A 55,172-nucleotide genomic window follows, 5' to 3' on the forward strand; every position below is an offset into this window, starting at 1 on the left:
CGATCGGCGGCCTGGTTCTTGTGCTGGTCGCCACGTTCGGCCGTAAGCAGGACAACCCGGCCATCGTGCTCAGCTACGCCGCGCTCGAGGGCCTCTTCCTGGGCGCGATCTCGTTCTTGTTCGCCAACGTCATCTCCAACGGCGGCTACGCGATGATCACGCAGGCGATCGTCGGCACCCTCGGGGTGTTCTTCGGCATGCTCGTGGTCTACAAGACCGGCGCGATCCGGGTGACCCCGAAGTTCACGCGGATGATCGTCGCCGGCCTGTTCGGCGTGTTGGCCCTGATGCTCGTCAACTTCCTGGCGGCGATCTTCGGTTTGAACGGCGGCGCCGGCCTTGGCCTGCGCGACGGCGGCATGCTCGCGATCGGCTTCTCGCTGCTCTGCATCGGCTTGGCGGCGTTCAGCTTCCTGATCGACTTCGACGCGGCCGACCAGATGATTCGCGCGGGTGCGCCGGAGAAGGCGGCGTGGGGTGTCGCGCTCGGCCTGACCGTCACGCTGGTCTGGCTGTACATCGAGATCCTGCGACTGCTGTCGTATTTCAACAGCGACTAGCAGCCTGACGAGGAGGCCCGGCACGAAAACGTGCCGGGCCTTTTCTGTTGCGTTGGTTGTCCCCAACCGCGGTCGTTTGCGTTGGTTATCCCCAACCGCGGCCGTCACTGCACCCGCAAACGCTGTTCCTGTCCGAGCACCGGTCTTCACTGCGGACCATGGAGGTGCCGTTCCTCGGAAGCGAAGCGTTGCGCGATGGCCATGTCGCCAACAAGCATCAACTGCGGACCCGCTATCAAGCCCTGTTCCCCGGCGTCTACATCGACGACGGCGTGGTGCCGAACTTGTCGCAACGAACGATTGCCGCCTGGTTGTGGACTCGCCGGCGCGCAGTGGTTGCCGGCCTCGCGGCTGCGGCGCTACACGGTTCCCAGTACGTCGCCGACGATGCCCCGATCGAGCTCATCTGGTCGAACCCGCGTGCGCCGCGAGGGATCGTGACGCGACGAGATCGACTGGCTCGCAACGAATGGGAACTTGTGGCCGGCGTGCCCGTGACGACGCCGGAGCGCACCGCGTTCGACCTCGCCCGGCTCACCCGCGGTGACAAGGCGGTGGCCCGTCTCGACGCGCTCGGCAATGCAACTGGTTTCGACCGTGACCTCGTCGCCGGGCTTGTCGAACGGCACCGCGGATCTCCGGGTGTGCCACGAGTGTTGCCTGTTCTCGACCTGTACGACGCCGGCGCGGAGTCGCCACGCGAAACCTGGTTGCGTCTGCTGCTCATACGAGCCGGTTTTCCGCGCCCGCGGACGCAGATCCCCGTCTATGACGACTTCGGGCGGGCCCGCTACCGCTTGGACATGGGTTGGGGGGACGAGGTGATGATCGCGGTGGAGTACGACGGCGAATTGCACCGGCTGCCGTCGCGGCTCGGAGCCGACATCGTGCGCTCGGAGTTCATCGCGCACCGGGGTTGGACACATATTCGCGTTGTCGCGGGCGTCCATCCGGCCGACATCGTCAACCGGGTGCGGCGCGCCTGGGCCGCTAGTGTGCACTCAGATCGCGAAATTGCCTCGTAACGGCCGAATTCGCGATCTGGTTGCACACTAGACGCCGACGGGCTGCGGTCGGCCGGTCGGCTGCGGCCGGTCGGCGGCACCCGCCCCCGCGGGTCAGGACAGCCGCTCGAGCACCATCGCCATGCCCTGGCCGCCGCCGACGCACATCGTCTCGAGGCCGAACGTCTTGTCGTGGGTGGTCAGGTTGTTCAGCAGCGTGGCGGTGATCCGCGCGCCGGTCATGCCGAACGGATGGCCCAGGGCGATCGCGCCGCCCGAGACGTTGAGCTTGTCCTCGTCCATGCCCAGCTCGCGCGCCGACCCGAGCACCTGGACGGCGAACGCCTCGTTGATCTCGTAGAGGTCGATATCGCCGATCGACATCCCGGCGTTGGCCAGCGCCTTGCGCGTCGCCTCGATCGGGCCGAGACCCATGATCTCCGGCGACAGCCCGCTCACCCCCGTCGAGACCACACGCGCCAGCGGCGTGAGCCCCAGTTCGCGGGCCTTGGTGTCCGACATGACGATCACCGCCGCGGCGCCGTCGTTGAGCGGGCACGCGTTGCCGGCGGTGATGGTGCCGTTCGGCCGGAACACCGGCTTGAGTTGGCTGATCTTCTCGTAGGTGGTGCCTGCGCGCGGACCGTCGTCCTTGGACACCACGGTCCCGTCGGGCAGTGTCACCGGGACGATCTCGCGCTCGAAGAAGCCGTTCTTGATGGCCTCCTCGGCGCGGTTCTGCGACCGAACACCCCAGTGGTCCTGGTCCTCTCGGCTGATGCCGGTGTACAGCGCGACGTTCTCCGCGGTCTGGCCCATCGCGATGTAGACGTCGGGCAGCAAGCCGTCCTCGCGGGGGTCACGCCACTCCTCGGCACCGGCGGCCGCCTCATCCGAGCGGCTCATCGCGTCGGCGAACAACGGGTTCTTGCTGTCCGGCCACCCGTCCGCGGTGCCTTTCGGGAACCGCGAAACCGTCTCCACGCCAGCCGAAATGAACGCATGCCCCTCGCCGGCCTTGATGGCGTGGAAGGCCATGCGCGTGGTCTGCAGCGACGACGAGCAGTAGCGGTTCACCGTCGTCCCGGGCAGGAAGTCGTAACCGAGCTGGACGGCCACCGCCCTGCCGATGTTGAAGCCGGCCTCACCGGCGGGCTGGCCGCACCCCATGATCAGGTCGTCGATCTCGCGCGGATCCAGCGCGGGCACCTTGTCCAGCACCGCGCGCACCATCTGCGCGGCCAGGTCGTCGGGCCGGATGTCGACCAGTGAACCCTTTGCGGCGCGGCCGATCGGCGACCGCGCGGTCGCGACAATGACGGCTTCAGGCATGGTGTCTCCTCGCATTGACGGCTATGAGGAGAACCTAGCTCGCGGACGCCGCGACGGGTGCGGGACCCCTCCCCTCGCCGAGGCCGGGGAGTCCACCCAGCACAGGTGCGGGGACCCCGGTCGAACGCCGCCACAGCCTGCTCAGACCACCGACGCGGGCCAGCAGCGCGAAGCCCTCACCCGATCGCGTACGCCACGGCAGCTCCGGGACCGCGCCACCGAGCCAGTCGCTCAACGCATTACACAGCGCGGGCAGCAGTTGGTTGGCCGCCAGCGCATAGCCGGCGCCGGACGGATGGAACATGTCCGGAGAGAACAGCACGTCGGGGGTGGACCGGAAGTGGGGCGCCAGCAGGTCGGCCAGCGGCACGGGAACCCCGCCTTCGGCTCGCACGGCGGCCGTCTGAGCGCGGGCCAGGCGCAGCCCGCGGCTGCGGGTCACCGCGCGCAAGGGTTGCGGTATCGCGGTGATGACGCCGAAGTCCGGACAGGTGCCGACCACCACGACGGCGCCCGCGGCCCGCAACCGGCGCACCGCCTTTCCCAGTCGGCGCGCCGACGGACGGATGGCGTTGGGCCGGGTGATGTCGTTGGCGCCGATCATGATGACCGCGGCGTCGGGTGGGGGACCCGCGACGAACATCGCGTCGATCTGGCCCGACAGTCCCTTCGACGTCGCCCCGACGATCGCCTTGGTGCTCAGCCGGATCCGCTTTCCGGAGACCTCGGCCAAACCCCGCGCGAGTAGGACTCCGGGCACCTCCTCGGCGGTAAAGGCGCCATAGCCGGTCGCGGTGGAGTCGCCGAAGACCATCAGGTGCAGGTCGAACGGCACGTCGCGGCGCCAGCGCTCGACGGGGCCGCTGCCGGGCGCATAGACACCGTCGGCGCGGGGCGGGATGTCCCACGCCTGCGGGATGACGCGGCGGGCCTGGTCGGCCTGCCCGATGAGCAGGTTCCGCGCGCCGATGTAGGCCGAACCGACCGAGCCGAGCGTGGCCGCGGTGGCGAAGGCGATGGTGGTCGTCCGTCGCGGTGTGCCCACGCAGGCAAGTTTAAGTGGGTTTTCCGGGGCTATCCGCGTGGCGAGAAGCGTTAAGGGGTCACATTGCGGTATCAACTCCGGTATCGAATATGACTCACTGATTGTTGAAACGAACGTAGAGTGTCAAGCTAAGACGCGAGTCACGTCCAGAAAATTAGGCGTACTCAGCACTACGGCGGCTTGAAACGTCGGAGGGGGTGGTTGTAATGACCGCACCGAGCAAGGTCGGCCATGTTCACCGGCCCGGAGTATCGCCTGTTCACGCGCGTAAACCGCGCAAGTTCCCGGTCAGTGACGGAGCGCCGGTAGAGGTCGTCGAAGACGGCCCGAGCCTGGGCGGCCGGTTGGCATCGCTCGCGGCCCTGCTAACTGTTCGCCCCACGCTGGCTATCGGAAGCTATGCGCCGAAGCTGCCGTGGCCCTGGGGTCTGATCGATTTCGTCTCGCGAGCGGCGCGGCCGGCGCCCGGGACCGTTCGGGCCACCATTTCTTTGCCGAAATGCACCGCGCAACTCGTCCGGGCGCCCGGCGTGCTGCCCGCCGACGGCAAACGCGGCGTCATCCTCTATATGCACGGCGGCGCATTCTTGACCTGCGGTGTCAACTCGCACGGCCGCCTGGTGCAGGCGCTGTCGGGCTACGCCGACTGCCCGGTGCTGGTGGTCAACTACCGGATGATCCCCAAGCACTCCGTCGGCATGGCGATCGACGACTGCTACGACGCCTACCAGTGGCTGCGCCTGCACGGTTATGAGCCCCACCAGATCGTCCTGGCCGGCGACTCCGCGGGTGGCTACCTGGCGCTCGCCCTGGCCGAACGCCTGCAGCGCGAAGGCCTCGAGGGTGAGGTACCTGCCGCGATGGTGACGATGTCGCCCCTCTTCGAGATCGACAACGAGGCGCGGGCCAACCATCCGAACATCCGCACCGACGCGATGTTTCCGCCGCGGGCGTTCCACGCGCTCGTCGACCTGATCGAGGATGCGGCGCGGCGGGGTCGAAAGGACGGACAGCCCGAAGAGGTTTACGAGCCGCTTGACCACATCGAACCCGGGCTGCCCCGCACGCTGATCCACGTCTCGGGCTCCGAGGTGCTGGTGAGCGATGCGCGCAAGGCCGCGCGCCGGCTGGCGGCCGCGGGTGTGCCGGTCGAAGTCCGTGTCTGGCCAGGGCAGATGCACGTGTTCCAGATCGCGGCGCCCATCGTGCCCGAGGCGAAACGCTCGTTGCGCCAGATCGGTGACTACATTCGCGAGGCCACCTGGTAGCCCACCTGGTGGGGGCGGAAGCCGCCTGACACGATGGAGTCATGCGCATCGCCCGGCACATCAGTGAGCTCATCGGCAATACCCCCCTGGTACAGCTGAACTCTGTTGTTCCCCCGGGCGCGGGCATAGTCGCGGCCAAGGTCGAGTACCTCAACCCGGGTGGCAGCTCCAAGGACCGCATCGCGATCAAGATGATCGACGCCGCCGAGGCCAGCGGTGAACTCAAGCCCGGCGGCACGATCGTCGAGCCGACGTCGGGGAACACCGGGGTGGGGCTGGCTCTGATCGCCCAGCAGCGCGGCTACAAGTGCATATTCGTGTGCCCGGACAAGGTCGGCGAGGACAAGCGAAACGTGCTGCGGGCCTACGGTGCCGACGTGGTGGTGTGCCCCACGGCTGTGCCACCCGACCATCCCGACAGCTACTACAGCGTCTCCGACCGGCTGGTCGAAGAGATCGACGGTGCGTGGAAGCCCGACCAGTACTCCAATCCGATGGGGCCCGAGTCGCACTACGAGACCACCGGCCCGGAGATCTGGGCCGACACGGACGGCAAGGTCACGCATTTCGTCGCGGGTGTGGGCACCGGTGGCACCATCACCGGGGCCGGTCGCTACCTGAAGGAAGTGTCTGGCGGCAAGGTGCGCGTCATCGGCGCCGATCCGGAGGGGTCGGTGTACTCCGGCGGTTCCGGACGGCCGTATCTGGTGGAGGGCGTGGGCGAGGACTTCTGGCCCAGGGCTTATGACCCCGCGGTGCCCGACGAGATCATCGCGGTGTCGGATGCCGATTCGTTCGAGATGACGCGCAGGCTGGCTCGCGAAGAGGCGCTGCTCGTCGGTGGGTCGTGCGGTATGGCAGTGGTGGCCGCCAACAAGGTGGCCGAGCAGGCCGGCCCGGACGCACTGGTCGTCGTGCTGTTGCCTGACGGCGGAAGAGGTTATCTCGCAAAGGTTTTCAACGACGATTGGATGTCGTCGTACGGCTTCTTGCGTAGCCGGATGGACGGGTCGGTGGAGGAGTCGACCGTCGGCGAAGTGCTGCGCGGCAAATCGGGGGCGCTGCCCGACCTGGTGCACACTCACCCCTCGGAGACCGTTCGCGACGCCATCGGGATCCTGCGCGAATACGGCGTCTCGCAGATGCCCGTCGTCGGCGCCGAACCGCCGGTGATGGCCGGGGAGGTCGCGGGCAGCGTATCCGAGCGCGAACTGCTTTCCGCGGTGTTCGAGGGTCGGGCGAAGCTCGCTGACGCGGTGGCCGACCACATGAGCCCACCGCTGCCGCTGATCGGGGCCGGCGAACTGGTCAGCGCCGCAGCGAAAGAACTTCGCGAATGCGATGCGGTGATGGTGGTCGAGGAGGGTAAGCCCGTCGGCGTGCTGACCCGCCACGACCTGCTCGGTTTCCTGTCCGACGGATCCAAGCGCCGGGTTCGCTAGCGCCTCACCGTCATCGGGCCCACGAAGCCTGGCAAAACACCCCGGCCCATCGTCCTTCGTTGACGGGCGCACACCGAATCCCGGCGATTCGCTTTCCGGGTAGAAAACCCTGCGCAAAAGCGCTTTTCCGGTAATGTAAGCACGCTTGATCCCAGCTAAGAAGCAGACTGGAGTCGTCCGATGACCGATCAGCCGCCCGCAGACTATCCGCCGCCACCGCCCGGCGGTTATCCACCACCCGCGCCGGGGGGCGGCAATCCGCCGCCGACGGCCGCCGCCGGTTATCCACCTCCGGCGCAACCGCTTCAGTCGCTTCCGAAAGAGGCGTACACGTCATGGTTCACCCGCGTGTTGGCGTGGCTGGTCGACTCGATCCCAATCTTCATCTTGTGGGGTATCGGTTACGCGCTGCTGCTCGGCACCCAGGAAACAGCATGTATCACCGACGTTTCCGAGTACGAAATCGGCGAGTTCTGCGCGACGACCACCTCCACGATCGGCCAGCTGGCCGTCACCATTACGTCGATACTCGTTCTGGCATATGTGATCTGGAACTACGGATACCGCCAGGGAACCACCGGTTCCAGCATCGGAAAGTCGATCCTGAAGTTCAAGGTTGTCAGCGAAAAGACCGGACAACCAATCGGTTTCGGCATGTCGGTCGTGCGACAACTGGCCCACATCGTCGACGCCGCGATCTGTTATATCGGTTATCTGTTCCCGCTGTGGGACGCCAAACGGCAGACCATTGCGGATAAACTCATCAGCACCGTCTGCATACCGTTGTAGTCAACCGGGAAGGTCACATGACTGATCAACCACCCCAGCCACCGGGAAACAACCCGCCTCCACCTCCCGGCGGGTATCCGCCACCGCCGCCGGCCGGGGGTTACCCGCCCCCGCCTCCGCCCGGGGGTTACCCACCTCCTCCGTCGCCGGGCGGGTATCCGCCACCCCCGCCGGGGGCCGGTTATCCGCCACCGGGGCAGGGCGGTTACCCGCCTGCAGGTGGTTATCCACCGCCGGGTGGGCCGGGATTCCCTGGCGCCCCGAGGTATAGCGTCGGTGAGGCGTTCTCGTGGGCGTGGGGCAAGTTCACTTCCAACGCCGCCGCGCTGATCGTCCCGACGCTGGTCTACGGGATCATCGTCTTCGCGGTACAAGCGGTGTTCAGCGCGCTATCGGCAATGGTGGATCCGGGTTCGACGAGTTACTCGTCCGACGGCGACGGATTCTCGTTCTCGTACAACGTCGACAGTCCCGCCAGCATCGCGATCACCATCCTCGGTTGGATCGTGTCGTTGGTCGTCGGCGGAATAATCCAATCCGCCTACTACAACGGCATGTTGGCAGTCGCCAACGGCCAGCCGGTGACCATCGGGTCGTTCTTCAAGCCGCGCAACGTCGGCGCCGTCATCATCGCGAGCGTGATCGTCGGACTGTTGACCTCGATCGGCTTTGCGCTGTGCGTCATCCCCGGATTCATCGTGGCCATCTTCACGATGTTCACCGTGATCGCCCTGCTGGACCGCAACCTCTCGCCGATCGACGCGATCAAGACCAGCTTCGACATCGCGAAGAACAACTTCGGTCAGGTGCTGCTGACGTTGCTGGCGGTCTTCGCCATCACGCTCGTCGGGGCGTTGCTCTGCGGCGTCGGTCTGCTTGTCGCGCTTCCGCTGGTGGCGCTCATCGAGGTGTACGCCTATCGCAAGCTCAGCGGTGGTCAGGTCGCCGACCTGAACCCGCAACCCCTGCCGCCCGGTCCGCCGCCTCAGGTCACCCCGCAGCAGTAACGGATCATCGGAAGGCGCTGACGCCGGTCAGCGCCTCTCCGATGACCAACTGGTGCACCTCCGAGGTGCCCTCGTACGTCAGCACCGACTCCAGGTTGTTGGCGTGCCGAATTACCGGATACTCCAGGGTGATCCCGTTGGCGCCCAACAAGGTTCGACACTGACGGGCGATCTGGATGGCCTCGCGGACATTGTTCAGCTTCCCGAGGCTGACCTGCTCGGGCTTGATCTTGCCCTCGTCTTTGAGCCTGCCGAGGTGAAGAGCGAGAAGTTGAGCCTTGCCGAGTTCGACTGCCATGTCGGCGATCTTGGCCTGCGTCAGTTGGTAGCCCGCCAGCGGTTTGTCGAACACCTCTCGTGTGCCGACGTAGTCCAGGGCGGTCTGCAGGCAGTCTCTGGCGGCGCCGACGCTGCCGAACACGATGCCGAACCGGGCCTCCGACAGGCAGCTGAGCGGCCCGGACAATCCGCGCGCCTCCGGCAGTTTCGCGTCGGCGGGCAACCGGACGTCGTCGAGGTGCAACTCGGAGGTGACCGAGGCCCGCAACGACAACTTGTGCGTCATGTCGGTCGCCGAGAATCCCGGCGTGCCGGCCGGCACGAGGAAGCCGGCCACTCCCTCGTCGGTCCGCGCCCACACGACCGCCACATCGGCGACCGACCCGTTGGTGATCCACATCTTCGACCCGCGCAGGACCCAGTCCGATCCGTCCCGCTTCGCGGTCGTGCGCATCCCGCCCGGATTGGACCCGAAGTCGGGTTCGGTCAGCCCGAAACACCCGATGGCCTCACCGGCCGCCATCGCGGGCAGCCACTGGTTGTGCTGCTCCTCGCTGCCCCAGCGGTGAATCGCGAACATCGCCAGCGACCCCTGCACCGAGACCAGGCTGCGCAGCCCGCTGTCCACTGCCTCGAGCTCCTGGCACACCAGGCCGTAGGCGGTGGCGGTCGATCCGCCGCAGCCGTAACCCTTCAGGTGCATGCCCAGAAGCCCGAGCTTGCCGAAGTCTGCGGCCAGTTCGCGCACCGGCACCTGACCGGTCTCGAACCACTCGGCGATGAACGGTCGCAGCCGTTGTTCGCCGAACCGGCGCACGGTCTGGCGTAGCTCGATGTCCTCGGGTGAGAGCAGGGAATCCAGCTCGAGCATGTCGTCGAGGGGTGTCGCGGAATTCATGGGACATGTCTACCCGGTCGGCATGCACCGCAGTCGTGGCTAGGCTGAGCGGTGATGTCTGCACACGAATCGCAGGGTTTGTCCACCAGGGCCATCCACGCCGTCCGGCCCGACCTGACCACCGGGGCCGTCAACGCACCGATCTATGCCAGTTCGACGTTCGCGCAGGACGGTGTCGGCGGACTGCGCGGGGGATACGAGTACGCCAGAACGGGCAACCCCACCCGCGCGGCGCTGGAGGCCTCCCTTGCCGCGGTGGAGGCGGCCGCCTATGGCCGGGCGTTCTCTTCGGGCATGGCGGCGACCGATTGCGCGTTGCGGGCGATTCTGCGGCCCGGAGACCACGTCGTGATGCCCGACGACGCATACGGCGGGACGTTCCGGCTGATCGACAAGGTGTTCACCCAGTGGGGCATCGACTACACCGCCGTTGCGCTCGCCGATCTCGACGCGGTGCGCGCGGCGATCACGCCCAACACCCGGATGATCCTGGTGGAGACTCCGACCAACCCGCTGCTGTCGATCGCCGATATCACCGCGATCGCCCAGATCGCGGCGACGTCGAACGTGAAAGTGTTGGTGGACAACACCTTCGCCTCACCTGCTCTGCAGCAGCCGCTGCTGCTGGGGGCCGACATCGTGCTGCACTCCACCACCAAGTACATCGGCGGGCACTCTGATGTGGTGGGCGGTGCGCTGCTGACCAACGACGAGGAACTCGACGCCGCTTTCGCATTCCTGCAGAACGGTGCGGGCGCGGTGCCCGGCCCGTTCGACGCCTACCTCACCCTGCGCGGTCTGAAGACCCTGGTGATCCGCATGCAGCGGCACAGCGACAACGCGGCCGTCATCGCCGAGTTTCTCGACGGACACCCTGCGATCGAGACCGTCCTCTACCCGGGGCTGCCCGGGCACCCGGGCCACGAGGTCGCGGCCCGACAGATGACCGGCTTCGGCGGCATGGTGTCCGTGCGACTGCGCGGGGGAGCGGAAGCTGCACGTAAACTATGTTCCCGCACAAAGGTTTTCATCCTTGCCGAATCATTGGGTGGTGTCGAATCGCTGATCGAGCACCCCGGAGCGATGACTCACGCGTCGACCGCGGGTTCTCAACTGGAGGTCCCCGACGATCTGGTGCGGCTGTCGGTCGGTATCGAAGACGTCGCGGATCTGCTGGCCGACCTCGAGCAGGCGTTGAGCTAGCGCCTAGGACAGCACCGGGCGCAGCGCCGACGCTGTGACCGCGAGGTTCATCTCGGGCAACGCGGTCGGTGACTCGTCGACCCAACTGCCCAGCGCGATCTCGCCGGCTCGGGCGTGCACCCACCGCCACCCGCGGTCGTTGAGGCTCAGCAGTGCACCGAGGCCGTCGACCGCGTGCAGCAGCGAGATGATCGCCGCAGTGGGCGGACTCGGCGGCCTGCGATCGAACAGCGCCGACAACAGTGCCGACCGCGCCTGGCCGACGCGGTTGCGGTTGGTCAGCGGCCACGCGAATTCGTGTCCGAACCTTTTGTTCGGCAGGGGGATACGTCGGATCTGACCGGTGCGTTCCAGATGGCCGGCGATGTGGCCCTCGGTGTGCCTGGCCAGCCGCTTGACCGCCGTCTTCGGCCGCAACGGGCGACGCTGCAACAGCTGGAACGCCGGTTCTGTGACCGGGTCCATCGCGCCCGGGGTCGACAACGCGATCAGGCGGCCCGATTCGACCGCCTCACCGTCGACCGCCGGCCGGATCCGGCAGGCCAGGGCCAGGTCGAGCAGCACCGCGGCCGCCAGCACCCGCTCTCGGCGCGGACGGTCAAGAACCGGTTGCGCCGACGCGTTGTCGAGCAGCAACAGGAACAAGTCCTCGGCGATCTGCGCCATGAGCGGATGCTAAACCGCACCCCGCCCACGGCTCGAATTCAGCTGCGGGTGCCGTCAGGCGTGATACGGCTCGGCCTCGAGCAGTTTCACCTTGACCGTGCTGCCGCTGGGCACCGTGTAGGTGCGCACATCGCCGACTTTCGCGTCGAGAAGCGCCTCGCCCAACGGCGACTTCGGTGAGTACACCTCGAGCTTGCCGTCGCTGATGCCCTCTTGGCGGGTGGCGATCAGGAAGGTCTCGGTGTCGCTCTCGTCGTCGCCGTACTGGACCTTGACCACCGAACCGGGCAGCGCGACACCTGACTGCTTGGGCGCCTCGCCGACCTTGGCGTTGTTGAGCAGTTCCTGTAGCTGGCGGATCCGGGCCTCCTGCTGGCCCTGCTCCTCGCGGGCGGCGTGGTAGCCGCCGTTCTCGCGGAGGTCGCCCTCTTCACGACGGTCGTTGATCTCGGCGGCGATGACGGGCCGGTTGGCGATCAGCTGGTCGAGCTCCGCCTTCAACCGGTCGAATGCCTCCTGGGTGAGCCAGGTGACCTGCGTATCGGTCATATCGTCGCGCTCCTGTCTATCTGGGTCTCGCGGGCGTTCTCGCGCTCTTCTCGCGTAAGACGTCTCGTGGTACGGCGCTGGGGCTTGACGTGTATTGCCGCGGTCAGCGTGCTCGATCACAGCACCAAATGCAGCAATACACGGCTCCAGCAGGAACCGTGTACCCGACCATGGTAGCACCGCAAAGCGGCGTGATTTTCACGAATTCGCAGTTCGGCGTTTGCCGCACCGACGAATCAATGTGATTTCAAGGAATCGTCAGGTACGGCGGCACGTCGGTTCCGCATCCGTAAATATCCCCGATCACGGGCTGGCGGGTCGCTTTGACCGGGGCGGTCACCTGCACGGTCTGTTGTGACGACGGAGGCACCAGCACCTCCCTACGGCCGGTCTCGGCGCCGTCGATGGAGCGGGCCCGCACGATGCAGACAACCGGCTGCGACGGGTCCTCGCGGGTGACGCTGATCGTCACCGACACCGTCTCGTCGTCGATCAGTTCGTAGGCGCCCAACTCGCCGGTCACGGGCTCGCTCTCGAACCGCCCGAACGCCACCACGGCGACCGTCACCCCCACCGCCAGAGCGAGCAACGTGAACGCGACGGCGAGCCAACGGCGGCGGCCCACGTGCGGCCGCTGGCGGCCATAGCGTGCGGCGGGGCGTTCGATCATCTAGTTTTCTAAGGCTCTCGGTCAGATGGATCTACAGAACTGGAACTATAGGGACTATCGAAAGGTCTCCGCGGGTTGATATCGCCGGAGACGACAGCGCGATGATAGGCAGAGCAGGTTGAGCGAACTGCGGTTGATGGCGGTGCACGCCCACCCGGACGACGAGTCCAGCAAGGGTGCCGCCACGATGGCTCGGTACGTGGACGAGGGTGTCCGCGTGCTCGTGGTGACTCTCACCGGCGGCGAGCGCGGCGACATTCTCAACCCGGCCATGGACCTGCCCGAGGTGCATGGCCGGATGGCCGAGATCCGCCGCGACGAGATGGCCAAGGCCGCCGAGATCCTCGGCGTCGAGCACCGCTGGCTCGGCTTCGTCGACTCGGGCCTGCCCGAAGGCGACCCGCTTCCGCCGCTGCCCGAAGGCTGCCTCGGCGTGGTGCCGCTCGAGCAACCGGTCGAGGCCCTGGTGCGCGTCGTGCGCGAGTTCCGGCCACACGTGATGACCACCTACGACGAGAACGGCGGCTACCCGCATCCGGACCACATCAGATGCCACCAGGTGTCGATGGGTGCCTACGAGGCGGCCGGTGACCACCGCCTGTTCCCCGACGCCGGCGAGCCGTGGGACGTCCAGAAGCTGTACTACACCCACGGCTTCGTGCGGCAGCGGATGCAGCTGTTGCAGGAGGAGTTCGCCAAGCACGGCGAGGTAGGCCCGTTCGAAAAGTGGCTCAAGCACTGGGATCCGGAGCACGACATCTTCGCCAAGCGCGTCACCACCCGCGTCGAGTGCGCCAAGTATTTCGCCCTGCGCGACGACGCGCTGCGCGCGCACGCCACCCAGATCGACCCCAACGGGGACTTCTTCCGCGCCCCGATCGAATGGCAGCAACGGCTTTGGCCCACCGAGGAGTTCGAGTTGGCCCGCTCGCGCGTACCCGTATCGCTTCCTGAGGACGACCTCTTCGCTGGGATCGAGGGCCGATGAACCTCCTGCTCGCCGTCGACCTGCTGGCCCAGAATCCGCCCCGGGACACCGGACCGGACTTCGGCAAGGCCAGCCCGCTCGGACTGCTGATCGTGGTGCTGCTGCTGATCGGCACATTCCTGCTGGTCCGGTCGATGAACCGGCAGCTGCGAAAGGTGCCGAAGTCGTTCGACCCGCCGGATTCGGACTCCGAGCAGACCACCGAGCCGCCCGACGAGCCCCGGGCGCCGATCGAATCCGACCCGCCGCCCGACGGGACGAAACGTGAGCCCGGGGGCTAACACGCTCTCGCGGGCCGCCAGCCCGTACCTGCGTCAGCACGCCGACAACCCGGTGCACTGGCGCGAATGGACGCCGGAGGCGCTGGCCGAGGCGGCCGACCGCGACGTGCCGATCCTGCTCTCGATCGGCTACGCGGCTTGCCACTGGTGCCACGTCATGGCTCACGAGTCGTTCGACGACGCCGAAGTGGCCGCCGCGGCGAACTCCGGCTTCGTCTGCATCAAGGTCGACCGTGAGGAGCGGCCCGACCTCGATGCGGTGTACATGAACGCGACCGTTGCGCTCACCGGGCAGGGCGGTTGGCCGATGACCTGCTTCCTCACCCCGGACGGCAGGCCGTTCTTCTGCGGGACGTACTACCCGAAGCCGACCTTCCTGCAACTGCTGGCCGCGGTCACCGACACCTGGCGCAACCGCCGCGGCGAGGTCGAGGAGGCGTCCGACAAGATCACCGAGGAACTTCGGTCGATGGCTTCCGGTCTGCCCGGTGGGGGACCGCCCCTGCAACCGGCGTTGTGCGATCACGCCGTCGCCGCCGTGCTGCAGGACGAGGACGTCACCCGCGGTGGTTTCGCCGCCAATCCCGCTGGCGCGCCCAAGTTCCCGCCATCGGCGTTGCTCGAAGGACTGCTGCGTAACCACGAGCGCACCGGTGACATCATGCCCATGGAAAGCGTCGAGCGGACGTGTACGGCGATGGCCCGCGGCGGTATCTATGACCAGTTGGCGGGGGGCTTCGCCCGCTACAGCGTCGACGCCGCCTGGGTGGTTCCGCACTTCGAGAAGATGTTGTACGACAACGCCCTGCTGTTGCGGGCGTACGCGCACTGGGCGCGGCGTACCGCAACTCCCCTGGCGCACAAGGTCGCTGCCGAGACGGCCGCGTTCATGATCGACGAACTCGGCGCCGACGGTATGTTCACCTCGTCGCTGGACGCCGATGCGGACGGCGTGGAGGGGCTGACCTACGTGTTCACCCCCGGGCAACTGCGCGAGTTCCTCGGTGAGGACGACGGCCGTTGGGCCGCAGAGCTTTTCGCGGTGACCGAGGGAGGCACGTTCGAACAGGGTGCCTCGGTGCTGCAGCTTCCGCGCGACCCCGACGACCCGGAACGGTTCGCCAGGGTGCGGGCGGCGCTGCTGGCGGCCCGGCTCACCCGCCCCCAACCCGGCCGCGACGACAAGGTCGTCACCGCATGGAACGGGCTGGCGATCACCGCGCTGGCCGAAGCCGCCGTCGCGCTCGACCGGCCCGAATTGCTCGATGCCGCAACGCAATGTGCCCGCGCGATATGGGAGCTGCACATGGTTGACGGCAGACTGCGGCGAGCGAGCCTCGGCGGTTCGGTGGGCGGGAGCGCCGCGATACTCGAAGACCACGGCGCGCTGGCCACCGGTCTGCTGACCGTTCACCAGATGACGGGTGAAACGGTCTGGTTGGAGGCTGCGCTGATGCTGCTCGACATCGCGCTCGAGCACTTCGCCGACCCGGACCGGCCCGGCAGGTGGTTCGACACCGCCGACGACGCCGAGACGTTGATGGTGCGGCCGGCCGATCCGCTCGACGGTGCGACGCCGTCGGGAGCGTCGTTGATCGCCGAGGCGCTGCTCACCGCGGCGCATCTCGCCCCGGCCGAACGGGCCGATCGCTATGCCGCGGCAGCCGACGCCACGCTCGCGGCGGCCACGCCCATCCTGGCCCGGTTGACGCGCTCGGGTGGGCACTGGCTCGCGGTCGCGGAGGCAGCCGTGGGCGGACCGATCCAGATCGCGGTCGCGTGCGACCCCGCTCGCTCAGAACTGCTGGCGGTCGCGCGTCGGCTCGCTCCGGGCGGGGCGGTCGTCGTGGGCGGCGCGGTGAATTCGTCGGAGCTGCTGATCGACCGCGACCGGGTCGGCGGTGCCGACGCCGCCTACGTGTGCCGCGGCAGAACGTGCGACCTACCGGTCACCACGGCACCGGAACTCGCTGCCGCCCTGGGCTCGTCCGTGTAGCGTTCGGCGCATGCCGACGCCGGAAGACAACGCCAAGACCGTCACCCGTTATCTCGAACTGGCCGCGCAGGGCAAGGCCGACGACATCGTCGAGCTGTACGCCGACGACGGCACCGTCGAGGATCCGGTCGGCGGCGAGGTGCACATCGGCCGCAAGGCGATCCGCGGCTTCTACGACGCGCTTCCGACGATGGGCGCCCAGGCCGACGTCGTCACGCTGCGGGCGCTGGGCAACGAGGTGGCGTTCTTCTGGTCGCTGACGATCGACCTCGGCGAGAACAAGATGCGCATCGAGATCATCAGCGTGATGACCTTCAACGAGGAGGGCAAGATCGCGTCGATGAAGGCCTACTGGACCCCGGAGAACGTCACCCAACTCTAGCGAGCGACCGCCGAATGCCACGTGTCGGCGGCGTGTACTGCGCAGACACGGTCGCTCGCGGAGTGGGGGGCTAGAAGACGGCGAACCACATCGCGATGTAGTGGCAGATCGCCGCCACCGCGGTGCACGCGTGGAAGAACTCGTGGTGGCCGAACACGGTCGGCCAGGGGTTGGGCCATTTGAGCGCGTAGAGCACGCCGCCGATGCTGTAGAGCGCGCCACCGACGATCAGCAGCACCAGCGCGGCCACGCCCGCACCGTGCGTGATCGGTCCGACGAACCACGCCGCCACCCAGCCGAGCAGGATGTAGAGCGGCACGCCCACCCACCGCGGCGCCGATGGCCAGAAGCACTTGAGCAGCACACCGGCGATCGCCCCGCCCCACACGATCCAGAACAGCACCATGCCGTCGGTCTGCGGCAGCGCGAGCAGGGCGAACGGGGTATAGCTGCCGGCGATGAACACGAAGATCATCGAGTGGTCGAGGCGCTTCATCCACTTGCGTGCGGTGGGGGACTTCCAGTTGACCCGGTGGTACGCGCCGCTGACGGCGAACATCGCCACGATGGTGAGCGTGTAGATCAGCGTCGCGACGCCCGCGCGGGTGGACTGCACCGACCACGACACCGACACCAGCGTGGCGCCGCAGATGGCTGCGATCCCCGCTGCATAGACGTGGATCCACCCCCGCGCGCGCGGCTTGCCGATGAAATTGGCGAGACCGTCGACAACGGCTTCCGGGAAGTCCTCCGCGGTCTGCTGTGGGTCGCGGGATTCATCGGAGTCGGTGGTGTCGATGGATCGGGTCATGTCACCTCCACTAATGCCATGGGGGTTTTCGAACCTCACAGTAGTCTGGATCTTCGTGGAGCTCATTCCCCCGCGCCTCAAAGAGCCGGCCTATCGGCTGTATGAGATGCGGCTGCGCCAGGAGCTGGCTCGGTCCAAATCCCAACTGCCGCGCCATATTGCCGTTTTGTGCGACGGTAATCGCCGGTGGGCACGTGACCTTGGACACGACGACGTCAGCGTCGGGTACCGGATGGGCGCCCGCAAGATCGCCGACATGCTGCGCTGGTGTCAGGAAACCGGCATCGAGATGGCCACGGTGTATCTGCTGTCCACCGAGAATCTGCAGCGTGCCCCCGACGAACTGTCCCCGCTGATCGAGATCATCACCGACGTCGTCGAGGAGATCTGCGCACCCGCCAACCATTGGAGTGTGCGTACGGTCGGGGATCTGGAGCTGATCGGCGAGGAGCCCGCGCGCCGGTTGCGTGACGCTGTCGGATCGACGCGGTCGGAGGCTGCTGCCCAGACTTTCCATGTCAACCTCGCCGTGGGCTACGGCGGGCGCCAGGAGATCGTCGACGCCGTCCGCCAGCTGCTGAGCAAGGAACTGGCCAACGGAAGCACCGGTGAACAGCTGATCGAGGCCGTCACCATCGATGCGATCTCGGAGAATCTCTACACCTCTGGACAACCGGACCCCGACCTGGTCATCCGCACCTCGGGCGAGCAGCGACTGTCGGGCTTTCTGCTGTGGCAGAGCGCGTATTCCGAGATGTGGTTCACCGACGCCTACTGGCCGGCGTTCCGGCGGGTCGACTTCCTGCGCGCGCTACGCGACTACACCGTGCGGCATCGCCGATACGGAATGTGATGCCACACTGAGAACATGGCTGCGCTGTCGGCGGTGGTCTTCGCGCTCAGCTGGTGGTTGGGGCTGTACCTGCTGGCCCGCGACCCCCGTAAGCCCGTGCTCGTGCTGGCCGCGACCGGGTTGACGAGTTTCGCGGCCGTCGTCGCGCTGGACGCGGTACGGACCGTCAGCGGCGCCGACGTGCTCAGCCGCATCGAGGTCTATCTCGTCGCCGTGCCGGGCATCGCGTGGTTCGCTGTGCTGCTCGAGCTGTCCCGGCCCCGTGACACCTGGCGCAGCCGCGCGGGGGAGTTCGGATTGGTCGCCGTGGTGGCCGCGGCCGCGTTCGTCGGCGCCGCGATGGCCGGAAGCGTCGACGGACCGCTGCGCCTGGGCCACTGGGTGATGTTCGCGGCGGTATCGCTCTCGTCGTTGGGCGCCATGGTCTACGCGGTGCTGCGCCGGTCGCAGCCGGGCCCGGTGGTCGGCTTCGTGGTCGTCGCGACGTTGTTCTTCGCATTGGGCAACGCGATCCTGATCATCCCGCTGGGGTTGGTGCCGAGCTGGTTGGCGTTGGCGGGCACCGGGTTCGACGTCGCGCTGCTCGGGGTGGCCGTGGCGATCGGAGACGCGTTCGACGAGGGCCAGGCGTTGCGCGCCGACATGTTGCGCTCGTTCGCGGCGACGACGGTGGTGGCCGTGCTGTTCGGCGGCCAGGCGTTGATCGGGCTGGCGGTCACCGGCCACGACACCGCGCTGACGGTGCTGCTGTTCACCAGCCTGGCAATCGCGATCGCGATCAACGTGCTCGCCGACCCGCTGGCCGGCGCGCTCGACCGGCTGGCGTTCTCGCGCTCGCCCGCCCTGCGTGCCGACCGCGCCGCACTGCGCAGCACCGAGGCGGCGCTGCCACTGCGCAAGGACAACCCGCTCGACGGCGTCGACGAGCAGACGTTCGCCCGCCTCACCCGTCGCGCGCTCGGGCACTACGGCGATCTGTCCAAGCTGATCGCCAGCCCGCTGACCAACCTGCCGATCATCGACGAGCGGTTGGCGTCGCGCGGCGCCCCCGACCAGCCACTGGAGCGGGCGACCGAGCTCAAGGCGCTGCTGGCCGAGCGCATCGCCCGGCTCAAACCGCGCGACGGCGGCGAGTTCGGCACCACCGAGGAGTGGCGGCACTACAACTCGCTGTACTTCCCGTATGTGGTCGGGGTGCGCGCCTATGCGCAGAACGCCACCGCCGCCGGCCTCGATCCCGTCGCCCGCCAGGCCTGGCACTGGTTTGTCACCGAGGTGCCGCAGCGGTCGCTGCACAATTGGCAGAACGCCGCCGCGCGGCTGATCGCCGCGGATCTGCGCGGCAACCTGGTGGCCGCCGGGGACTGACGCCTGAGTGCCAGAACCCGGAGCGCTCGCGGGGAATTCAATGCGCTCGTGACCTGCGGTTGGCAGTAGCTGGCAGCGTTCTGCGTCGATCTGGCAGCGGCATCTGAGCACTGTCGGTGACATGACCACCGCAACCACCCACCCGGTACCGGACACCGCCGGCGACGGCGATGTCGCAAGCGACTCCCTGCTGCGCGTCGCGCTGCGTGCCGACGCGACGCTGTGCGGGGCTCTCGGCTTGGTTATCGCGATGGCCGCCGACGCGCTGTCGCGGGTGAGCGGTCTGTCCGCTACCAGTGAGTGGATCGGCGGAGCCGCACTCGTCGGCTACGGCGCCGCACTGTTCCTGGCGGCCGGGGCGCCTGATGTCCGCCGCGTCGGTACCGGCGTGCTGGTCGGCAACGTCGTCTTCGCGCTCGTCGTGGGCGTGGTGCTGGCGACCGGCTTGCTGCCGCTGACCGAAGCCGGCGTCGTGGGAATTGCCGGGTTCACCGCCATCACTCTCGCATTCGCCTACGCCCAGTACCTCGGGGTGCGTCGTCTGACGTCGACCCCCTCATGACTGGTCCGGAGCCGCCGTCGTCAGAGGTTGCGGCGTCGGCTCCGGAACGGTCCCTCATCCCCACAAGAAAGGAATCCATCATGACCGCACTCTCCGAACGGCTGAACGAGTCGACGGACGCACTGCTGCGCTTTGCCATGCGCGCCGACGCGATCCTCACCGGCCTCGCTGGTATCGCGGCTCTTCCCCTCGCGGGTTGGCTGGCCGACACGTCGGGCACCACGATCACCTTCGAGTACGGAATGGCGGCGTTCTTCATCGCCTACGGCCTGGCGGTCCTGGGCCTCGCGGCGCTGCCGTCGCTGAAGACGGCGGGCATGGCGGTGATCGTCGCCAACGTCCTGTACGCCGTTGCGGCGGTAGTGCTCGTGATCTCGAATGTGTTCCCGCTCACCACGATCGGGGTGGTCCTGACACTCGCCACCGGTGTGTACACGCTGGCATTCGCCGAACTGCAGTACCAGGGCTGGCGCCGGATCAACCGGTAGCCGACTACAGCTTGCGCAGGCGCAGTCGGTTGATCGAGTGGTCGGCGTCCTTGCGCAGGACGAGCGTCGCGCGCGGCCGGGTCGGGAGGATGTTCTCGATCAGGTTGGGCCGGTTGATCGAATGCCAGATGTCGCTGGCGGCGAACACGGCCTGCTCGTCGGTGAGCGTGGCGTAGTGGTGAAAGTGCGAGGCCGGGTCGGCGAACGCCGTCGTGCGCAAGCCGAGGAACCGATCGATGTACCACTTCTCGATGTCGTCGATGCGGGCGTCGACGTAGACCGAGAAGTCGAACAGGTCGGACACCATCAACGTCGGCCCGGTCTGCAGCACGTTGAGACCCTCGAGGATCAGGATGTCCGGGTGCCGGACGATCTGCTTTTCGCCGGGCACGATGTCGTAGAGCAGATGCGAGTACACCGGCGCGCACGCGTACTCCGCGCCGGACTTGACCGTCGTGACGAACCGCATCAGCGCACGCCGGTCGTAGCTTTCCGGAAAACCCTTGCGGCCCATCAGATTCCGTCGGACCAATTCCGCATTGGGATAGAGGAACCCGTCGGTGGTGACCAGGTCGACGCGGGGATGATGTTCCCAGCGCGCCAGAAGCGCCTGCAGCACACGGGCTGTCGTGGACTTGCCGACCGCGACACTGCCCGCGACGCCGATCACGAACGGCACCGGGCGGTCCGGCTGAGACTCGCTGTCGGAGTCTCCGCCCAGGAACTCGGCGGTCGTCGCGAACAACCGCTGGCGCGCGGCGACCTGGAGGTGGATCAGCCGGGCCAAGGGCAGATAGACCTCTTCTACTTCGAGGAGGTCGATCTTCTCGCCGATACCGCGCAGCTTCTTCAGCTCGTCCTCGTTGAGTTTCAGCGGCGTCGACATACGCAGGTTCCGCCACTGACTCCGGTCGAACTCCACATATGGGCTGGGTTCACTCAGCCGCGCCATGCGCCCAGTCTTGCATTTACGGTTGAGTTCATGGACGCCAGCACCGTGATCCGCGAGTATCTGCTGCTCGGTCTGCGCTTCGACCGCGTGGAGCAGGGCTATGTCGACTCCTTCACCGGCGACCCGGCGTTGCGCCGTGCCGTCGCCGCCGAACCGCAGCCCGATCCCGCGGACCTGGTACGGCAGGCCGACCGGCTGCTGGGGGAGTTGACCTCGGTCGACGGGCTCGAGCGGGCGCGCAAGGACTACATCGGCGCCCACCTGCGGGCGCTGGCGTGCGCGGGCCGCAAGTTCGCGGGCGAGCAGGTCGGCTTCGTTGACGAGGTCGAGGCGTATTTCGACGTGCACATCGACAGGGGCGACCCGGAGCGGTACCGGCAGGCCCATCGGCAGCTCGACGAGGTGCTGAACGGGCCAGGTCCGCTCGCCGACCGGATGCAGGCCTACCGCGCGGCAGAGGAGATCCCGCCCGCGCGCCTCGATGAGTGCATCCAGGCGTTCTCCAGCGCGCTGCGCGACCGCGTGCGCGCCGAGTATCCGCTGCCCGACGCGGAGACCATCACGTATGAGGTCGTCACCGACAAGCCGTGGTCGGGTTTCAACTACTACCACGGCGATTACAAGTCGACGGTGGCCGTCAACGCCGACCTCAAGCAGCAGATGTCGAACCTGCCCCGGCTGGTCGCGCACGAGTCGTACCCCGGCCACCACACCGAGCACTGCCGCAAAGAGGTCGGTCTGGTCGAGGGCAGGGGACAGGCGGAGCAGACCATTTTCCTGGTCAACACCCCACAGTGCCTGATGGCCGAGGGCCTCGCCGATCTCGCGCTGTATGCGGCGATCGGCCCGGAATGGGGCGTGTGGGCCGGCGAGATCTACGCCGACCTGGGGCTGCGGTTCGACGGCGAGCGCGCGCAGGCGGTGTCGGAGGCGACGGGCGCCCTCGCCGAGGTGCGCCAGGACGCGGCGCTGATGCTGCACGACGAGCACCGCGACGTCGACGAGGTCGTCGCGTTTCTCAAGCAGTGGCTGCTGGTCAACGACCAGCGCGCCCGTCAGATGCTGCGGTTTCTGTCTTCGCCGCTGTGGCGCGCGTACACCAGCACCTACGTCGAGGGATACCGGTTGCTGCGGGGCTGGCTGGATGACCGGCCCGATGACGTCAGCCTGACCCAGCGGTTCGGCACGTTGCTCGACGAGCCGTTGATTCCCTCGTCGCTGCGAGCGGCCTGAGTCCCGGCCGCCGCGCCGGGCCCTCCCTATGGGGAACCACCGTTTCGTTGCCCAGCTCGCAGCGAATTATTCGTTGGTAGCGAATCTTTCGCTCGTAGCTGGGCATCGGAACAGGTATCTCGGCCGGGTGCGGATGATGCCACCGTGATCGGCGAGGCTGATGTGACTGCTGTGGATCGAGGGCGCGGTGTACGGCGGACGCGGTGGGTGTGGGGACGCGGTGGTATGGCGGACGCGGTGGGTATGGCCGACGCCTATGGGCTGGTCGGTGCATGATCGCGGCGTCGTAGGCTGAGACACATGACTGCAGACCCCGTGACCTCCAACGCTGCCGCCCCCGGTGCGGAATACGCCGAGACCGCGAGTGCCGCCTACCGGGCCGCGTTGCAGGTGATCGAGTCGGTGGAGCCGCGTATCGCGGCGGCGACGCGTAAAGAGCTTGCCGATCAACGGGATTCGCTCAAGCTCATCGCCAGTGAGAACTACGCCTCGCCAGCGGTCCTGCTGACGATGGGCTCGTGGTTCTCCGACAAGTACGCCGAAGGCACGATCGGGCACCGGTTCTATGCGGGCTGCCAGAACGTCGACACCGTCGAGAGCCTCGCCGCCGAACACGCCCGCGAGCTGTTCGGAGCGCCGTATGCCTACGTACAGCCGCATTCCGGCATCGACGCCAACCTCGTTGCCTTCTGGGCGATCCTGGCCACCCGGGTCGAGGCGCCCGAACTGGCCGCGGCCGGCCTCAAGCACGTCAACGACCTGTCCGAGGCGGACTGGGAGAAGCTGCGCAACAAGCTCGGCAACCAGCGGCTACTGGGGATGTCGCTGGACGCGGGCGGCCACCTGACCCACGGCTTCCGGCCCAACATCTCCGGCAAGATGTTCCACCAGCGCAGCTACGGCACCGACCCGAACACGGGCTTCCTCGACTACGACGCGGTGGCCGAGGCCGCCCGCGAGTTCAAGCCGCTGATCATCGTGGCCGGCTACTCGGCCTATCCGCGCCGGGTGAACTTCGCGACCATGCGCGAGATCGCCGACGAGGTCGGTGCGACGTTGATGGTCGACATGGCGCACTTCGCGGGCCTGGTCGCGGGCAAGGTGTTCACCGGCGACGAGGATCCGGTACCGCACGCCCACGTCACCACCACGACCACCCACAAGTCGCTGCGCGGGCCGCGTGGCGGAATGGTGCTCGCCCAGCCCGAGTACTCCGACGCGGTCGACAAGGGCTGCCCGATGGTGCTGGGTGGCCCGCTGTCACACGTGATGGCCGCCAAGGCGGTCGCGCTCGCCGAGGCCCGCCAACCGGCGTTCCAGGCCTACGCGCAGCGGGTCGCCGACAACGCCCAGGCCCTGGCCGACGGTTTCCTCAAGCGTGACGCCGCGCTGGTCACCGGCGGCACCGACAACCACATCGTGCTGCTCGACGTCACCTCGTTCGGCCTGACCGGCCGCCAGGCCGAGTCGGCGCTGCTCGACGCGGGCATCGTCACCAACCGGAACTCCGTGCCCGCGGACCCCAACGGCGCCTGGTACACCAGCGGCATCCGGCTGGGCACCCCAGCGCTGACGACCAGGGGGTTCGGGGCCGACGACTTCGACCGCGTGGCCGAGCTGATCGTGGACGTCCTGTCGAACACTCAACCCTCTGCTGCCGCGGGGGGAGTGTCGAAGGCCAAGTACACCCTGGCCGACGGCACCGCCGAGCGCGTGCACACCGCCTCTGCCGAGTTGTTGGAGGCGAACCCCCTGTATCCGGGGCTGACGCTGTAGCCGCGCGCCACGCCGGTCGGGAATTTTACGATTCCCACAGAATTGAGTTACTGTAACTGCATGGCACAGAAACCTGTACCCAATGCGCTGATCCTCGAACTCGAGCCGGTCGTGCAGCAGGAGCTGCGTCGTCACATCGACAGCGAGGATCTCTGGTACGCACACGACTACGTGCCGTTCGACCAGGGCGAGAACTTCGCCTTTCTCGGCGGTAAGGACTGGGATCCGTCGCAGGTGACGCTGCCCAAAGACGTCACCGATGCGCTCGAGATCCTGCTCATCACCAAGGACAACCTGGCCGGCTTCCATCGGGAGTTCGTCTTCAGCTTCATCCTCGAAGAGAAGTGGGGCCGCTGGATCGGCCGGTGGACCGCCGAGGAGCACCTGCACGCGATCGCGCTGCGCAACTACCTCGTCGTCACCCGGGAGATCGACCCGGCCGCCAACGAGGACGTCCGCGTCGAACACGTGATGAAGGGCTACCGCGCCGACACCTACAGCCAGATCGAGCGGCTGGTGTTCATGGCCTTCTTCGAGCGCGCCCACGCCGTGTTCTGCCGCAACCTCGAAGCGAAGATCACCGAACCGGTGCTGAAGAACCTCATCGGTCGCATCGCCAAAGATGAGGAGCGGCACGAGGAGTTCTTCGCCAACCTGGTCTCACACCTGCTGTCCACGAGCCGTGAGGAAACCGTCGAGGCCATCGCGCGACGCGCGGCCGAACTCGACGTCGTCGGGGGTGACATCGACGCGTACGCCGACAAGGTGCGCAACGTCGCCGAGGGCGGGATCTTCGGACCGGAGCAGCTGCGGCAGGTGATCACCGACCGCATCGCCGCGTGGGGGCTGGCCGACGAGCCGCAGATGCGGGAGTTCACCTCCGCGTAACCGCGCGATCATCGCCGCGGACGAGCAGCGGCGAACACTACGGCGCGCCTGCACGGCGCATGTGCCGCAACGGGAGTAGCGTCGTTTCCGATGGCTAGCGACGTGCTTTGCTGTCCGGGCGGTACCCGATCGTTGCGATCACGAGAGGGCCGGCCCCGGCCCTGGTGCCGCAGTGTCCGCCGACGGTTCGCGGGGGACCCGCGGATACCAGGAGCGCTACGTGATCGATTCGCCTCTCCGGACCTACGTGCTCGACACCTCCGTGCTGTTGTCAGATCCCTGGGCCTGCACGCGCTTTGCCGAGCATGAGGTCGTGGTTCCGCTGGTGGTCATCAGCGAGCTCGAAGCCAAGCGACACCATCATGAGCTCGGCTGGTTCGCGCGTCAGGCCCTGCGACTGTTCGACGATCTTCGGCTCGAACACGGCCGACTCGATCAGCCGATTCCCGTTGGCACACAGGGTGGTTCACTGCACGTCGAACTGAACCACAGCGATCCGTCGGTGCTTCCAGCCGGTTTCCGCACCGACAGCAACGATGCGCGGATTCTGACGGTGGCGGCCAATCTCGCCGCCGAGGGCAAGCACGTCACGTTGGTCAGCAAGGACATCCCGCTGCGCGTGAAGGCGGGTGCGGTCGGGTTGTCGGCCGACGAATACCACGCGCAGGACGTCATCACCTCCGGGTGGACGGGCATGGCCGAGGTCGAGGTCGTCTCCGACGAGATCGACGTGTTGTTCGCCGAAGGGGAGATCGATCTGGAGGCGGCGCGAGACCTGCCCTGCCACACCGGTATTCGTCTGCTCGGTGGTACGTCGCACGCGCTGGGCCGGGTGACGCCCGAGAAGCGGGTGCAGTTGGTGCGCGGTGACCGGGAGGCATTCGGGCTGCGGGGCCGCTCCGCCGAACAGCGGGTGGCCTTGGATCTGTTGCTCGACGAATCGGTCGGCATCGTTTCTCTCGGCGGCAAGGCGGGCACCGGCAAGTCGGCGCTGGCGCTGTGCGCGGGACTGGAGGCGGTCCTCGAACGCCGCACACAACGCAAGGTCGTGGTGTTCCGTCCGCTCTACGCGGTCGGCGGGCAGGACCTCGGCTACCTGCCGGGCAGCGAGAGCGACAAGATGGGCCCCTGGGCGCAGGCGGTCTTCGACACGCTGGAGGGACTGGCCAGCCCGGCGGTGCTCGAAGAAGTCCTCTCGCGCGGCATGCTCGAGGTGCTGCCGCTGACCCACATCCGGGGGCGCTCGCTGCACGATTCGTTCGTGATCGTCGATGAGGCCCAGTCGCTCGAGCGCAATGTGCTGCTCACCGTTCTGTCGCGTCTCGGCGCAGGTTCGCGTGTGGTGCTCACCCACGACGTCGCCCAGCGGGACAACCTGCGAGTCGGCAGGCATGACGGCGTCGCCGCGGTGATCGAGAAGCTCAAGGGCCACCCGCTGTTCGCCCACATCACGCTGTTGCGCAGCGAGCGCTCGCCGATCGCTGCGCTGGTGACCGAGATGCTCGAGGAGATCAGCCCCGGCGCCCTGCCGTGAACCGGCTAGCGGCGACGGTTGCGACGGGCCAGGTACCAACCGGCGGCCGCCGCACCGCTGAGCGCCACCACCCGGTCGGCGCGATCGCCGCGCGGCAGGTCGAGTAGCGAAACCAGGCCCAGCACCGCGAATCCGGTGCCCAGGGCGGGCTGGCTGGTGGCCGTCGTCACGAGGGCGTTGCCGTGGTCGGTCAGGGTCGCGGGAGCTTCGTCGAGACGCACCGGTCCTCCAGTCGATGGCGGGGCGGGGACAGCGTTACGACGGTAAGTCCTGCGACCCGACGGGGGGAATAGGGTGTTTCCCTATGTGTGGTCCCCTTTTTGGGGTCCGCTCGGCCGCCCGACCTGGCGACCCAGTTCGGCCCGCGACTTGATTCCCAGCTTGCGGTAGATGCGCGCGAGGTTGGCCTCGACGGTCTTGGGACTGATGAACAGCGCGGCCGCGACGTCCCGGTTCTTCATTCCGCGCGCGACGAGTTCGGCGACCCGCTGCTCGGACGGCGTCAGTTCGCCGCTGCGCTGAGGTCCGGCGCTCGCACGCGAGAACTCCGCGCGCGCCCGGGCCGCCCACAGCGGGATGTCGAGACGCTCGAAGACCTCGAGGGCCTCCTGAAGGTGCGCCGACGCCGATTCCTTCTTGCGCTGCCGGCGCTCGATTTGGCCCAGGGTCAGTAGGGTCCGCGCGCGCTCGAACGGCATCGGCAGACGGCGGTGTGCGGCCATCGCCCGCTGCGCCGCGTCGTGGGCGGCGTCGAGGTCGCCGAGCGCGGCCAGCAGCATGGCGCGCGCCCGCGCACCGACCGCGAGCATCCACTCGCGGTTCATCCTGTGACCGTTGTTCTCCAGCGCGACGGTGAGCCGTTCCGCCTCGTCGAATCGCTCGAGATGTATCAGCGCCTCGATCGCGTCGGGCAGGTAGGCGGCGTTGGGCAGTTCGGTCGGCGTGCTGTCGGGGTCGAACTCCGAGAGCATCGGTTGCAGCGCGGCCGCCGCGGCTTCGTAGTCGCCCAGCGAGACCTCCAGGAACCCGAGGGTCGCCCGCACCCGATCCGCCATCCGCAGTGTGCCGGTCTGCCTTGCACATTCGAGGGCATCCTCGATCGCCCGGCGGGCGTTCTCGTCGTCGCCGGCGAACGCGGTGAGCTGGGCCCGCAGGCTCTGGGTCAGGAACTGTGAGGTGTTGCCCCCGAGTTGCCGGGCCTTTTCCACGGCGTCTTCGGCAACCAGGTTGGCCGTGACGAAGTCACCGCGCGCGATCGCGTTCGTCACCACGTGCTGGGAGACGAAGACGTGCTCGCCCTCCTCGCCCTTCTCCAGGCAGCGCGCCCGGATCTTGTCCACGACACCGCGGGCTTCGTCGAGTCGGCCGGTCCACTCCAGCAGCAGCGCGTGCTGCATGGCGGGCCGGAAGACCAACGGTGTGTGCGCCTCGGGGTCCTCCAGGCGCAGCGCCCGTTGCAAGGTCTCCTCGTCGTAGCCGTGGCCGGCGGCGAACCGCAATATGACCAGCATTCCCAGCGCCATACTGAGCAGATGCGGCTGGTCGAGGGTCTCTGCATTCGCGACGGCCGCAGCGGCGGTGTCCAGGCCCTGCTGCAGTTGATTTGCGTGAAAAAGCGTGTAAGCCAACGTGATCAAGGTCTGAACGCGCAATGCGTGGTTGTCGTGTACCTCATCGAGCGCCTCGCGTAGCAGCCGCGCGCTCTCGATGAACCCGTCCCCGTAAAGCCGCACCACCGCCAGTCGGCTCAATGCTTCGGCACGCAACGCGCCGGTGGGCAGTTGTTCGATGGCCTCTGCGAGGACGGCCGCCGCTCGCTCCTGTTCTCCGGCGTCGAAATGGTGCAATGCCGAGCGCAGCCGCCGCTCCGCGGTGTCGCCGCCGAGGCCGATGGCCAGGTCCACCAGTTCGGCCGCCGCGGCCGGCGCTCCCCGTATCCGCGCCGATTCCGCCGCCATGTCGAGGGCCGCGAGCGTGACCTCGTCACCCTTGGTGGCGGCCAGCGCCAAGTGTCGGGCCCGGAGTTCGGGTTCGTCGACGATCTCGGCGAGCCGACGGTGCATCGACCGGCGGCGACCGGGGGAGGCCTCGGTGTAGACCCCGCTGGCCAACAGCGGATGAGCGAACCGGATCCGGTTGCCGTCGATCGCGATGATGCCCTTGCTCTCGGCGGACTCCAACAATCCGACCAGCCGGTCCTCGTCGCCCGTGGTCGCATTCGCCACCACCTCGACCGTCGGCACGGCAAGGCAGGCGGCGGCCAGCAGCGCGTCGTGGACATCGGTGTCGAGGCTGCCCAGCCTGGTCCGTACCAGGTCGGCCAGGGTGCGGGGCAGCGACGCGTCGAGGCCCGTCGCTCGTTCATCGAGGGAGCGGGCCAATTCGATCGCGTAGAACGGGTTTCCGCCTGACACCTGGTGGATCCGGCTGATGGTGGGACGCGAGAACGGTCGTCGCAGCCGCGTGGAGACCGCGCGATGCAGGTCCTGGATATTCAACGGGCTCAACCGGATTCGATTCACCGCGTCAGGCCGCGACAACTGCAACCAGTCGTCGACCGCACGGTCGTCGGATTCGGTACGCAGGCTGGCCAGTAGCCCGGTACGCCCCGTGAGCCTGCGCACCGCGAAGGCGATCACGTGCTTGCTCGACGGGTCGAGCCACTGCAGGTCGTCGATGGCCAGCAGAACCGGTCGGTCCTCGCTGAGTCGTTCGACCACCGAGAGAAACGCGGCGGCCACGGCACGCTGATCGGTCACCGCGTCGTTGTCCGCGCGCAGCAGCACCTGGTCGACCGCGAGGAGTTGCGGTGTCGGCAGGTCGGCCCACGCGCGCGCGTCGGCCTCCTCGAGCAGGTCGGCCAGCGCGGTGTACGCGAGCACCGACTCCGCGGCCGCCGGTCGCGTCGACAGGACGTGGAACCCCCGCTCTTGCGCCTGCTCGACCGCGGCCAACCACAGCGTTGTCTTGCCGATCCCGGGCTCACCGTCGATCAGCAACGCCGAGGGGCCCAGCGCCATCGCGTCCAGGAACGCAGCGATGGCGCGCTGATGTGTCGACTGGCCGATCACGATATTCCCCGGGTCCCCTGGCACGTCCCCCAGAATTGCAGCTGATCCGGAAGCGGGCGACCCCTCTATACCCCTCAGCGGCCGGGTTGACCCATCACCCGGGCCAGTTCGGCGCGCGACCGGATACCGAACTTGCGGTACACCCGCGCGAGGGTGGCCTCGACGGTTTTTGCACTGAGAAACAGTTCACCCGCGACGTCGCGGTTCGTCAGACCCGCGGCGGCCAGCTCAGCGATGCGCAGCTCGGCGGCGGTAAGCGCCGCCGGCGTCGACGCGGCGGAGCGGAGCCCGTCTCGGGACGTCCTGGCGCGCTCCGCCCACACCGGCGTGCCGAGGGCCTCAAAGGTCGCCAGCGCCTCGTTCAGCGTCGACGCGGCGAGCGGGTCGCGCGCCCTGGCCTGCAGCTGCCCGAGCAGCAGTTGGGTACGTGCGCGTTCGAACGGCATCGCCAACCGGTGATGGTGCTCGAGCGCCCGGTGCGCAGAGCTCAGCGCGCCGCCCAGATCGCCGGCGGCCGCGTGCAGCATGGCGCGGCATCGTCGGCCCACCGCCAGCATCCAGGCCCGGTCCAGGCGACACCCGTTGCGTTCCAGCGCGGCCACCAGCGGCTCCGCGTCGTTCGTACGGCCCAGCTCGACGAGTGCCTCGACGGCATCGGGTACGAACTGCGCCGCTTGGATCTCGGTGGAATCCGGTTCGAATCGCGACACCAGCGGCTCGAGGAGTTCCATTGCCGCACCGTAATTTCCGAGCGATACCTCCAGGAATCCGAGCGCCGACAACGCCCAATCCTCGTGCCACGCGGTGCCGCTGCGCCTGCAGGCGTCGATCGCGTCCGCCGCTGCCAACCGGGCCTTGCTCTCGGCACCGTCATAAGCGGCGAGCCAGGCCTGTAGCACGAGGCTGAGCATCGCGGGAAACTCACCGCCGAGTTGCCGTGCGAGGTCGGCGATTTCGTGGGCCACCCGCTTGGCCTCATCGAAGTCCGCGCGCCAGATTCGGGTCAACGCGACGTAGAAGTCGACGAAGACAACTTCGCCTTCCTCTCCTCGATCGGTGCAGCGGCGCGAGATCTCCCGCATGCACTCGTAGGCGGTGTCGAGCTCACCGGTGCAGGCCAGCATCAACGCGTGTTCGACGCTCGGCCGCAACATGATCGGCATGAAGGATTCGGTGTCTTCGAGTTCGAGGGCTCGGCGCATGTTCACTTCGTCCATGCCGCCGCCGAGGAAGAACGCGATCGTCGCCCGGACTCCGAGCGCCATGCTGAGCAGACCGGGGACACCGAGCTTCTCGGCATAGGCCACCGACTCTTCTGCGCGGTGCCGGGCCGATGCAGGGTCCCCGGTCATGTAGAGGCCGTATGCCAACGTGGTCAGCATGACCGCCTTCGCCGGGCCTTCGGCGGCGTCCTCCTCGAGCGCCGTTGCGAGCAGTTCGACGGCTTCGGTGTAACCGTCGTCGATGAACCGCACGACCGCGAGCATGTGCCGGGCATCCGCACGCAGTGGTCCCGGTGCCAGGTCGTCGACCGCCCGCTCCAGAAGCGCGCGGGCCCTGGACGGGTCACCACCGTCGAAGCAGTACGCAGCCAACCGCATTCGTCGCTCAGCGGTGACGCCGCCGAGCGCTATCGCGAGCTCGATCAACTCTGCGGCGGCGAAAGGTGCGCCCCGCGCGTGGGCGGTCTCGGCGGCCCGCTCGAGCGCGCCGACAGTCGCATCGTCGCCCGTGGTCGCGGCGAGCGCCAGGTGGCGCGCGTGCAACTCGGGCTCGTCGACGACGGTGGCCAGCCTGTGGTGCATCCGCCTGCGGTCCTCAGGGGAAGCGCCGGTATACACACCGGCGGCTAGTAGCGGATGTGTGAAGCGGACCCGGTTGCCTTCGATGGCGATGACGCCGCGCTGTTCGGCGGCCTCGAGCAATTCGACAGCCCGGTCGTGTTCGGTGTCGACCGCGGCGGCCACCAGATCGACCGCGGGGTCGGCCGCCGAGGCGGCGGCCAAGAGTGCTTGCAGTGTCTCCGCGTTCAGTCCACTCAGCCTGGCCTGCACCACGGCGGCCAGCGTGTCCGGCAGCGGGACTTCCGGCCTGTCGTCGGAGACCTTGGCCAGCTCGATCGCATAGAAGGGATTGCCGCCGGAAATCTGGTGGATACGGGTCATCTTCGCACGTGACAGCGGATGCTCGAGGTGTTGTGTGACGACGGCGTGGAGCATGCGGGACGTCAACGGCCGCAGTGATATTCGGTGGGTGGCATCCGGGCGCCGCAACTGCAGCCAGGTGTAGGCGTCGGTACCGCCGGTGCGCAGGGTGCCCAGAACGCCGACCGGTCCCGCCAGTCGGCGTGCGGCGTACGACAACACATGTGAGCTCGACGGGTCGACCCACTGCACGTCGTCGATCGCCAGCAGCAGCGGCTGCCGAGTGGCAAGACCCTCGATGACCGACAGGAACGCCGCCGCGACGGCACGGCGATCGGTGGGTGCTCCGTCGGCGCGGCGGATCCGCTCGATGGCGCTGCGCTGGGCGGCGGGCAGGTTGCCGAATTCGGCGGCATCGACGTCGGCGAGCAGTTCGGTCAGAGTCGTATAGGCGAGCACTGATTCGGCGCTCGAGTTCCTGGCCGACAGCACACGGAAGCCATCACTGCGGGCGCGGTCGGACGCTGCCTGCCACAGCGTGGTCTTGCCGATTCCGGCCTCGCCCTCGATCAACAGAGCCGACGGCGCGCGCGAAGCGGACTGCAGGAAGTCCGCTACCGCCCTCTCCTCGTCCGGCCGGTCCGCCAGGTACGACGGCGAACGGAAACGCTTAGCGCTCGTCGTCTTTCACCTTGGCCATCGCCAACACGTCGAGGCGCTTGTCCAGTTCCTCCTCGGACAGCTTGTCGCCGATCAGGCCCCGATCGATGACGGTCTGTCGGATGGTCTTCTTCTCCTTGAGCGCCTGCTTGGCGACCGCGGCGGCCTCCTCGTAGCCGATCGCCGAGTTCAGCGGCGTGACGATCGACGGGGACGACTCGGCCAGCTCACGGAGCCGGTCCTCGTTGGCCACCAGGCCGTCGATACAGCGCTCGGCGAACAACTTCGACGAGTTGGTCAGGATCTTGAACGACTCGAGGATGTTGCGGGCCATCATCGGGATGTACACGTTCAGCTCGAACGCACCGTTGCCGCCGCCCCACGCGATCGCGGCGTCGTTGCCGATCACCTGCGCTGCCACCTGCGTGACGGCCTCCGGAATCACCGGGTTCACCTTGCCCGGCATGATCGAGCTGCCCGGCTGAAGATCGGGCAGCTGGAGCTCGCCGAGGCCGGTGAGCGGACCGGAGCCCATCCACCGGATGTCGTTGGCGATCTTCGTCAGCGACACCGCGATGGTGCGCAGCGCACCCGACGCCTCGACCAGTCCGTCGCGGGCCGCCTGAGCCTCGAAATGGTTGGCGGCGACCTGCAATTCGGCCAGACCGGTCTGCTCGCGCAGCACGGCGACCACGCGCTCGTCGAAGTCGTCGGGCGCGTTGAGGCCGGTGCCCACCGCGGTGCCGCCGATGGCCAGTTCGCCGAGCCGGGGGAGCGTGGCCTTCACCCTTTCTATGCCGGCTTCGACCTGGCGGGCATAGCCGCTGAACTCCTGGCCCAGCGTCACGGGTACGGCGTCCATCAGGTGAGTGCGTCCCGACTTGACCACGGTGCGCCACTGCCGCGCCTTGGTGGCCAGCGACTCGTGCAGCACCTCGAGCGCCGGGATCAGGTGGCGCACAGCGGCTTCCGTCGCGGCGATGTGGGTCGCGGTCGGGAAGGTGTCGTTGGACGACTGTGACATGTTGACGTCGTCGTTGGGGTGCACCGTCACGCCGTTGCGTGCCGCGATGCCGGCGATCACCTCGTTGGTGTTCATGTTCGAGCTGGTGCCCGAACCCGTCTGGAACACGTCGATCGGGAACTGGTCGTCGTGCTGACCGTCGGCGATCTCACCTGCCGCGGCGATGATCGCGTCGGCCTTGTCCGCTGCCAGCAGGCCGAGGTCCTTGTTGACCTGCGCGCAGGCGCCTTTCAGCAGGCCGAGGGCCCGGATCTGGGTGCGCTCGAGGCCACGCCCGGAGATCGGGAAGTTCTCCACCGCGCGCTGAGTCTGCGCGCGCCACAGCGCGTTGACCGGCACCCGGACCTCGCCCATGGTGTCATGCTCGATGCGGTACTCGGTCCCGGTTGCGCTGTCGGAGTCGACGCTCATGAAAGTCCTTACTTCTCTTGTGGTTACGGCAGCGGATAGACGGCGTTGGTGTCGCCGGTGAAGTCGATCGCGGAGTATTCGCTGAGTTTGGACAAGCGGTGGTACGCCTCGATCATCCGCACGGTGCCCGACTTCGAACGCATGACGATCGACTGCGTGGTGCAGCCGCCGCTGTAAAAGTGCACGCCCTTGAGCAGGTCGCCGTCGGTGACGCCGGTCGCGCAGAAGAAGACGTTGTCGCCGGAGACCAGGTCCTCGGTGGTCAGCACGCGGTCGAGGTCGTAGCCGCGGTCGAGCGCCTTCTGGCGTTCCTCGTCGTCCTTGGGCGCCAACTGGCCCTGGATGGCGCCGCCCATGCAGCGGATCGCGGCCGCGGCGATGATGCCCTCGGGCGTCCCGCCGATCCCGGCCAGCATGTCTGTGCTGGTGTTCGGCCGGCACGCCGAGATCGCGCCCGCGACGTCGCCGTCGGTGATCAACCGGCACCGCGCACCCGCCTCCCGCACGTCGGCGATGAGCTGCTGGTGGCGGGGCCGGTCCAGGATGCAGACCGTCAGATCGGAGACCGACACGTTCTTGGCCTTGGCCACCCGGCGGATGTTCTCCCCGATGGGGGCGGTGATGTCGATCGCGTCGACGGCCTCGGGCCCGACGGCGATCTTGCTCATGTAGAACACCGCGGACGGGTCGAACATGGTGCCCCGTTCGGAGACCGCAAGCACCGAGATGGCGTTGGACAGACCTTTACTCATCAACGTGGTGCCGTCGATCGGGTCCACGGCGAAATCGCACTCCGGTCCGTCCCCGTTGCCGACCTCTTCGCCGTTGTAGAGCATCGGCGCGTTGTCCTTCTCGCCCTCGCCGATCACCACCACGCCGCGCATCGACACCGAATTCACCAGCTCGCGCATGGCATCGACGGCCGCACCGTCGCCGCCCTCCTTGTCGCCACGGCCCACCCAGCGGCCGGCGGCCATGGCGCCTGCCTCGGTTACTCGGACGAGCTCGAGCGCGAGATTTCGATCTGGGGGTTCACCACGGGTCGGACTCATGGCCCAGATTGTCCCATTAGCCGGTCCGCGTTCGGGAGCTGGGATACTGGCTGCGTGACCACGCAACCGGCTCCCGCCCCCAAGCCCGCCAAGTCGCGGTTGCTGCATGACGGTCGGGACATGTTCTGGTCGATGGCGCCGTTGGTTCTCGCCTGCATCGTGCTGGCCGGGATGCTGGGGATGTGCTCCTTCCAGGGCGCGGGGCCCGGCGCCGGCCCGGTCCCGTCCTTCGACGCCCCCGCGGCTTTACGGGCCGATGCCGACGCGTTGAAGATCCCGATCCGGATCCCGCAACTGCCCGACGGCTGGCAGTCGAACAGTGGTAGCCGCCAAGGCATCGAGGCCGGTCGCACCGACCCCGCGACGGGGCAACCTCAGCGTGCCGTCAGTTCCACCGTCGGCTTTCTCGCTCCCAGCGGAATGTATGTGAGCCTGACCCAGAGCAATGCCGACGAGGAGAAGCTGGTCGGGTCGCTCGACGCCGATGCCGTGCCCACCGGGGTGCAGGACGTCGACGGCGTGAAGTGGGTGGTCTATGAGGGCGGCGACGACGACGGCAAACCCGCCGAACCGGTGTGGACGACCCGGCTGACCAGTCCGACCGGACCGGCGCAGATCGCGCTGACCGGCGCCGCGGATGCAGACGAATTTCGTACCCTGGCGGTGGCGACGCAGACCGCGGCGCCGCTGCCCGCAACGTAGGAGTGGGCGTGGTTCGTTCGGCGAGATTGCATCCACGCAGCCCGCTTCTCGCACTTTCTCTGCATGGTGTCAATCTCGCGTAACGAGCGACCAGGAGGGCGCCCATGACCGCACCGGACCCTGATGTCGCCGCCGGGGCGGCACCGGACCCCCATGTCGCCGCCGGGGCGGCTCCGGAAGCCGACCTCACCGGATGGGCCGTCGCGCCCTTCACCGCCGCCGGCTACACCCACGACGTCTACCGCAAAGGTGAGGGCCCCGGCGTGGTGCTCATCCCCGAGATGCCCGGCGCGCATCCCGGCGTCCTGGCGCTCGGCAACCACCTCGTCGAGGCGGGATTCACCGTCGCGATTCCGTCGTTGTTCGGCACGCCCGGTGCACCGCCGATGCGGCCGGGCATGGTGCCGATCATGGTGCGCGGATGTGTGGCCAAGGAATTCGCCGCCTTCGCCACCAACGCCGACCGGCCCGTCGCGCACTACCTGCGGGCACTGGCCCGTGACCTCAACGCGCAGACCCCGGGCAAGGGGGTCGGGGTCATCGGCCAGTGTTTCACCGGCGGCTTCGCCCTGGCCGCCGCGGTCGACGACAGCGTTCTGGCGCCGGTGCTGAGCCAGCCGTCGCTGCCGTTGCCGCTGACACCGAAGCAGCGCAGGGACCCGGGGCTGTCCGAGGCCGAGCTGAAGGTCGTCGAACGCCGCGCCGCCGACGAAGGGTTGTGCGCGCTGGGACTGCGGTTCAGCAGGGACCCGCTGGTGCCTGCGGAACGCTTCAAGACGCTCAAGGACCGGCTGGGCGACGCGTTCGAGGTGATCGAGATCGACTCGGCCAAGGGCAACGAACACGGATTCGGCGCGATGGCCCACTCGGTGCTGACGTTGGAACTGCGCCACCGGGAAGGGCATCCGACCGACGCGGCGCTCAAGCGCGTGGTCGCGTTCCTCAGGGAACGGCTGGTTTAGGTTTCTCCGGGACCTCCGGTTCGCCGCGCGCCTCCCTGAGGCGACGGCCCAACCACCAGAACGGGTTTCGGCGCTTGGGTTTCTCGTCGGCCGAGTCGGGCCGTCGCATCGGCACGCCCTTGTACTCCTCGAGGTAGACGCTGATCGTGGTGACGATGACGATCATCAGCACCGGTCCGATCACGATCCCCCACGCGCCGAACATGCTGATTCCGGCGAACACGGCGAGCAGCATCAGCGCGGCGTCCAGGCGGGCCTCGCGCGGCACCAGGATGGGTCGCAGGAAGTTGTCGATGTTGGTCACCACGATCAGGTGGAACAGGATCACGAACACGCCGCCGAAGATGTTGCCGAACAGGATCATTCCGACACCGAACGGGATCGTGACGATGCCGCTGCCCAACGGAATGACCGACAGCGCCGACAGCAGCACGGCGAACAGGAAGAAACCCTGATGGAAGCCCGCCAGGTAGATCGACGCGGCGCCCGCGACGCCCTGACAGACCGCGATGACGAACTGGCCGAACACGGTGCCCTTGACCATCGCGCCCATTTTCGTCATGTAGACGTCGGTGATCCCCTCCCCGAGTGGGTTGAGTTGGCGGATGATCGCCACCACGCGTTCGCGGTTCGTCAACAGCGACACGAACACGTACACGAACAGGATCGCGGCGGTGATTCCACCGAACAGACCACCGGCAGCACCCTGCAGCAGGCCGAGCAGCCACTGGCCGGCCTCCTGGGCGACCCGCGCCATCGAACTCCGCAGCGATTCCGGGGTCACGGTCGTGTCGATGTAGGGCACGCGGCGCAACAAATCGTTGACGAACTGCAGCGCCCGGTCTCCGAGCGCCGACAGGTCGGTGCGGCCGACCCATTCGGCGACCCGCTCGACCATGGTCGTGATCTGCACGACCGCCAGCGTGACGAACAGGCTCAGCGGCACGATCACCGCGGCGAACGCGGCCAGCACGGTCACCGTCGCAGACAACCCGCGGCCCATCCGCCTGTTGAGCCGCGTGTACAGCGGTGAGAACAGGTAGGCGGCCACCGCGGCCATCACAATGAGGATGAAGTACCCGCGCAGGAAGTAGGCGCCGAACGCGATCGCGATGACGGTCGCTATGGCCAGCGCGCGGCGTTGAGGCAGCGAGAACTCGGTACTCATTGCGGCTATGTCTACAGCGTCTCGGACCTCGCTTGCGCTTGTTTGGCGCGTTGGTCGGCGATGAACCGCATCGACACGCGGTTCATCAGGGCCGGTGCGAGCCGCGCGAACATCCACTGGGCATGCGCGATGCGAGGTTTGACCAGGATCGGCTTGTTCTTCTCGACTGCGCGCAGCACGTCGCGGGCCAGTCGGTCGGCGTCATAGGGTTTGCCGCCCTGGGCCTGCAGGAAGTAATCACGGCCGACGAAGCCGCCGACGGAACCCTTGTCGAGGATCGGGGTCTCCACCGCGGCCGGGCACACCGCAAGCACCCCGACGCCGCGCGCGGCGGCCTCCGAGCGCAGCGCCAGGCTGAGCCCCACGACCGCGTGTTTGGTCATCACGTAGCTGGTGACCTGCCCGGCCGCGGTGAGCCCGGCCATCGACGCGGTGTTGACGATGTGGCCGTGGCCCTGGCGCACCATCAGGGGATAGGCGGCGGCCACCCCGTGCACCACGCCGCGGATGTTGACGTCGATGATCGCGTTCCACTGATCCAGCGTCAGCAGTTCGGTGTCGCCGCCCCAGACGATCCCGGCGTTGTTGAACATCAGGTCGAGGCGCCCGGCCCGGTTCACCACATCGTCGACGGCGGCCTGTACCGCCTCCGCGTCCGTCACGTCGAGGCGCGCGGCACGAGCCTTTGCGCCCAGACCCGCCGCGGTGCGTTCGGCCGCATCACCGTCGACGTCGGTGCACACGACCTCGGCGCCCGCGTCGGCCAGCGCCCGGCACAGCGCGGCGCCGATCCCGGAACCGCCGCCGGTGACCAGGGCCTGCTTCCCGCTGAAAGTCATTTCGGCTCAGCCAGTTTCATGACATGCCCCATCACATCCGGATAGCGCTTCATGTGGGCGCCCCCGTTGAGGTCGAGCACCTCGCCGGTCAGCCAGGACGCTTTCGGTGAGCACAGGTACAGCACCGCTTCGGCGATGTCCTCAGGCGTGCCCGCGCGGCCCAGCGCGGTGTTCTCGACGTACTCCTCGACAACGCCGGGGACGGCCGCGGCAGGCGCGGTCAGCGGCGTGTGCACGAAGCCGGGCGCCACGGCGTTGACGCGGATGCCCCGTCGCCCCCACTCGAGCGCGGCGACCTGGGTGAGCATCGACAGGCCCGCCTTGGCGGCGCAGTAGGCGCTCATCCCGGCGGCGGGCTGGCGTCCGTTGAGCGAGCTGATCGACACCAGTGCGCCGCCCTCGCGCAAGGTCCGGCCCGCGTGCTTGGCGACGATGAACGCGCCGTTGAGGCACACGTCGACGACCGCGCGGAAATCCTCGACGGCGAGGTCGGTGATCATGCCGACGTTGCTGAATCCCGCGCAGTTGACGACGACGTCCACTGGGCCGGTCTGCTCGAACAGCGCCTGTACCGAGGCCTCGTCGGTCACCTCGACGTGCGCGGCGGTGTGCGGGGCGCCGAGTTCGACGGCGCGCGCTCGGGCGCCGTCGGCATCGCGATCCGCGAGCGTGACGCGGTCGCCTTCCGCGGCCAGCGCGCGCGCCGTCGCCCAGCCGATCCCCGACGCCGCGCCGATGACCAGCGACTCCCTGGCCGCCCGCCCGTTGTTCATACAGTTGCCCTTTCGACGGAGTAGAACGTGTTTCAACTTAGCGCTTTGGCCCACTCGACCGGTGAGCGATCTGAAGATGAGCTCGTCCGCGGCGAATTCGGTCGCGTCGCGCGATGACCGCCGACACCCGTCTAGTGTGCAACCAGATCGCTAAATCGCGGCTGTACTACGGTTTCGGCGATCTCAGCGCACACTAGACGCGTGGGGCGGGGCGGCTCAGGCGTCGACGGCGTCGACGTGTGCGCGCACCAGCGCCGGGTAGCGCTCGCGGTCGGGACGGAAGATGTCGTGCGGCGAGTCGACGAACACATGCAGCGACGCCGAGGGGAACAGCTCCCGATAACGGTCCCAGGCGGCGTCGGAGATCAATGGGCTGTTCGGGCTGCGTACCACCAGCAGCGGTGGTTGCCACCGCGCCAGCGGTTCCCAGAACGACTGCTTGCGCGCGGCGCCGAAGATCGCCTCGCCGGCGGCCCGGTTCAGCCGTTCGTGCACCGGGGTGCCACGCCACCGGCCGTCCAGCAGGAAAGTGGAGATCTCCTTCGGAAGCGTGATCTCCTCGGGCACGTAGTCGCCGATCGAAATCGAGCGGACCCGCCCGCGATGTGCGAGCGCCCACGTCAACGCGTAGGGGGTGCCCCGCGAGAACGTCATCACGTGCACAGGACCGTCGGTGACCGCGTCGACCACCGCGCCGACGTCAGTCCCGAGAACCGTTGAGTCGTAATCGCCTTCGGGTGCGCTGCTGCGTCCGTGCCCGCGTAGGTCGGCGACCACCGCCCGCCGGCCGAACAACGGCAGCACCTCGACGTAGTCGTCGGCGATGTCGGTGAAGCCGGGTATGAAGACGACCGGCGCCCCGCGATCGGGACCTCCGGAGTCGAGATAGTGCAGACGAGCGCCCGCGTTGGTTGTGAACCGTGATTCGACCATCACCACCACCCTGCCCGGTGTCACCGCCCAGCGCTCAGTTATGTACGCAAACGTCGAGCAGAAACGTACGTAGCTGTGTCGCTCGCGACCACGTAACCGCCGCGAGGCGCGGCTCAGCCCTCGGGTGGTGCCCCCGCCGCGACGCTCACCGTCGGCTCCTTCGAGGCGTTCTTCATCTGGTGGAACAGGTCGACGTAGTACGGCAGGCATTCGGCCATGGCCTGTTCCGTGGTGAACAGCGGCCGGTACCCGAGGTCGCGTTCGGCCTTGGCGATCGAGAAGTAGTTGTCGAGGTAAAGGCGTTCCACCCCAAGGGGTTCGATCATCGGCTTGGGCAGCCCGAACCGGAAATGCAGCCACTGCCACACGGTCATCGCCAACCACACCAGGCGGCCCGGCACGCGGATCTTCGGATAGCGCTCGCCGCACGCCTCGACGACGGGCCTCGAGAATTCGAACATGTTGATCGGGTCGCCGTCGTTGATGAAGTAGGCCTGCCCGGGCGCGGTGCCGCCCGGGACGAGGTGCTGGGCGGCCAGGATGAAACCGTGAATCAGGTTGTGTACGTAGGAATTGTCGAGCTTGACGTTCTTGCCGCCGACGAGGACCTTCACGTGCCCGGCCAGCACGCTCTCGAACACCTTGCGGAACATGGTCTGATCTCCCCGGCCCCAGATCCCGCTGGGGCGGATCGAGCAGGTGAGCAGGCCGTCGACTCCATTGGCGGCCAGCACGAACTTCTCCGCGGCGACCTTGGTCTCGGTGTACAGGTCGTTGAATCGCTCTGTGTAGGGCAGGGTCTCGTCGCCGCCGGAGATGGCCTTGCCGCCCATCACGACGCTGTTGGATGCGGTGTAGACGAAGCGTTTGACCCCGGCGACGCGGGCCGCGCGCACGAGGAGTTCGGTGCCGGTGACGTTGATCGCGAAGCTGCGCTTGCGGTACTCGTCGGTGACCGACGCGCCGCCCATCAGGTCGATGATCGCCGCGGTGTGGAACACGGTGTCGATGCCGGCGACCGCGGCCGCCACCTGGTCGGGGTCGCAGATGTCGCCTTCGACGGCCTCGAGCCCGGGCTGCGCCGGAAGCGGTGACGGGGCCCGGTCGAAGGAGCGGACCTCGTGTCCGTGCTTGAGCAGTTCGGTCACCAGGTTGGCGCCGACGAATCCCGAGCCTCCCGTGACGAGGACCCGGCCCAATTCGGTGGTCAGCGTTGAGTCACCCATGGCCAGCAGAGTAACTGAAACGTGTTACAGTTTCGACCCCTCAGATCCTGAATCGTTGCGCTGTCAACTTTCGTCGCCGTCTTTGGAGGCCAGGGCCTCTTCGATGCGCTTGCGGGCGCCAGCTAAGTGTTCTTCACAGCGTTTCGCCAGTTCTTCGCCTCGTTCCCACAGCTTCAGCGATGTATCCAAATCGAGTCCACCCTGCTCGAGCTGCTGCACGACCGCGACCAGCTCTTCGCGCGCTTCCTCATATCCCAGTTCGCTAATGGGCTTCATTTTCTGCCCCTTCCGGCCCCTCGCTGATCGCGGTGATCGCTCCGTCTGCCACCCGCACCCGCAGCCGAACACCCGTGGCGGCGTCCGCAGTGGTGCGCAACACGTGGGCATCGGGCATCGTCTGCACGACGGCGTAGCCGCGGGCCAGCGTCGCCGCCGGGCCCAGCGTGCTCAGCCGCGCCGCCAGGTGTCCGATGCGATCGGTCTGGGTGGCCACCAGTCGGGTGACGTCGCGGCGGGCGGTCATCCGCAGACGGTCGACCTCGTCGGCGCGCGAGGTGATCGCCGCCAGCGGCTGCGCCAGCACGGGCCTGCTGCGCAACTGGTCCAGGGCATGCTGCTCGCGGTGCACCCAGTTGCGCAGCGCGCGGCCACCTCGGCGGCACAGATCGGTGATGTAGGCCTGTTCGGCGGCGGCGTCGGGAACGATGCGCTTGGCGGCATCGGTCGGCGTGGCGGCGCGCAGGTCGGCGACCAGGTCGCACAGCGGATTGTCGGGTTCGTGTCCGATCGCGCTGACCACCGGTGTCGTGCACTTGGCGATCTCGCGGCACAGCGTCTCGTCGTAGAACGGCAACAGGTCCTCGACGCTGCCGCCGCCGCGGGCGATGACGATCACGTCGACGTCGGGATCGGCGTCGAGTCCGCGCAGCGCCTCGACCACCTGTGGCACCGTGTTGGGGCCCTGCACGGCGGTGTTGCGGACCGCAAAGCGCACGGCGGGCCAGCGGCCGGTGGCCACCGAGATCATGTCGTGTTCGGCATGGCTGCCGCGGCTGGTGATGAGCCCGATCATGTTGGGCAGGAACGGGATCGGCCGCTTGAGCCGCGGGTCGAAGAGTCCCTCGGCGTGTAACAGCTGGCGCAGGCGTTCGATACGCGCCAACAGCTCGCCGACACCCACCGCACGAATCTGGTTGACCCGCAACGAGAACGAACCCCGGCCCACGAAGAAGTTTGGCCGCCCGAGCATGACGACCCGAGTGCCCTCGGTGAGTTTCACCGGCGCGTTGAGCACCAGCTCGCGCGGGCAGGTGATCGACAACGACATGTCGACCGACGGGTCGCGCAGGGTGATGTATGCGGTGCTGGAGTTCGGCCGGGTCGAGAGCTGGGCGACCTGACCCTCGACCCAGACCGTGCCCAGTCGTTCGATCCAGTCTTTGATCTTCATCGACACGGAGCGGACCGGAAACGGGTTCTCCGGTGACTGGCCCTGCTCGGCGTCGCTCATATTCGCAGCCCCGCTGGGCCGCTCACTTGGCTGACGCGCGGGTGATCCTGTTGGCGAGCAGCGTCTGGAACGGGGCGCGGCCCTTGGTGGCTTCCTCGTAGGCCAGCAGCGCCTCGAGGTCGGCCACGCGCAGCGTGTTCAGCCGCGCGCGCAGCTGAGCCAGCGTCAGCGACTCGTAGTCGAGCTCGGTGACGATCTCGGGGGCCTCGCCGATCGCCAGGGAGGTGTCGCTGCCGTCCTGTTCGCTGCCGTCCTGTTGAGATGCCGACCGCGGCTCACCGTTGCTGAACAGCGCGAAGCGGCCTTCGGTCATGCGTTCGCCGTCGCTGGAGGCCGCGGAACTCGGCGCCTCGGAGTCGTCGACATCGTCGTCGAAGGTCGCCCACTCGGGCTGCTCATCCTTGGGCGGGAAGATCGTCTCCAGCGTCTCGTCACCCTTGTTGACCAGGTCGGCGACGTCCTGTTGGAACTTCATCACCAGGTGCGCGAGCGAACTGACGACGGTCATCGGGTACATCAGGATGGTCTGGGGCAGCTTGCGGGTTTCCTCGATGGCGGTCACCGCCGCGCCAACCAGCAGACGGACCCCATACGGTGCGGTTGCCATGGTCACAGCCTACGGGCGACTTCTCGGCTGGTCTGGCTGGGCCGCTGATGCGTACCCTGGGAGCCATGCCGCCGACTATCAACATGGGGATTCCGGGCGCCTCGAGCTCGGTCGCCGGTGGCGTGACCGGGAAACGCGTACTGCTGGCCGAACCGCGCGGGTACTGCGCGGGAGTGGATCGCGCCGTGGAGACCGTCGAGCGTGCACTGGAGAAGCACGGCGCTCCGGTCTACGTGCGCCATGAGATCGTGCACAACCGGCACGTCGTCGAGACGTTGGCCAAGGCCGGAGCCGTCTTCGTCGACGAGACCGACGAGGTGCCCGAGGGTGCGATCGTGGTCTTCTCCGCGCACGGCGTCGCCCCGACCGTGCACCAGACCGCCAAGGAGCGCGATCTCAAGGTCATCGACGCGACCTGCCCGCTGGTCACCAAGGTCCACAACGAGGCCAAGCGCTTCGCCAGGGACGACTTCGACATCTTGCTGATCGGCCACGAGGGCCACGAGGAGGTCATCGGGACCGCCGGCGAGGCGCCCGACCACGTTCAGCTCGTCGACGGACCGGATTCGGTGGACAACGTCACCGTGCGCGACGAGAGCAAGGTCATCTGGCTGTCGCAGACCACGCTGAGCGTCGACGAGACGATGGAGACGGTGCGTCGGCTCCGGGAGAAGTTCCCGACGCTGCAGGACCCGCCCAGCGACGACATCTGTTACGCGACCCAGAACCGCCAGGTCGCCGTCAAGGCGATGGCTCCGGAGTGCGAGCTGGTGATCGTCGTCGGTTCGCGGAACTCGTCGAACTCCGTGCGCCTGGTCGAGGTCGCGTTGGGTGCCGGTTCGGATGCGGCCCACCTGGTCGACTACGCCGATGACATCAACCCCGCATGGCTCGAGGGTGTGACGACGGTCGGCGTGACCTCTGGCGCGTCGGTGCCGGAGATCCTGGTGCGTGGCGTGTTGGAGCGGCTGGCCGAGTACGGCTACGACATGGTGCAGCCGGTGACGACGGCCAACGAGACACTCGTGTTCGCGTTGCCCAGGGAGATCCGCCCCGCCCGCGCGTAATCGCATCGAGCGCGCCCGAGGCTAGATGTCGTACTCCCAGGAATCGGCCTCCGAGCCGCGCGGGGCGCGGCGGCGGGTGCGGTACTCGGCGCGGTCGTCGGCTTCCTCTCCGCGGTAGCGCACCCGGGAGATCGGATGGTGGGTCCCGTTGCCCGACCCGTTGCCGTTGCTGCCGTTTCGGCCGTGCGGCTCCCGAGGCTGGTAGTCGTCGAAGCGACGGCGGCGCTCGGGCCGGTCCGCGGTCCGGTCCTGACTCCTGCGGTCGTAACCCGTGCGGCGTTCCGAGGGCGGAGGACCAGGCTGACGCGGGTTCGACGGGCGCGGCCTGCGCCGGGGTTCGGGTGCGGGTGCCGGCTCGGCGTGCCTGCCGGAGCGAGCGCGGCGCGGACGCTCGGCGATCGGTTCGATGATCTCGGTGGCCGGAGGCCGCACATGGCGTGACCGCGACGTGGTGCTGCGTCTGGCGGGCCGACCGCTGCGATCGGCGGCCGCCCTGCTGGTCCGCGCCGCCGTCCGGTCGGCGCGGGCGGCCCGGTCCGTGCGGGCGGCCCGGCGTGCGGCGTCGGGGCGCTTGCGGCGTGGTCGGGCGGCGGCCGCTTCGTCGTTGTCACTGGGTTGGCGCGCGAACAGCGACGAGATCTTGGCCACCGATGCCGCCAGCGCGGTCGCGACGGTCGCCGCCCATGCGGGCTTGTCCGCCTCGCTGTCCTCGGTGGTGGCTGGAGATGCGCGACGGGTCGACATCCCGACGTACCAGCGGCACATCCCGATCAGCAGCACGGCCGCCGAGGTGAAGAACATCAGGGGAAAGCGCTCGATCAGCGGATAGCCGCAGTTGATGGCCAGATCCTTCACGCCGGTGAACTGGCCGCCGGTGAACAGGAAGTAGGCCCCCGGCACGCTGACGAACAACAGCAGCGGCGGCTGGATGACCGCGGTGAACACCGCTTGCTGCCGGACCGCCAGTACGGCGGCGAGGCAGCCGAGGACATAGAACGCGGCGAACACCGAGCTGAGTTCCCTGCTGCCCGATCCGGCGTCGAACGCGAACCCGACCGTTGTCAGGGTGACCGCGATCAGCACTCCACCCCACCCGGGCACACCGGGAAAGTTGGGATGCGCGGAGCGGTGGTCGGCGACGACGGCCGACCGTGCGCGCTGTGCTGACACAGGTAGACCGTACCGGCTCTGGCTCCGTGTGGCTGTCAGCGCGGTTCTGGCGTGCCCGTCTCGGTCTCCTAGACTCTGGACCCTGTGAGCTTGAACCTGGGAATCGTCGGCCTGCCGAACGTCGGGAAATCGACGCTGTTCAACGCGTTGACGCGCAACGACGTCCTCGCGGCCAATTACCCGTTCGCCACGATCGAACCCAACGAGGGTGTCGTTCCGCTGCCCGATCCGCGATTGGCCGAGCTCGCCAAGATGTTCGGGTCGGAAAAGATCGTTCATGCGCCGGTCACCTTCGTTGATATCGCCGGGATCGTCAAGGGCGCCTCCGAAGGCGCGGGATTGGGCAACAAGTTCCTCGCCAACATCCGCGAGAGCGATGCGATCTGCCAAGTGGTGCGGGTGTTCAGCGACGACGATGTGGCGCACGTCGACGGCCGCATCGATCCGAAATCCGACATCGAGGTGATCGAGACCGAGTTGATCCTGGCGGACATGCAGACGCTGGAGAAGGCGCTGCCGCGACTGGAGAAGGAGGCCAGGACGCACAAGGAACGCCGGCCCGCGTACGAGGCCGCCGTGGCTGCGCAGGAAGTCCTCAACGAGGGAACCACGTTGTTCGCCGCCGGAACCGACGTCGCGCCGCTGCGGGAGTTGAACCTGCTGACCACCAAACCCTTCCTGTACGTGTTCAACGCCGACGAGGCGGTGCTGACCGACGAGGCGCGCAAGGCGGAGCTGCGCGAGCTGGTGGCACCCGCCGACGCGGTCTTCCTGGACGCGAAAATCGAGGCCGAGCTGCAGGAGCTCGACGACGAGTCGGCCGCCGAGCTGCTGGAGTCCATCGGCCAGACCGAGCGCGGGCTGGATGCGTTGGCGCGCGCCGGTTTTCACACGCTGAAGCTGCAGACGTTTTTGACCGCGGGACCGAAAGAGGCTCGCGCGTGGACGATTCACCAGGGCGACACCGCGCCGAAGGCGGCAGGCGTTATCCATACTGACTTCGAGAAGGGCTTCATCAAGGCCGAGATCGTCTCCTACGACGACCTGATCGAGGCGGGTTCGATGGCCGCGGCCAAGGCCGCGGGCAAGGTGCGGATGGAGGGCAAGGACTACGTCATGGCCGACGGCGACGTGGTCGAGTTCCGGTTCAACGTCTAGACATTGAGTTCAGTAGCGCTTTCGGCTGGCGCTACGCACCGGGTACGCGTCGAACGGCGACGCCGAGCTCAGTGAGTAGGCGGCGGACGCGCTCCTCGATGTCGTCACGGATCGGTCGAACCGCGTCGACCGACTGGCCCGCGGGATCGGGCAACTCCCAATTCTCGTACCGCTTTCCGGGGAAGACGGGACACGTGTCTCCGCAACCCATGGTGACGACGACATCTGCGGCTTGGACAATCCCGTCGGTCCAGGGCTTGGGGAATTCGTTGGTGATGTCGATGCCGACTTCCGCCATGGCCTCAATTGCGGAGGGGTTTATCTCGTTGGCTGGTTCCGAGCCGCCGGACCAGCCAACGGCGTCATCCCCGGCCATGTGGGCGAAGTAGCCCAGTGCCATCTGGGACCGTCCGGCGTTGTGGGTGCACAGAAACAACACGGTCGGCTTGCCGTCGCCCATCTTTCCTGTCATTGGCCGCTCCGATCGGGCGTGACGGGCAGTGCGGTCGAGTCGTCGGTGAAGTGGCGGCGAAGGGCGAGCGAGACGTAGACGAGGGCGACGAGCACGGGTACTTCGATGAGCGGGCCGACGACTCCGGCGAGTGCCTGGCCCGAGGTGGCGCCATAGGTGGCAATGGCGACGGCGATGGCGAGTTCGAAGTTGTTGCCCGCCGCGGTGAACGCAAGGGTGGTGGTGCGCTGGTAGCCCAGGCCGAGCACGGCTCCGAGGAGGTAGCCGCCGCCCCACATCACGGCGAAGTAAATCAGCAGCGGCAAGGCGATGCGGGTGGCGTCGACGGGTCGGCTCGTGATCTGTTCGCCTTGCAGCGCAAAGAGAATCACGATGGTGAACAGCAGACCGTACAGCGCCCAAGGGCCGACTTTGGGCAGGAACGTCGCTTCGTACCAGGCGCGACCCTTGGCCCGCTCTCCGAGCCGCCGGGACAGGTATCCCGCGATCAGCGGAATGCCCAGGAAAATCAGCACAGACTTGGCGATCTCCCACGGCGAGGTGCTGATTGTCGTCTGTTCCAGGCCGAGCCAGCCGGGTAGCACGGACAGGTAGAACCAGCCGAGGACCGCGAACATGATGACCTGGAAGATCGAGTTGAGTGCGACCAGCACGGCGGCGGCTTCGCGGTCGCCACAGGCGAGGTCGTTCCAGATGATGACCATGGCAATGCATCTCGCGAGGCCCACGATGATAAGGCCGCTGCGATATTCGGGTAGGTCGGGCAGCAGCAGCCAGGCCAGCGCGAACATCAGCGCCGGGCCCAGCACCCAATTGAGTACCAACGAGCTGATGAGCAACTTGCGGTCGGCGGTGACGGTGTCGAGTCGGTCGTAGCGGACCTTTGCCAACACCGGATACATCATGATGAGCAAGCCGAGCGCGATGGGCAACGAGATGCCATCGATCTCAACGTGATTCAAGGCTGTGTTCAGACCCGGAACGAGTCGTCCGAGAAACAGTCCGGCGGCCATCGCGATGCCGATCCACACCGGCAGGAAGCGGTCGAGCGGCGACAACTTCTCCACAACGGTGGGGTGAGCGTCCGCGGTGACGGATCTGGTCACGCTGGTGCCACCGTTGCCGCCTCGTCGGCGACAGTGCTCAGAACCGACGTGAGGGTCATCATAGTCTCAGTACGGGCGGAGTAGTAGACCCAGGACCCGCGACGCTCGGAGGCGAGAAGCCCGGCGTCTTTGAGGACCTTGAGGTGATGCGAGATCGTGGGTTGAGTGACGTCGAAGTCGCCGGAAATGTCGCAGACGCAGGCCTCTCCACCGGCGTGACTGGCGACCAAGCTGAACAGGCGCAGGCGCACAGGGTCGGACAGGGCCTTGAGTTTGGCTGCGATATCGGCAGCGGCAGTGGGCGACAACGGTTCGCGGACCACGGAAGCGTAGGGGCAGGCCGTCCCATCGTCCAACGCGAGATCTGACATAGACACTCATCGATATTGACACGTATCGATTCAGGGCACAAACGAATATCGGGTGAACCGGAGCCGTCGCGTCAAGTTCTCCTGGTGAGGGTGAGCTGGCGGGAGTGGAAGTAGAAGTGCCGTCCGGGGTATCGGTAGAGATCCTCCAGCGTCATGTAATCGCTGAAGAAGGGGTCCCACCCAGTCGGGAAGTACATGCCCCGGAGGAAGGCGCTGTCGGGTTTGTTGGCCATCCGCCGTTGGAGCGAACTGATCACGCGGTCGAGCTTTGCGCCCATCCGACGACGGTTGTACACGAGGGCGGCGGCTCGCGACCCGTAGTAATTGATCAGGTGGAAAGGGCGGGTCGATGCGTTGAGTATGCGGGCGAACGCGACGCTTGTAACGCGGGGAAGCCGCCCGAAGACCGCTATCAGCACCACAAGCCGTTGAACAACCATGTATCCAAATACGATGTGGAACAACAGCTCTTCGTTGGTCCATCGGGTGCCGTCGGTCGGCCTTGTCCAGTCCGAGGGTTCGGCGCTGTCTAGCAGTCGGTGGAAGTCGATGCGGGCACGTTCGAGGTCGGCGTTGATCGCGGCTCGGTCGACGCTCGTACCGCTCGTCTCCATACTTCGATGATGCGCCCGCCGCGACCAGATCTCCACGAGGTCGCGGCGGGGCGCATTGCATCTAGCAACAGGCAGACGTGACCGCCACCTTGTCGTCGCTGTCCGCGGCCTTGCCTCCGCAGCAGACGCCGCCGTCAGCGTCACCGTCGCCGGCGCGCTGCGGGCTGGAGCCGAAGGTGTCGGAGTCTTCGAGCACCGTGTACACCTCCCACTTCTCGCCCGCCGGGCCCGTGACCCAGACCTTGTCCTGTTTGGCGAAGCAACAGGTGGTGCCGATCTCTTCGTCGGTGAACAGGCCTTCGTCGGTCAGGCGGGCGATTTCGGCGTGAACGGTCTCGCTCGTCCCGACCTCGACTCCGAGGTGGTTGATCGTGCCGCCCCTGCCGGGATTTTCCAGTAGTACCAGCTTCAGCGGTGGTTCCGCGACCGCGAAGTTCGCGTAGCCCTCCTTGACTTTGGCGGGCGGGGTGTTGAACAGCTTCGAGTAGAAGGTGATTGCTTCGTCGAGGTCGTCGACGTTGAGGGCGAGCTGAACGCGGGACATGATGTTCCTCCATACTTGTGTGACATATATCTAAGTAGCCGGCTGCCACCACCTTCCTCACCTTTTTGATATATGTCAAGACCCATGGCAGACTTCATTTCATGCCCAAGGCTTTGCCCGTGATCGACATGTCCGCGCCGGTGTGCTGCGCGCCGGTCGCCGCCGGCCCGATGAGCGACGACGATGCGCTCCACGTCGCGCTTCGACTCAAGGCCCTCGCCGACCCGGCCAGGGTGAAGATCATGTCGATGCTGTTCAGTTCGTCGGCGGGCGAGCAGAACAGCGGCGAACTTGCGACAGCGCTTCGGTTGACCGAATCGACCGTCAGCCATCACCTGACGCAGCTTCGGCGCGCTGGGCTGGTCGAGTCCGATCGGCGCGGAATGAACGTCTACCACCGACCTCACCGCGATGCGTTGAATGCGTTGTGCGCCGTTTTGGACCCGAACTGCTGCACCTAGTCCCGCCGGGGGCGTAGCGGCAAGACGTTAAATTCGGGGGTATGGCTGAAGACTGGCGCATAGACCGGGTCGACGAGATTCGGTCATTGATCAAACAAGCTGAACCCGACGTCGTCGAGGAGATCAAGTGGCGAAAGCCGTCGAACCCCGATGGCGTACCGGCGTTCTCGTTGGACGGGCTCATCTGCACGCTGGAGATGTACAAGGGCAAGGTCAAGGTGAATTTCGCCAAGGGCTCGTCGATCGACGACCCCGATGAACTCTTCAACGCGAGCCTGCAGGCACCCGTCGGGCGGTCGATCGACCTCCAGGAAGACGACGAATTGGATCCAGAGGCGTTCAAGGCCCTGATCAACAGGGCCGTCGAGGTCAACCGCAGCAACAAGGCGTCGAAGCGCCGCAAGTGAGGATCGCCGAACGGTTACCCCGCGGCGAAGGCAACGTGACGGTCCGGCGGCTGCACCACGGCGATGCACACGCATTCGCCGCGGGCACCGAAGATGCCGCGGTACGACGGTTCGGGCATCTACCTCTGCGTGAGTACTCGGCTGAGATCGTGCGTGAGCAGATCGACGGTGTCATCGCACGCGGCCTGGCCGACGACACGCTCGCCGTGCTGGCCATCGCGGACGCGTCATCCGATGACTTCCTCGGCAGCATCGTTCTTTTCGACCTCCACGAGTGCGGCGCAGAGGTCGGATTCTGGTTGGCGCCTCAGGGCCGCGGTCGCGGCGCGGCCAGCCATGGCCTGTCCGCAGTTGCTCACCTGGCCGCTGAGGTGGGCCTGACTCGGCTGACGGCACGGACTTCCCCGGAAAACGTCGGATCTCGCCGGGTACTGGAATGCGTCGGCTTCGTGCAGACGGGCGGTCCGCGAGACGAGATGACCCCATCTGGGGAAACGACGACTGTCGTGACGTACGAATACTCCGCTCCGTAGTACAAAGACGTTCGGGAGTGCCGGGGTCATGTGGCAGGCCAGGCGGACCCTGCCGGCTGACGACGTACGCACTCAGGGGAGGGCGACCCGCACCGAGCCGTCGCACGCCTGAAGGGTGGAACCGGTGACGCGCACGGAGCCGTCGCACAACCGCGACTGCGGGCTGGTGGCGCGCACCGAACCATCGCCGGGGGCAGCGACATCCGAGTATTCGAACGTCAGCTGCGGATGCGGTGCCGGGGTTGCGTTTGCGGTACCCGCGGTGAGTCCTGCGGCGAGGGCGATACCGCCCGACAGCAGCGCCCCGATCAGCATTCTGTTGAAGCGTCCTGTGCTCATGGCTGCGTGGTCCTTTCGGGAAGGCTCCGCGGGGAGTCGCGTCGCCGGTGCGATGAGTACAGAACTGCGGGCGCGCTACCGATCCCAAGAACGGCGATCGCAGAATCGGGTTCAATGTTGGTGATGACACGCACGGATATCGCATCGCGGGTGGTCAAGGCACCGCTGAGCCGCGTCTTCGAGGCGCTCGTCGATCCCGAGGCGCTTGTCGAGTGGCTGCCGCCGTCGGGGATGACCGGCCGATTCGAACACTTCGACGCCCGTCCTGGCGGCTCCTACCGGATGATCCTGAGATACAGCACTCCGCCTGCCCAGGGCGGCAAGAGCGACATCGACTCCGATGTCGTCGAGGGGCGCTTCGTCGAGATAGAACCCGATGACCGCGTCGTCCAGGCCGTCGACTTCGCTTCTGCTGACGCGACTTTCGGCGGACCGATGACGATGACGTGGACGGTGACGAGGGTCGACGGCGGTACACGGGTCGAATTGCGCGCGGACGACGTGCCGGTCGGCATCTCGGCGGCCGATCACGCGGACGGGATGAATTCTTCGCTGGAGAACCTCGCGGCCTACCTCGACAGGCGGCAGACCGTGTTTCGCGCCGAGTGATCGGCCGTACCGAGCGATGCAAGCACGATGCATTGTGAGATTTCGCGGCCACCAGGTTTGAACGGTTTCATCCGGGTAAACACTTGCTCGCGAGCTAGGGGGGATGGACTCGATGTCCATGGGTCAACTAGCTCCGACACACAAAAGGAGCAACACAATGCACAAATCACTGGCGGTTGGCGCCGTGACTCTCAGTTTGCTTTTCGGCGGCGCTGGCGTCGCGAACGCCACTGATCTGACCGTGCCCGCAACGACCACAACGACGGTCGCCCAGGAAGTCGAGCACGAGCAGGAGAGCGACAACACCGGTCTGTGGGGGCTCGCGGGGCTCCTGGGCCTGCTGGGCTTGCTCGGACTGAAGAAGCGCAGGGACGCCGACTACCCGGCCGTCCGCAACACCGGCACGACGAATCCGCCGCCGCCGCGCGCGTAGCGGATCACTGATCCACGAGCCCCCGCCAGGTCATACGGCCTGGCGGGGGCTTTCCCGAGTGTCGATAGGGCAGAATCGCGCACGTGACGCAGCCGCCGCACCGCCCGGGTCCGCCTGACTGGCGACGCCGTGGCTCGCCGCCACCGAACCCGGCGCAACGTCGCCCGCCGCCCCGGCCGCCGGAGCCTCCCACGCAACCGGCACCGGCGCAGCACGAGCAGCCGACCGAGCAGCTCCGCTCGCCACAAAGGCGTGCGGATGCCGGTCCGACGCAACGTTTTCCGCGGCCACCGTCACCGGCCGACGTGAAGCCAACCCAGCAGATCGAGCGACGGGAACCACTACCGCCGCCACCTCCATCCTTTGGGCCGACGCCGGGGGCGGGCGAGAAACCGCGCCGCCGGCACGGGTTCAACAAGACATCGATCGTGCTGATCGCCGTCATCGTGGTCGCCCTGCTGGTGGGCGGCCTGGCCGCCGGTGAGCTCTACGCGCGGCAGCGGGCGGACAACATCCTGACCGAGGTCGCCGAGTGTGTGACCGAGGACGGCGTCAAGATCTCGTTCGGCGTGAACCCGCCGTTTCTGTGGCAACACATCACGGGGCATTACACCAACATCTCGGTGACCACGGACGGCAACCGGGTGCAGAGCGCCGACGGGATGACCGCCGAGGTCACCCTCGCCGATGTGCGGTTGCAGGACACCGGGGATGCCAAGGGCACCATCGGGTCACTCGACGCGACCTTGAGCTGGAAGTCGGCGGGTATCAAGGACACCGTTGCCGCGAACCTGCCGGGCGTCGGCAATCTGGTCACCGGTGTGCGCACCGACCCCGCGGCGGGAACGGTGATTCTGGAGGCCGGCGACAACAGCGTCAGCGCCAAACCCGTCGTGACCGACGGCGACCTCAACCTGCAGGTCCTCGACGTCACCGGCCCGCTGCCCAAGGACGCTGTGCAAACGGCGCTCAACGACCTGACCAAGAAGCTCAACGACAACTACCCGCTCGGAATACACGCCGACAGCGTCGAGGTCACCGACTCCGGTGTGGTCGGCACATTCTCGAGTCGCGACGCCGCGATCCCCAAGGAGGACGCCAACCCCTGCTTCGCGCGCCTCTAGCGCTACAGAATCGGGACAGTACTGATAACGGTGCCGGTGGCAAAGACGCACCCGGACAACAGCATCGTGAGTGCAGCGAGAAGGAGTGTCACGGTTAGTTTCATCCACGTCAACATGCCATTCACGGTATGGCGACCGGCACCAGAAAGAAGCAGGGGTTTCCCTGGCTTTGGTTCACTCCCGTGCAGGGTCGCGATCAATCCAGCGTCACGGCGATTTCGGGGCTGAGTTGATAGCCGGGAGCGAGCGGCAGAGTGTCGCCGCTCCAGAACGAGCCGGGATCGAACCAGTTGTAATGCTTCTCCGAAGTCAGTAGCCCCATCTCCTCGTAGGTGATGGCGACGGTCTCCGCGCAGTACGCGGTCTGCATCCCCACCTGGAGCTGCTCCTGCTTCCTGCGCACTGTCGCGTCGCGAACTTTCCTGTGCACGAACGGAATTCCGCGGGTGAAGTCGGTGGCGGCCAGGCGCCCGCGAAACCACCGGCCGGTCAGCCGCGCGGTGCTCGGAAACGGTGTGCCGTCCATGCGGGCGACCACCTTCAGAGCCCGGTCCTCCTGCTCGCGGTTGGCATACGGCGTGAGCTGACGCAGCCAGCAGCGCTGGTGATAGTTGGTGATCCACCGCTCCACCACCTGCCGCGCGTCGTTGAGTTGCACGCCGCGCTGGTTGCGCCCGGTCCACATGTCGGTCAGCTTGTCACCGAGTTCGGCGTGCCAGATCAACGGCGGCAGATCCTCGATCGCGATCGTCATCCCGACGTGGTTGACGGGGCTGTTGGTCAGCGACTGGATCGCCCGGTCGGGCCCCGACCGTCCGCGAAACAGCCACAGATCGCCGGTGCGGGTCGCGTCGAGCG

The 55,172-nt window shown here is 67.3% G+C and carries 57 protein-coding genes and 1 pseudogene (2 of these 58 running past the window's edge); 29 read left to right on the forward strand and 29 right to left on the reverse strand.

Going from position 1 to position 55,172, the window contains the following annotated elements:
* Both RMCN_RS06720 and RMCN_RS06725 read left to right on the forward strand, forming a co-directional pair.
* Window positions 1–560, forward strand: partial view of a Bax inhibitor-1/YccA family protein gene (locus RMCN_RS06720; RefSeq protein ID WP_064411974.1) — the 3' portion only. 289 nt of this gene lie to the left of the window's left edge; 560 of the gene's 849 nt are visible here — the last part of the coding sequence; the start codon falls outside the window, past its left edge; the stop codon is at window positions 558–560.
* 158 nt (window positions 561–718) lie between these two features.
* Window positions 719–1,585 carry a type IV toxin-antitoxin system AbiEi family antitoxin gene (locus RMCN_RS06725; protein WP_067387936.1) on the forward strand — a complete coding sequence of 289 codons (867 nt, stop codon included), beginning with the start codon at window positions 719–721 and terminating at the stop codon, window positions 1,583–1,585.
* A gap of 93 nt (window positions 1,586–1,678) precedes the next feature.
* On the opposite strand, the gene RMCN_RS06730 is transcribed toward RMCN_RS06725, so the two are convergent.
* Window positions 1,679–2,896, reverse strand: a complete 1,218-nt coding sequence (locus RMCN_RS06730) for an acetyl-CoA C-acetyltransferase (protein WP_067387937.1) — start codon at window positions 2,894–2,896, stop codon at window positions 1,679–1,681.
* Between the two features lie 34 nt (window positions 2,897–2,930).
* Window positions 2,931–3,941 (reverse strand): SGNH/GDSL hydrolase family protein, encoded by a 1,011-nt coding sequence (locus RMCN_RS06735; RefSeq protein ID WP_067387938.1) that lies wholly within the window; start codon window positions 3,939–3,941, stop codon window positions 2,931–2,933.
* Between the two features lie 206 nt (window positions 3,942–4,147).
* Between RMCN_RS06735 and RMCN_RS06740 the strand changes: the two genes are divergently transcribed.
* From RMCN_RS06740 to RMCN_RS31000, 4 genes are all read left to right on the forward strand, one after another.
* Window positions 4,148–5,209, forward strand: coding sequence for an alpha/beta hydrolase (locus RMCN_RS06740; protein WP_067387939.1), 1,062 nt, complete (start codon window positions 4,148–4,150; stop codon window positions 5,207–5,209).
* Window positions 5,210–5,250: 41 nt separating this feature from the next.
* Window positions 5,251–6,651, forward strand: coding sequence for a cystathionine beta-synthase (locus tag RMCN_RS06745; protein ID WP_067387940.1), 1,401 nt, complete (start codon window positions 5,251–5,253; stop codon window positions 6,649–6,651).
* A gap of 180 nt (window positions 6,652–6,831) precedes the next feature.
* Complete coding sequence (locus RMCN_RS06750) at window positions 6,832–7,440, forward strand: Rv1078 family RDD domain-containing protein (protein ID WP_067387941.1); 609 nt, start codon at window positions 6,832–6,834, stop codon at window positions 7,438–7,440.
* Between the two features lie 17 nt (window positions 7,441–7,457).
* Entirely contained in the window at window positions 7,458–8,447 is a 990-nt protein-coding gene (locus RMCN_RS31000; RefSeq protein ID WP_067387942.1) for a YciC family protein, read from the forward strand.
* A 4-nt stretch (window positions 8,448–8,451) separates the two neighbouring features.
* On the opposite strand, the gene RMCN_RS06765 is transcribed toward RMCN_RS31000, so the two are convergent.
* Window positions 8,452–9,624: an acyl-CoA dehydrogenase family protein gene (locus tag RMCN_RS06765; RefSeq protein ID WP_110765775.1), complete on the reverse strand. Its 1,173-nt coding sequence runs from the start codon at window positions 9,622–9,624 to the stop codon at window positions 8,452–8,454.
* Between the two features lie 54 nt (window positions 9,625–9,678).
* Between RMCN_RS06765 and RMCN_RS06770 the strand changes: the two genes are divergently transcribed.
* Complete coding sequence (locus tag RMCN_RS06770) at window positions 9,679–10,827, forward strand: cystathionine gamma-synthase (RefSeq protein ID WP_067387943.1); 1,149 nt, start codon at window positions 9,679–9,681, stop codon at window positions 10,825–10,827.
* Window positions 10,828–10,830: 3 nt separating this feature from the next.
* Here the strand turns inward: RMCN_RS06770 and RMCN_RS06775 are convergent, their stop codons facing one another.
* The 3 genes from RMCN_RS06775 to RMCN_RS06785 all read right to left on the reverse strand — a co-directional run bounded on the left by RMCN_RS06775 (window position 10,831) and on the right by RMCN_RS06785 (window position 12,712).
* Window positions 10,831–11,493, reverse strand: a complete 663-nt coding sequence (locus RMCN_RS06775) for a GOLPH3/VPS74 family protein (protein WP_067387944.1) — start codon at window positions 11,491–11,493, stop codon at window positions 10,831–10,833.
* Between the two features lie 54 nt (window positions 11,494–11,547).
* Window positions 11,548–12,042 carry a transcription elongation factor GreA gene (gene greA / locus RMCN_RS06780; protein ID WP_064346598.1) on the reverse strand — a complete coding sequence of 165 codons (495 nt, stop codon included), beginning with the start codon at window positions 12,040–12,042 and terminating at the stop codon, window positions 11,548–11,550.
* Between the two features lie 247 nt (window positions 12,043–12,289).
* Window positions 12,290–12,712, reverse strand: coding sequence for a DUF4307 domain-containing protein (locus tag RMCN_RS06785; protein WP_067387945.1), 423 nt, complete (start codon window positions 12,710–12,712; stop codon window positions 12,290–12,292).
* A 118-nt stretch (window positions 12,713–12,830) separates the two neighbouring features.
* On the opposite strand from RMCN_RS06785, the gene mca reads away from it, so the two are divergent.
* From mca to RMCN_RS06805, 4 genes are read left to right on the forward strand one after another with little or no spacing between them, the layout of a single operon-like run.
* Window positions 12,831–13,700 carry a mycothiol conjugate amidase Mca gene (gene mca, locus RMCN_RS06790; RefSeq protein WP_064411963.1) on the forward strand — a complete coding sequence of 290 codons (870 nt, stop codon included), beginning with the start codon at window positions 12,831–12,833 and terminating at the stop codon, window positions 13,698–13,700.
* Window positions 13,697–13,981, forward strand: a complete 285-nt coding sequence (locus RMCN_RS06795) for a hypothetical protein (RefSeq protein ID WP_067387946.1) — start codon at window positions 13,697–13,699, stop codon at window positions 13,979–13,981. Before mca ends, RMCN_RS06795 begins: the two co-directional genes overlap by 4 nt.
* A complete protein-coding gene (locus RMCN_RS06800) occupies window positions 13,965–15,977 on the forward strand; it encodes a thioredoxin domain-containing protein (protein ID WP_067387947.1) in 2,013 nt (670 codons plus the stop codon). Before RMCN_RS06795 ends, RMCN_RS06800 begins: the two co-directional genes overlap by 17 nt.
* 10 nt (window positions 15,978–15,987) lie before the next feature.
* Entirely contained in the window at window positions 15,988–16,359 is a 372-nt protein-coding gene (locus tag RMCN_RS06805; RefSeq protein WP_067387948.1) for a nuclear transport factor 2 family protein, read from the forward strand.
* Window positions 16,360–16,429: 70 nt separating this feature from the next.
* Here the strand turns inward: RMCN_RS06805 and trhA are convergent, their stop codons facing one another.
* Window positions 16,430–17,170, reverse strand: coding sequence for a PAQR family membrane homeostasis protein TrhA (gene trhA / locus RMCN_RS06810; RefSeq protein ID WP_064411959.1), 741 nt, complete (start codon window positions 17,168–17,170; stop codon window positions 16,430–16,432).
* Window positions 17,171–17,225: 55 nt separating this feature from the next.
* Between trhA and RMCN_RS06815 the strand changes: the two genes are divergently transcribed.
* From RMCN_RS06815 to RMCN_RS06830, 4 genes are all read left to right on the forward strand, one after another.
* The gene (locus tag RMCN_RS06815; protein ID WP_064411958.1) at window positions 17,226–18,023 is read left to right on the forward strand and encodes a (2Z,6E)-farnesyl diphosphate synthase; all 798 of its coding nucleotides are present in this window, start codon (window positions 17,226–17,228) and stop codon (window positions 18,021–18,023) included.
* 15 nt (window positions 18,024–18,038) lie between these two features.
* Window positions 18,039–19,391 carry a hypothetical protein gene (locus tag RMCN_RS06820; protein WP_067387949.1) on the forward strand — a complete coding sequence of 451 codons (1,353 nt, stop codon included), beginning with the start codon at window positions 18,039–18,041 and terminating at the stop codon, window positions 19,389–19,391.
* A gap of 121 nt (window positions 19,392–19,512) precedes the next feature.
* Window positions 19,513–19,953, forward strand: coding sequence for a hypothetical protein (locus RMCN_RS06825; RefSeq protein ID WP_067387950.1), 441 nt, complete (start codon window positions 19,513–19,515; stop codon window positions 19,951–19,953).
* Between the two features lie 80 nt (window positions 19,954–20,033).
* The gene (locus RMCN_RS06830; RefSeq protein WP_067387951.1) at window positions 20,034–20,441 is read left to right on the forward strand and encodes a hypothetical protein; all 408 of its coding nucleotides are present in this window, start codon (window positions 20,034–20,036) and stop codon (window positions 20,439–20,441) included.
* A gap of 4 nt (window positions 20,442–20,445) precedes the next feature.
* On the opposite strand, the gene coaA is transcribed toward RMCN_RS06830, so the two are convergent.
* Window positions 20,446–21,393, reverse strand: coding sequence for a type I pantothenate kinase (gene coaA, locus RMCN_RS06835; protein ID WP_064411954.1), 948 nt, complete (start codon window positions 21,391–21,393; stop codon window positions 20,446–20,448).
* A gap of 30 nt (window positions 21,394–21,423) precedes the next feature.
* On the opposite strand from coaA, the gene RMCN_RS06840 reads away from it, so the two are divergent.
* The 4 genes from RMCN_RS06840 (at window position 21,424) to RMCN_RS06855 (ending at window position 26,824) form a co-directional block, all read left to right on the forward strand.
* A complete protein-coding gene (locus RMCN_RS06840) occupies window positions 21,424–22,626 on the forward strand; it encodes a DUF885 domain-containing protein (RefSeq protein WP_067387952.1) in 1,203 nt (400 codons plus the stop codon).
* 300 nt (window positions 22,627–22,926) lie between these two features.
* Entirely contained in the window at window positions 22,927–24,402 is a 1,476-nt protein-coding gene (locus RMCN_RS06845; protein ID WP_067387953.1) for a glycine hydroxymethyltransferase, read from the forward strand.
* Window positions 24,403–24,462: 60 nt separating this feature from the next.
* On the forward strand, window positions 24,463–25,290 hold the full coding sequence (locus tag RMCN_RS06850; protein ID WP_067387954.1) for an acyl-ACP desaturase: 828 nt from the start codon (window positions 24,463–24,465) through the stop codon (window positions 25,288–25,290).
* A gap of 220 nt (window positions 25,291–25,510) precedes the next feature.
* Window positions 25,511–26,824 (forward strand): RNA 5'-3' helicase PhoH2, encoded by a 1,314-nt coding sequence (locus RMCN_RS06855; RefSeq protein WP_064412303.1) that lies wholly within the window; start codon window positions 25,511–25,513, stop codon window positions 26,822–26,824.
* Between the two features lie 5 nt (window positions 26,825–26,829).
* Here the strand turns inward: RMCN_RS06855 and RMCN_RS06860 are convergent, their stop codons facing one another.
* The 5 genes from RMCN_RS06860 to glpX form a co-directional block, all read right to left on the reverse strand.
* Window positions 26,830–27,045: a hypothetical protein gene (locus RMCN_RS06860; RefSeq protein WP_067387955.1), complete on the reverse strand. Its 216-nt coding sequence runs from the start codon at window positions 27,043–27,045 to the stop codon at window positions 26,830–26,832.
* A gap of 81 nt (window positions 27,046–27,126) precedes the next feature.
* Window positions 27,127–29,919 (reverse strand): helix-turn-helix transcriptional regulator, encoded by a 2,793-nt coding sequence (locus tag RMCN_RS06865; protein ID WP_263987600.1) that lies wholly within the window; start codon window positions 29,917–29,919, stop codon window positions 27,127–27,129.
* A 50-nt stretch (window positions 29,920–29,969) separates the two neighbouring features.
* On the reverse strand, window positions 29,970–32,687 hold the full coding sequence (locus RMCN_RS06870; RefSeq protein ID WP_067387956.1) for an ATP-binding protein: 2,718 nt from the start codon (window positions 32,685–32,687) through the stop codon (window positions 29,970–29,972).
* A gap of 22 nt (window positions 32,688–32,709) precedes the next feature.
* Window positions 32,710–34,134, reverse strand: coding sequence for a class II fumarate hydratase (locus RMCN_RS06875; protein WP_067387957.1), 1,425 nt, complete (start codon window positions 34,132–34,134; stop codon window positions 32,710–32,712).
* 23 nt (window positions 34,135–34,157) lie between these two features.
* Window positions 34,158–35,186 carry a class II fructose-bisphosphatase gene (gene glpX, locus RMCN_RS06880; RefSeq protein ID WP_067387958.1) on the reverse strand — a complete coding sequence of 343 codons (1,029 nt, stop codon included), beginning with the start codon at window positions 35,184–35,186 and terminating at the stop codon, window positions 34,158–34,160.
* 54 nt (window positions 35,187–35,240) lie between these two features.
* On the opposite strand from glpX, the gene RMCN_RS06885 reads away from it, so the two are divergent.
* Together RMCN_RS06885 and RMCN_RS06890 are read left to right on the forward strand one after the other, a co-directional pair.
* Window positions 35,241–35,888, forward strand: coding sequence for a DUF4245 domain-containing protein (locus tag RMCN_RS06885; RefSeq protein ID WP_064411947.1), 648 nt, complete (start codon window positions 35,241–35,243; stop codon window positions 35,886–35,888).
* Between the two features lie 104 nt (window positions 35,889–35,992).
* Window positions 35,993–36,850: a dienelactone hydrolase family protein gene (locus tag RMCN_RS06890; protein ID WP_067387959.1), complete on the forward strand. Its 858-nt coding sequence runs from the start codon at window positions 35,993–35,995 to the stop codon at window positions 36,848–36,850.
* On the opposite strand, the gene RMCN_RS06895 is transcribed toward RMCN_RS06890, so the two are convergent.
* The 8 genes from RMCN_RS06895 to RMCN_RS06930 form a co-directional block, all read right to left on the reverse strand.
* Complete coding sequence (locus RMCN_RS06895; RefSeq protein WP_067387960.1) at window positions 36,831–38,018, reverse strand: AI-2E family transporter; 1,188 nt, start codon at window positions 38,016–38,018, stop codon at window positions 36,831–36,833. The two genes, RMCN_RS06890 and RMCN_RS06895, sit on opposite strands and share 20 nt — an antisense overlap.
* Before the next feature lie 11 nt (window positions 38,019–38,029).
* Complete coding sequence (locus RMCN_RS06900) at window positions 38,030–38,857, reverse strand: SDR family oxidoreductase (protein ID WP_067387961.1); 828 nt, start codon at window positions 38,855–38,857, stop codon at window positions 38,030–38,032.
* A complete protein-coding gene (locus RMCN_RS06905; RefSeq protein WP_067387962.1) occupies window positions 38,854–39,630 on the reverse strand; it encodes an SDR family NAD(P)-dependent oxidoreductase in 777 nt (258 codons plus the stop codon). Before RMCN_RS06905 ends, RMCN_RS06900 begins: the two co-directional genes overlap by 4 nt.
* A gap of 216 nt (window positions 39,631–39,846) precedes the next feature.
* Window positions 39,847–40,563: an alpha/beta fold hydrolase gene (locus RMCN_RS06910; protein ID WP_067388019.1), complete on the reverse strand. Its 717-nt coding sequence runs from the start codon at window positions 40,561–40,563 to the stop codon at window positions 39,847–39,849.
* Between the two features lie 113 nt (window positions 40,564–40,676).
* The gene (locus tag RMCN_RS06915; protein ID WP_067387963.1) at window positions 40,677–41,789 is read right to left on the reverse strand and encodes a 3-beta-hydroxysteroid dehydrogenase; all 1,113 of its coding nucleotides are present in this window, start codon (window positions 41,787–41,789) and stop codon (window positions 40,677–40,679) included.
* A gap of 63 nt (window positions 41,790–41,852) precedes the next feature.
* A complete protein-coding gene (locus RMCN_RS06920) occupies window positions 41,853–42,065 on the reverse strand; it encodes an exodeoxyribonuclease VII small subunit (RefSeq protein WP_064416695.1) in 213 nt (70 codons plus the stop codon).
* Window positions 42,052–43,299, reverse strand: coding sequence for an exodeoxyribonuclease VII large subunit (xseA, locus tag RMCN_RS06925; RefSeq protein ID WP_067387964.1), 1,248 nt, complete (start codon window positions 43,297–43,299; stop codon window positions 42,052–42,054). The genes RMCN_RS06920 and xseA overlap by 14 nt, the downstream gene beginning before the upstream one ends.
* A gap of 22 nt (window positions 43,300–43,321) precedes the next feature.
* Window positions 43,322–43,906, reverse strand: coding sequence for a lipid droplet-associated protein (locus RMCN_RS06930; RefSeq protein WP_064411940.1), 585 nt, complete (start codon window positions 43,904–43,906; stop codon window positions 43,322–43,324).
* A gap of 65 nt (window positions 43,907–43,971) precedes the next feature.
* On the opposite strand from RMCN_RS06930, the gene RMCN_RS06935 reads away from it, so the two are divergent.
* Window positions 43,972–44,973 (forward strand): 4-hydroxy-3-methylbut-2-enyl diphosphate reductase, encoded by a 1,002-nt coding sequence (locus RMCN_RS06935; protein ID WP_064411939.1) that lies wholly within the window; start codon window positions 43,972–43,974, stop codon window positions 44,971–44,973.
* Window positions 44,974–44,994: 21 nt separating this feature from the next.
* Here RMCN_RS06935 and RMCN_RS06940 read toward each other — a convergent pair whose 3' ends face one another.
* Window positions 44,995–46,143, reverse strand: coding sequence for a DUF6542 domain-containing protein (locus RMCN_RS06940; protein ID WP_067387965.1), 1,149 nt, complete (start codon window positions 46,141–46,143; stop codon window positions 44,995–44,997).
* 84 nt (window positions 46,144–46,227) lie between these two features.
* On the opposite strand from RMCN_RS06940, the gene ychF reads away from it, so the two are divergent.
* Window positions 46,228–47,301, forward strand: coding sequence for a redox-regulated ATPase YchF (ychF, locus tag RMCN_RS06945; RefSeq protein ID WP_064397576.1), 1,074 nt, complete (start codon window positions 46,228–46,230; stop codon window positions 47,299–47,301).
* Between the two features lie 31 nt (window positions 47,302–47,332).
* Here the strand turns inward: ychF and RMCN_RS06950 are convergent.
* From RMCN_RS06950 to RMCN_RS06970, 5 genes and pseudogenes are all read right to left on the reverse strand, one after another.
* A pseudogene (locus RMCN_RS06950) lies at window positions 47,333–47,767 on the reverse strand (arsenate reductase ArsC); the annotation flags it as partial.
* Between the two features lie 2 nt (window positions 47,768–47,769).
* Complete coding sequence (gene arsB, locus RMCN_RS06955) at window positions 47,770–48,786, reverse strand: ACR3 family arsenite efflux transporter (RefSeq protein ID WP_409366038.1); 1,017 nt, start codon at window positions 48,784–48,786, stop codon at window positions 47,770–47,772.
* An 89-nt stretch (window positions 48,787–48,875) separates the two neighbouring features.
* Window positions 48,876–49,250 (reverse strand): ArsR/SmtB family transcription factor, encoded by a 375-nt coding sequence (locus tag RMCN_RS06960; protein WP_110765776.1) that lies wholly within the window; start codon window positions 49,248–49,250, stop codon window positions 48,876–48,878.
* Window positions 49,251–49,321: 71 nt separating this feature from the next.
* Window positions 49,322–49,864 carry a DinB family protein gene (locus RMCN_RS06965; protein WP_067387968.1) on the reverse strand — a complete coding sequence of 181 codons (543 nt, stop codon included), beginning with the start codon at window positions 49,862–49,864 and terminating at the stop codon, window positions 49,322–49,324.
* Window positions 49,865–49,925: 61 nt separating this feature from the next.
* Window positions 49,926–50,408, reverse strand: coding sequence for an ArsI/CadI family heavy metal resistance metalloenzyme (locus RMCN_RS06970; protein WP_067387969.1), 483 nt, complete (start codon window positions 50,406–50,408; stop codon window positions 49,926–49,928).
* A 101-nt stretch (window positions 50,409–50,509) separates the two neighbouring features.
* Here RMCN_RS06970 and RMCN_RS06975 point away from each other — a divergent pair, with 101 nt between their 5' ends.
* The 3 genes from RMCN_RS06975 to RMCN_RS06985 are packed head-to-tail and all read left to right on the forward strand — an operon-like array spanning window position 50,510 to window position 51,809.
* Window positions 50,510–50,869, forward strand: a complete 360-nt coding sequence (locus tag RMCN_RS06975; RefSeq protein WP_064411930.1) for an Rv2640c family ArsR-like transcriptional regulator — start codon at window positions 50,510–50,512, stop codon at window positions 50,867–50,869.
* A 41-nt stretch (window positions 50,870–50,910) separates the two neighbouring features.
* Window positions 50,911–51,276 carry a DUF1801 domain-containing protein gene (locus tag RMCN_RS06980; protein WP_064411929.1) on the forward strand — a complete coding sequence of 122 codons (366 nt, stop codon included), beginning with the start codon at window positions 50,911–50,913 and terminating at the stop codon, window positions 51,274–51,276.
* Window positions 51,273–51,809 carry a GNAT family N-acetyltransferase gene (locus RMCN_RS06985; protein ID WP_067387970.1) on the forward strand — a complete coding sequence of 179 codons (537 nt, stop codon included), beginning with the start codon at window positions 51,273–51,275 and terminating at the stop codon, window positions 51,807–51,809. The genes RMCN_RS06980 and RMCN_RS06985 overlap by 4 nt, the downstream gene beginning before the upstream one ends.
* Window positions 51,810–51,881: 72 nt before the next feature.
* On the opposite strand, the gene RMCN_RS06990 is transcribed toward RMCN_RS06985, so the two are convergent.
* The gene (locus tag RMCN_RS06990; protein WP_067387971.1) at window positions 51,882–52,148 is read right to left on the reverse strand and encodes a hypothetical protein; all 267 of its coding nucleotides are present in this window, start codon (window positions 52,146–52,148) and stop codon (window positions 51,882–51,884) included.
* A 123-nt stretch (window positions 52,149–52,271) separates the two neighbouring features.
* Here RMCN_RS06990 and RMCN_RS06995 point away from each other — a divergent pair, with 123 nt between their 5' ends.
* From RMCN_RS06995 to RMCN_RS07005, 3 genes are all read left to right on the forward strand, one after another.
* The gene (locus RMCN_RS06995) at window positions 52,272–52,757 is read left to right on the forward strand and encodes an SRPBCC family protein (RefSeq protein ID WP_067388021.1); all 486 of its coding nucleotides are present in this window, start codon (window positions 52,272–52,274) and stop codon (window positions 52,755–52,757) included.
* 157 nt (window positions 52,758–52,914) lie between these two features.
* Window positions 52,915–53,190 (forward strand): WGxxGxxG family protein, encoded by a 276-nt coding sequence (locus RMCN_RS07000; RefSeq protein WP_067387972.1) that lies wholly within the window; start codon window positions 52,915–52,917, stop codon window positions 53,188–53,190.
* A gap of 428 nt (window positions 53,191–53,618) precedes the next feature.
* Window positions 53,619–54,314 carry an LmeA family phospholipid-binding protein gene (locus tag RMCN_RS07005; protein ID WP_234787599.1) on the forward strand — a complete coding sequence of 232 codons (696 nt, stop codon included), beginning with the start codon at window positions 53,619–53,621 and terminating at the stop codon, window positions 54,312–54,314.
* Between the two features lie 196 nt (window positions 54,315–54,510).
* On the opposite strand, the gene RMCN_RS07010 is transcribed toward RMCN_RS07005, so the two are convergent.
* Window positions 54,511–55,172: the 3' portion of a hypothetical protein gene (locus RMCN_RS07010; protein ID WP_064412297.1), read on the reverse strand. 16 nt of this gene lie beyond the right edge of the window; only the last 662 of its 678 coding nucleotides appear in the window; its start codon lies off the right edge, out of view — the gene reads right to left on this strand; the stop codon is at window positions 54,511–54,513.

This window comes from Mycolicibacterium novocastrense, from assembly GCF_001570485.1.
In the GTDB taxonomy this organism is placed as follows: domain Bacteria; phylum Actinomycetota; class Actinomycetes; order Mycobacteriales; family Mycobacteriaceae; genus Mycobacterium; species Mycobacterium novocastrense.

What these genes read in the sequence shown, in the direction of transcription:
- RMCN_RS06725 (WP_067387936.1), top strand. Translation starts at nt 719, where the DNA reads ATGGAGGTGCCGTTCCTCGGAAGCGAAGCGTTGCGCGATGGCCATGTC.
- RMCN_RS06730 (WP_067387937.1), bottom strand. Translation starts at nt 2,896, where the DNA reads ATGCCTGAAGCCGTCATTGTCGCGACCGCGCGGTCGCCGATCGGCCGC.
- RMCN_RS06740 (WP_067387939.1), top strand. Translation starts at nt 4,148, where the DNA reads ATGACCGCACCGAGCAAGGTCGGCCATGTTCACCGGCCCGGAGTATCG.
- RMCN_RS06745 (WP_067387940.1), top strand. Translation starts at nt 5,251, where the DNA reads ATGCGCATCGCCCGGCACATCAGTGAGCTCATCGGCAATACCCCCCTG.
- RMCN_RS06750 (WP_067387941.1), top strand. Translation starts at nt 6,832, where the DNA reads ATGACCGATCAGCCGCCCGCAGACTATCCGCCGCCACCGCCCGGCGGT.
- RMCN_RS31000 (WP_067387942.1), top strand. Translation starts at nt 7,458, where the DNA reads ATGACTGATCAACCACCCCAGCCACCGGGAAACAACCCGCCTCCACCT.
- RMCN_RS06765 (WP_110765775.1), bottom strand. Translation starts at nt 9,624, where the DNA reads ATGAATTCCGCGACACCCCTCGACGACATGCTCGAGCTGGATTCCCTG.
- RMCN_RS06770 (WP_067387943.1), top strand. Translation starts at nt 9,679, where the DNA reads ATGTCTGCACACGAATCGCAGGGTTTGTCCACCAGGGCCATCCACGCC.
- RMCN_RS06775 (WP_067387944.1), bottom strand. Translation starts at nt 11,493, where the DNA reads ATGGCGCAGATCGCCGAGGACTTGTTCCTGTTGCTGCTCGACAACGCG.
- greA (WP_064346598.1), bottom strand. Translation starts at nt 12,042, where the DNA reads ATGACCGATACGCAGGTCACCTGGCTCACCCAGGAGGCATTCGACCGG.
- RMCN_RS06785 (WP_067387945.1), bottom strand. Translation starts at nt 12,712, where the DNA reads ATGATCGAACGCCCCGCCGCACGCTATGGCCGCCAGCGGCCGCACGTG.
- RMCN_RS06795 (WP_067387946.1), top strand. Translation starts at nt 13,697, where the DNA reads ATGAACCTCCTGCTCGCCGTCGACCTGCTGGCCCAGAATCCGCCCCGG.
- RMCN_RS06805 (WP_067387948.1), top strand. Translation starts at nt 15,988, where the DNA reads ATGCCGACGCCGGAAGACAACGCCAAGACCGTCACCCGTTATCTCGAA.
- trhA (WP_064411959.1), bottom strand. Translation starts at nt 17,170, where the DNA reads ATGACCCGATCCATCGACACCACCGACTCCGATGAATCCCGCGACCCA.
- RMCN_RS06820 (WP_067387949.1), top strand. Translation starts at nt 18,039, where the DNA reads ATGGCTGCGCTGTCGGCGGTGGTCTTCGCGCTCAGCTGGTGGTTGGGG.
- RMCN_RS06825 (WP_067387950.1), top strand. Translation starts at nt 19,513, where the DNA reads ATGACCACCGCAACCACCCACCCGGTACCGGACACCGCCGGCGACGGC.
- RMCN_RS06830 (WP_067387951.1), top strand. Translation starts at nt 20,034, where the DNA reads ATGACCGCACTCTCCGAACGGCTGAACGAGTCGACGGACGCACTGCTG.
- coaA (WP_064411954.1), bottom strand. Translation starts at nt 21,393, where the DNA reads ATGGCGCGGCTGAGTGAACCCAGCCCATATGTGGAGTTCGACCGGAGT.
- RMCN_RS06840 (WP_067387952.1), top strand. Translation starts at nt 21,424, where the DNA reads ATGGACGCCAGCACCGTGATCCGCGAGTATCTGCTGCTCGGTCTGCGC.
- RMCN_RS06845 (WP_067387953.1), top strand. Translation starts at nt 22,927, where the DNA reads ATGACTGCAGACCCCGTGACCTCCAACGCTGCCGCCCCCGGTGCGGAA.
- RMCN_RS06850 (WP_067387954.1), top strand. Translation starts at nt 24,463, where the DNA reads ATGGCACAGAAACCTGTACCCAATGCGCTGATCCTCGAACTCGAGCCG.
- RMCN_RS06875 (WP_067387957.1), bottom strand. Translation starts at nt 34,134, where the DNA reads ATGAGCGTCGACTCCGACAGCGCAACCGGGACCGAGTACCGCATCGAG.
- glpX (WP_067387958.1), bottom strand. Translation starts at nt 35,186, where the DNA reads ATGAGTCCGACCCGTGGTGAACCCCCAGATCGAAATCTCGCGCTCGAG.
- RMCN_RS06890 (WP_067387959.1), top strand. Translation starts at nt 35,993, where the DNA reads ATGACCGCACCGGACCCTGATGTCGCCGCCGGGGCGGCACCGGACCCC.
- RMCN_RS06895 (WP_067387960.1), bottom strand. Translation starts at nt 38,018, where the DNA reads ATGAGTACCGAGTTCTCGCTGCCTCAACGCCGCGCGCTGGCCATAGCG.
- RMCN_RS06900 (WP_067387961.1), bottom strand. Translation starts at nt 38,857, where the DNA reads ATGACTTTCAGCGGGAAGCAGGCCCTGGTCACCGGCGGCGGTTCCGGG.
- RMCN_RS06905 (WP_067387962.1), bottom strand. Translation starts at nt 39,630, where the DNA reads ATGAACAACGGGCGGGCGGCCAGGGAGTCGCTGGTCATCGGCGCGGCG.
- RMCN_RS06910 (WP_067388019.1), bottom strand. Translation starts at nt 40,563, where the DNA reads ATGGTCGAATCACGGTTCACAACCAACGCGGGCGCTCGTCTGCACTAT.
- RMCN_RS06915 (WP_067387963.1), bottom strand. Translation starts at nt 41,789, where the DNA reads ATGGGTGACTCAACGCTGACCACCGAATTGGGCCGGGTCCTCGTCACG.
- RMCN_RS06920 (WP_064416695.1), bottom strand. Translation starts at nt 42,065, where the DNA reads ATGAAGCCCATTAGCGAACTGGGATATGAGGAAGCGCGCGAAGAGCTG.
- xseA (WP_067387964.1), bottom strand. Translation starts at nt 43,299, where the DNA reads ATGAGCGACGCCGAGCAGGGCCAGTCACCGGAGAACCCGTTTCCGGTC.
- RMCN_RS06930 (WP_064411940.1), bottom strand. Translation starts at nt 43,906, where the DNA reads ATGGCAACCGCACCGTATGGGGTCCGTCTGCTGGTTGGCGCGGCGGTG.
- RMCN_RS06935 (WP_064411939.1), top strand. Translation starts at nt 43,972, where the DNA reads ATGCCGCCGACTATCAACATGGGGATTCCGGGCGCCTCGAGCTCGGTC.
- arsB (WP_409366038.1), bottom strand. Translation starts at nt 48,786, where the DNA reads ATGGCCGCCGGACTGTTTCTCGGACGACTCGTTCCGGGTCTGAACACA.
- RMCN_RS06960 (WP_110765776.1), bottom strand. Translation starts at nt 49,250, where the DNA reads ATGTCAGATCTCGCGTTGGACGATGGGACGGCCTGCCCCTACGCTTCC.
- RMCN_RS06965 (WP_067387968.1), bottom strand. Translation starts at nt 49,864, where the DNA reads ATGGAGACGAGCGGTACGAGCGTCGACCGAGCCGCGATCAACGCCGAC.
- RMCN_RS06970 (WP_067387969.1), bottom strand. Translation starts at nt 50,408, where the DNA reads ATGTCCCGCGTTCAGCTCGCCCTCAACGTCGACGACCTCGACGAAGCA.
- RMCN_RS06975 (WP_064411930.1), top strand. Translation starts at nt 50,510, where the DNA reads ATGCCCAAGGCTTTGCCCGTGATCGACATGTCCGCGCCGGTGTGCTGC.
- RMCN_RS06980 (WP_064411929.1), top strand. Translation starts at nt 50,911, where the DNA reads ATGGCTGAAGACTGGCGCATAGACCGGGTCGACGAGATTCGGTCATTG.
- RMCN_RS06990 (WP_067387971.1), bottom strand. Translation starts at nt 52,148, where the DNA reads ATGAGCACAGGACGCTTCAACAGAATGCTGATCGGGGCGCTGCTGTCG.
- RMCN_RS06995 (WP_067388021.1), top strand. Translation starts at nt 52,272, where the DNA reads ATGACACGCACGGATATCGCATCGCGGGTGGTCAAGGCACCGCTGAGC.
- RMCN_RS07000 (WP_067387972.1), top strand. Translation starts at nt 52,915, where the DNA reads ATGCACAAATCACTGGCGGTTGGCGCCGTGACTCTCAGTTTGCTTTTC.